The 51,221-nt window shown below is 69.5% G+C and carries 43 protein-coding genes, 1 other RNA gene and 2 pseudogenes; 13 read left to right on the forward strand and 33 right to left on the reverse strand.

Annotated features, from left to right (window positions below; genetic code table 11):
• The 4 genes and pseudogenes from KUF83_RS05575 to KUF83_RS05590 all read right to left on the reverse strand — a co-directional run.
• Positions 1-212, reverse strand: a pseudogene (locus tag KUF83_RS05575) (hypothetical protein); the annotation flags it as partial.
• Between the two features lie 5 nt (positions 213-217).
• Positions 218-1,531, reverse strand: coding sequence for an extracellular solute-binding protein (locus tag KUF83_RS05580; protein WP_217453422.1), 1,314 nt, complete (start codon positions 1,529-1,531; stop codon positions 218-220).
• Between the two features lie 381 nt (positions 1,532-1,912).
• On the reverse strand, positions 1,913-2,212 hold the full coding sequence (locus tag KUF83_RS05585; protein WP_149514137.1) for a DUF3039 domain-containing protein: 300 nt from the start codon (positions 2,210-2,212) through the stop codon (positions 1,913-1,915).
• Between the two features lie 29 nt (positions 2,213-2,241).
• Positions 2,242-2,814: a YqgE/AlgH family protein gene (locus KUF83_RS05590; RefSeq protein ID WP_217453423.1), complete on the reverse strand. Its 573-nt coding sequence runs from the start codon at positions 2,812-2,814 to the stop codon at positions 2,242-2,244.
• A 241-nt stretch (positions 2,815-3,055) separates the two neighbouring features.
• Between KUF83_RS05590 and murA the strand changes: the two genes are divergently transcribed.
• Positions 3,056-4,402 (forward strand): UDP-N-acetylglucosamine 1-carboxyvinyltransferase, encoded by a 1,347-nt coding sequence (murA, locus tag KUF83_RS05595; RefSeq protein WP_217453424.1) that lies wholly within the window; start codon positions 3,056-3,058, stop codon positions 4,400-4,402.
• 135 nt (positions 4,403-4,537) lie between these two features.
• Here the strand turns inward: murA and KUF83_RS05600 are convergent, their stop codons facing one another.
• The 6 genes from KUF83_RS05600 to KUF83_RS05625 form a co-directional block, all read right to left on the reverse strand.
• On the reverse strand, positions 4,538-4,819 hold the full coding sequence (locus KUF83_RS05600) for an HU family DNA-binding protein (RefSeq protein WP_007382399.1): 282 nt from the start codon (positions 4,817-4,819) through the stop codon (positions 4,538-4,540).
• A 532-nt stretch (positions 4,820-5,351) separates the two neighbouring features.
• A complete protein-coding gene (locus KUF83_RS05605; protein WP_217453425.1) occupies positions 5,352-6,767 on the reverse strand; it encodes an NAD-dependent malic enzyme in 1,416 nt (471 codons plus the stop codon).
• Between the two features lie 434 nt (positions 6,768-7,201).
• Positions 7,202-9,622: a UvrD-helicase domain-containing protein gene (locus tag KUF83_RS05610; RefSeq protein ID WP_217453426.1), complete on the reverse strand. Its 2,421-nt coding sequence runs from the start codon at positions 9,620-9,622 to the stop codon at positions 7,202-7,204.
• An 83-nt stretch (positions 9,623-9,705) separates the two neighbouring features.
• Complete coding sequence (locus KUF83_RS05615; protein ID WP_217453427.1) at positions 9,706-10,476, reverse strand: anti-sigma factor; 771 nt, start codon at positions 10,474-10,476, stop codon at positions 9,706-9,708.
• A 38-nt stretch (positions 10,477-10,514) separates the two neighbouring features.
• Positions 10,515-11,036, reverse strand: coding sequence for a sigma-70 family RNA polymerase sigma factor (locus KUF83_RS05620; RefSeq protein WP_010039908.1), 522 nt, complete (start codon positions 11,034-11,036; stop codon positions 10,515-10,517).
• 196 nt (positions 11,037-11,232) lie between these two features.
• Positions 11,233-11,826 carry an ABATE domain-containing protein gene (locus KUF83_RS05625; protein WP_217453428.1) on the reverse strand — a complete coding sequence of 198 codons (594 nt, stop codon included), beginning with the start codon at positions 11,824-11,826 and terminating at the stop codon, positions 11,233-11,235.
• A 342-nt stretch (positions 11,827-12,168) separates the two neighbouring features.
• Between KUF83_RS05625 and KUF83_RS05630 the strand changes: the two genes are divergently transcribed.
• A complete protein-coding gene (locus KUF83_RS05630) occupies positions 12,169-12,750 on the forward strand; it encodes a DUF1772 domain-containing protein (protein ID WP_217453429.1) in 582 nt (193 codons plus the stop codon).
• On the opposite strand, the gene KUF83_RS05635 is transcribed toward KUF83_RS05630, so the two are convergent.
• The 3 genes from KUF83_RS05635 to KUF83_RS05645 form a co-directional block, all read right to left on the reverse strand.
• Positions 12,699-13,880 carry a uroporphyrinogen-III synthase gene (locus KUF83_RS05635; RefSeq protein WP_217453430.1) on the reverse strand — a complete coding sequence of 394 codons (1,182 nt, stop codon included), beginning with the start codon at positions 13,878-13,880 and terminating at the stop codon, positions 12,699-12,701. The two genes, KUF83_RS05630 and KUF83_RS05635, sit on opposite strands and share 52 nt — an antisense overlap.
• Positions 13,881-14,067: 187 nt before the next feature.
• A complete protein-coding gene (locus KUF83_RS05640) occupies positions 14,068-15,450 on the reverse strand; it encodes a NarK/NasA family nitrate transporter (RefSeq protein WP_217453431.1) in 1,383 nt (460 codons plus the stop codon).
• Between the two features lie 312 nt (positions 15,451-15,762).
• Entirely contained in the window at positions 15,763-16,719 is a 957-nt protein-coding gene (locus KUF83_RS05645; RefSeq protein ID WP_217453432.1) for a hypothetical protein, read from the reverse strand.
• A 350-nt stretch (positions 16,720-17,069) separates the two neighbouring features.
• On the opposite strand from KUF83_RS05645, the pseudogene KUF83_RS42530 reads away from it, so the two are divergent.
• Positions 17,070-17,195: pseudogene (locus KUF83_RS42530) on the forward strand (TetR/AcrR family transcriptional regulator); the annotation flags it as partial.
• A gap of 241 nt (positions 17,196-17,436) precedes the next feature.
• On the opposite strand, the gene KUF83_RS05655 reads toward KUF83_RS42530, so the two are convergent.
• Entirely contained in the window at positions 17,437-17,898 is a 462-nt protein-coding gene (locus KUF83_RS05655; RefSeq protein WP_217453433.1) for an ATP-binding protein, read from the reverse strand.
• Between the two features lie 222 nt (positions 17,899-18,120).
• Here KUF83_RS05655 and KUF83_RS05660 point away from each other — a divergent pair, with 222 nt between their 5' ends.
• Entirely contained in the window at positions 18,121-18,972 is an 852-nt protein-coding gene (locus KUF83_RS05660) for a helix-turn-helix transcriptional regulator (protein WP_217453434.1), read from the forward strand.
• Positions 18,973-19,041: 69 nt separating this feature from the next.
• Positions 19,042-19,176 (forward strand): hypothetical protein, encoded by a 135-nt coding sequence (locus KUF83_RS05665; RefSeq protein ID WP_308402919.1) that lies wholly within the window; start codon positions 19,042-19,044, stop codon positions 19,174-19,176.
• 167 nt (positions 19,177-19,343) lie between these two features.
• On the opposite strand, the gene KUF83_RS05670 is transcribed toward KUF83_RS05665, so the two are convergent.
• The 11 genes from KUF83_RS05670 to KUF83_RS05720 form a co-directional block, all read right to left on the reverse strand.
• Positions 19,344-19,853, reverse strand: a complete 510-nt coding sequence (locus KUF83_RS05670; RefSeq protein ID WP_217453436.1) for a hypothetical protein — start codon at positions 19,851-19,853, stop codon at positions 19,344-19,346.
• A 32-nt stretch (positions 19,854-19,885) separates the two neighbouring features.
• A complete protein-coding gene (locus tag KUF83_RS05675; protein WP_217453437.1) occupies positions 19,886-20,578 on the reverse strand; it encodes a hypothetical protein in 693 nt (230 codons plus the stop codon).
• A 35-nt stretch (positions 20,579-20,613) separates the two neighbouring features.
• Positions 20,614-20,964 (reverse strand): hypothetical protein, encoded by a 351-nt coding sequence (locus KUF83_RS05680; protein ID WP_217453438.1) that lies wholly within the window; start codon positions 20,962-20,964, stop codon positions 20,614-20,616.
• A gap of 351 nt (positions 20,965-21,315) precedes the next feature.
• Complete coding sequence (locus KUF83_RS05685) at positions 21,316-22,566, reverse strand: hypothetical protein (RefSeq protein ID WP_254643424.1); 1,251 nt, start codon at positions 22,564-22,566, stop codon at positions 21,316-21,318.
• 92 nt (positions 22,567-22,658) lie between these two features.
• Entirely contained in the window at positions 22,659-22,976 is a 318-nt protein-coding gene (locus KUF83_RS05690; protein ID WP_217453440.1) for a hypothetical protein, read from the reverse strand.
• A 127-nt stretch (positions 22,977-23,103) separates the two neighbouring features.
• The gene (locus tag KUF83_RS05695) at positions 23,104-24,144 is read right to left on the reverse strand and encodes a hypothetical protein (RefSeq protein ID WP_217453441.1); all 1,041 of its coding nucleotides are present in this window, start codon (positions 24,142-24,144) and stop codon (positions 23,104-23,106) included.
• Entirely contained in the window at positions 24,132-24,821 is a 690-nt protein-coding gene (locus tag KUF83_RS05700) for a hypothetical protein (RefSeq protein WP_217453457.1), read from the reverse strand. Before KUF83_RS05700 ends, KUF83_RS05695 begins: the two co-directional genes overlap by 13 nt.
• A gap of 357 nt (positions 24,822-25,178) precedes the next feature.
• Entirely contained in the window at positions 25,179-26,672 is a 1,494-nt protein-coding gene (locus KUF83_RS05705; RefSeq protein ID WP_217453442.1) for an acyltransferase, read from the reverse strand.
• Positions 26,673-26,848: 176 nt separating this feature from the next.
• The gene (locus tag KUF83_RS05710; protein ID WP_217453443.1) at positions 26,849-29,035 is read right to left on the reverse strand and encodes a bifunctional polysaccharide deacetylase/glycosyltransferase family 2 protein; all 2,187 of its coding nucleotides are present in this window, start codon (positions 29,033-29,035) and stop codon (positions 26,849-26,851) included.
• The gene (locus tag KUF83_RS05715; RefSeq protein ID WP_217453444.1) at positions 29,035-29,910 is read right to left on the reverse strand and encodes a hypothetical protein; all 876 of its coding nucleotides are present in this window, start codon (positions 29,908-29,910) and stop codon (positions 29,035-29,037) included. Before KUF83_RS05715 ends, KUF83_RS05710 begins: the two co-directional genes overlap by 1 nt.
• Before the next feature lie 401 nt (positions 29,911-30,311).
• Positions 30,312-31,283: a LysR family transcriptional regulator gene (locus KUF83_RS05720; RefSeq protein ID WP_217453445.1), complete on the reverse strand. Its 972-nt coding sequence runs from the start codon at positions 31,281-31,283 to the stop codon at positions 30,312-30,314.
• A gap of 83 nt (positions 31,284-31,366) precedes the next feature.
• Between KUF83_RS05720 and KUF83_RS05725 the strand changes: the two genes are divergently transcribed.
• The 7 genes from KUF83_RS05725 (at position 31,367) to KUF83_RS05755 (ending at position 42,303) form a co-directional block, all read left to right on the forward strand.
• On the forward strand, positions 31,367-32,737 hold the full coding sequence (locus KUF83_RS05725; protein WP_254643425.1) for an MFS transporter: 1,371 nt from the start codon (positions 31,367-31,369) through the stop codon (positions 32,735-32,737).
• Positions 32,738-32,928: 191 nt separating this feature from the next.
• Positions 32,929-34,224, forward strand: coding sequence for an ABC transporter substrate-binding protein (locus KUF83_RS05730; RefSeq protein ID WP_217453446.1), 1,296 nt, complete (start codon positions 32,929-32,931; stop codon positions 34,222-34,224).
• Positions 34,221-35,198: a carbohydrate ABC transporter permease gene (locus KUF83_RS05735; protein ID WP_217453447.1), complete on the forward strand. Its 978-nt coding sequence runs from the start codon at positions 34,221-34,223 to the stop codon at positions 35,196-35,198. Before KUF83_RS05730 ends, KUF83_RS05735 begins: the two co-directional genes overlap by 4 nt.
• 22 nt (positions 35,199-35,220) lie before the next feature.
• Complete coding sequence (locus tag KUF83_RS05740; RefSeq protein ID WP_217453448.1) at positions 35,221-36,042, forward strand: carbohydrate ABC transporter permease; 822 nt, start codon at positions 35,221-35,223, stop codon at positions 36,040-36,042.
• 11 nt (positions 36,043-36,053) lie between these two features.
• On the forward strand, positions 36,054-38,324 hold the full coding sequence (gene yicI, locus KUF83_RS05745) for an alpha-xylosidase (RefSeq protein ID WP_217453449.1): 2,271 nt from the start codon (positions 36,054-36,056) through the stop codon (positions 38,322-38,324).
• A gap of 2 nt (positions 38,325-38,326) precedes the next feature.
• The gene (locus KUF83_RS05750; protein WP_217453450.1) at positions 38,327-39,331 is read left to right on the forward strand and encodes a LacI family DNA-binding transcriptional regulator; all 1,005 of its coding nucleotides are present in this window, start codon (positions 38,327-38,329) and stop codon (positions 39,329-39,331) included.
• Between the two features lie 44 nt (positions 39,332-39,375).
• Entirely contained in the window at positions 39,376-42,303 is a 2,928-nt protein-coding gene (locus KUF83_RS05755; protein WP_308402918.1) for a glycoside hydrolase family 3 C-terminal domain-containing protein, read from the forward strand.
• A gap of 73 nt (positions 42,304-42,376) precedes the next feature.
• Here KUF83_RS05755 and dacB read toward each other — a convergent pair whose 3' ends face one another.
• The 6 genes from dacB to ftsE all read right to left on the reverse strand — a co-directional run bounded on the left by dacB (position 42,377) and on the right by ftsE (position 48,177).
• Positions 42,377-43,975, reverse strand: coding sequence for a D-alanyl-D-alanine carboxypeptidase/D-alanyl-D-alanine-endopeptidase (gene dacB, locus KUF83_RS05760; RefSeq protein ID WP_217453451.1), 1,599 nt, complete (start codon positions 43,973-43,975; stop codon positions 42,377-42,379).
• Between the two features lie 131 nt (positions 43,976-44,106).
• Positions 44,107-44,495, reverse strand: a transfer-messenger RNA (tmRNA) gene (gene ssrA, locus KUF83_RS05765).
• A gap of 114 nt (positions 44,496-44,609) precedes the next feature.
• On the reverse strand, positions 44,610-45,143 hold the full coding sequence (smpB, locus tag KUF83_RS05770; protein ID WP_217453460.1) for an SsrA-binding protein SmpB: 534 nt from the start codon (positions 45,141-45,143) through the stop codon (positions 44,610-44,612).
• A 104-nt stretch (positions 45,144-45,247) separates the two neighbouring features.
• Entirely contained in the window at positions 45,248-46,414 is a 1,167-nt protein-coding gene (locus KUF83_RS05775; protein WP_217453452.1) for a S41 family peptidase, read from the reverse strand.
• A gap of 67 nt (positions 46,415-46,481) precedes the next feature.
• Positions 46,482-47,399: a permease-like cell division protein FtsX gene (ftsX, locus tag KUF83_RS05780; RefSeq protein WP_217453453.1), complete on the reverse strand. Its 918-nt coding sequence runs from the start codon at positions 47,397-47,399 to the stop codon at positions 46,482-46,484.
• Between the two features lie 88 nt (positions 47,400-47,487).
• Positions 47,488-48,177: a cell division ATP-binding protein FtsE gene (gene ftsE / locus KUF83_RS05785; RefSeq protein WP_107015900.1), complete on the reverse strand. Its 690-nt coding sequence runs from the start codon at positions 48,175-48,177 to the stop codon at positions 47,488-47,490.
• A 306-nt stretch (positions 48,178-48,483) separates the two neighbouring features.
• On the opposite strand from ftsE, the gene KUF83_RS05790 reads away from it, so the two are divergent.
• A complete protein-coding gene (locus tag KUF83_RS05790) occupies positions 48,484-48,675 on the forward strand; it encodes a hypothetical protein (RefSeq protein ID WP_217453454.1) in 192 nt (63 codons plus the stop codon).
• Positions 48,676-48,845: 170 nt separating this feature from the next.
• Here KUF83_RS05790 and KUF83_RS05795 read toward each other — a convergent pair whose 3' ends face one another.
• A complete protein-coding gene (locus KUF83_RS05795) occupies positions 48,846-49,454 on the reverse strand; it encodes an LPXTG cell wall anchor domain-containing protein (RefSeq protein ID WP_217453455.1) in 609 nt (202 codons plus the stop codon).
• A 306-nt stretch (positions 49,455-49,760) separates the two neighbouring features.
• The gene (prfB, locus tag KUF83_RS05800; RefSeq protein WP_217453456.1) at positions 49,761-50,867 is read right to left on the reverse strand and encodes a peptide chain release factor 2; all 1,107 of its coding nucleotides are present in this window, start codon (positions 50,865-50,867) and stop codon (positions 49,761-49,763) included.
• Positions 50,868-51,221 lie beyond the last annotated feature (354 nt).

Genomic DNA, 51,221 nt, shown 5'->3' on the forward strand with positions numbered 1-51,221 from the left:
CCCTTCGCCGGGGTGCGCCGGCCGGCCCGGCGGACCGCGACCGCAGTCGCGGTCGCGGTCGCGGTCGCGGTCGCGGCCTCGGAGGAGCCCTGCGCCGAGGCGGGCGCCGGTCCTGCTTCCCGGAGCCCGCCCGGTGTGGTCGGTCCGGGCTCCCCGGGGGCCTGCTCGCCGTCGTGCGGCGGTACGGGCCCCGGCAGCGGACGGTTCGTCATCCGGCTCATCCCGCGGAGCTGAACGCGGCGTTCATCTTCTTGGCCGCGTCCTTCGAGGCGGCCGCCACGTCCTTGCGGCCGCTGACGACCTCCTGGAACATCGTCGGCAGGACCAGGGACGCGTCGATCTGGGACCAGGCGGGCGAGGCCGGGACGAACTTGGCGCCCGCGCCGAGGGTCTTCACGAAGGGCCCGACGAACGGCTCGCGCTTCGCGACGTCCTGGCGCACGTCCGTGAACGTCGGCAGGAAGCCCATCGCGTCGAAGAGCGCGCCCTGCGTCTTCTTGGACGCGAGCTGCTCCATCAGGTCGACGGCGAGTGTGCGGTGCGAGGTGCTGTCGAGCACGCCGAGGTTGTTGCCGCCCGCGAAGGCGGGTGCGATCTCACCCGACTTGACGCCCGGCAGCGGTACGACGGCGTACTTGCCCTTGACCTTCCCCGCCTCGATCGCGGCGTGGCTGAAGTCGCCGCCGATGGCCATGCCGGCCTTTCCGGAGGCGAACGCCGTGACGGTGTCGTTGCCGCCCATGCCCGCGCACTTGGCCGCCGGACAGTTGTCGTCGCCGAAGAGCGAGGTGTACGCCTTGATGCCCTTCTGGGCCGCCGCGGTGTCGATCGTCGAGGCGTACGATCCGCCCCTGCCCTGGGCGATCTCGCCGCCGTTGGCCCAGATGAACGGCATCGCGCCGTACGTGTAGGCACCGCCGACCGCGAGACCGTACAGCTCCGGCTTCGCCTGCCGGATCGCCTTGGCCGTGGTGATCAACTCGCTCTGGGTCTTCGGTACTTCGAGATCCAGTTCCTTGAAGACGTCGGTGCGGTAGTAGAGAGCGCGGACGCCGACGAAGTACGGGGCCCCGTAGATCTTGCCGTCGACCGTGACGGACTGCCGGGCCGTCGGGTCGGTGTCCTTCGACTCGTTCCAGTCCGCGAACTCCTTGGTGACGTCCGCGAGTCCGCCGTCCTTGACGTAGCCGGCGGTGTCCGTGTTCCCGTACTCGATGAGGTCGGGGGCGCTCTTGGGGTCGTTGAAGGCGGCTTTTATCTTCTCGGCGCGGGTCTCGACGGGGATGTACTGGACGTCGACCTTCGTGCCCTTGTGGGCCTTCTCGAAGGCGGTGACGACCCCGTCGACCACCTTCTCCTTGGGCGCGTTGGTGACCTCCTGGAAGAGCCACACACGCAGGGTGCCGCTCTTCTCGTCCTTGCCACCGGAGTTGTCGGAGGACTCCGGGGCGCAGGCGGTCGCCGTGAGCCCGGCGACGACGAGCGCGGCGATCGGTGCGGCCATGCGGGCAGAGAGATGAGAGAGCTTCATGGGGCGTCCTCCGGGGGAGCGCGTTGCAGCCTGTGCAATGGGGGTTTTGCGCTGCACAACACGTCGGAGGCTATGGAGTACAGGAACGTGCCCACAAGAGGTCTCAACCACTCTGTGACCGGCGGAAGCACTCCGTGCAACGGACGGGCAGGACAAAGGCCCCGGATGCGCCGAGAGCGCGCCCCGGCGCGCCGGGTTCACCCGCCGGGGAGGGACACCCGCACGAACCGGCCGGCCGGCGGAGGCGGGAGGTTCCGGGCACGACTCGGCCGCGGCACCCCGCACCGGGGCGCCGCGGCCGTACTCCGTCCTCGCGGCGCACCGCGCCGCACAGCGACACGGGGCGCCGGACGCCCGGCGCGCGTAAGGCCACCGGAGGCGCTACTTGTCGCCGCCCTTGCCCTTGCCGTCGTCGCCGCCCGCGCCCATGGACTCGTAGATCTCCTTGCACATGGGACACACGGGGTACTTCTTCGGGTCCCGGCCCGGGACCCACACCTTGCCGCAGAGCGCGACGACGGGTGTGCCGTCGAGCGCGCTCGCCATGATCTTGTCCTTCTGGACGTAGTGGGCGAAGCGCTCGTGGTCCCCGTCGCCGTGCGACGTCTGCGGCGTCGGCTCTACGAGGGTCCCCGTCCCAGTGCCTCGCTGGGGCTGGGTCTCAGGCTCAAGAGTGCTCATGAACGCAAGAGTACTGAAGGCCGACGGCATCAGTTCAGCGAAGGGTCGTCCGGATAGGTGGCCACCATCGCCAGCTCGCTGCGCTGCCGGCGCAGCACCTCGCGCCACAGCCGCTCCGGAGCGGGCGAGGAGACGTCCCCGGGCTCGGACTCGACCACGTACCAGGCGCCCTCGACCAGTTCGTCCTCCAGCTGTCCGGGCCCCCAGCCCGCGTACCCCGCGAAGATCCTGAGCGAGCCGAGCGCCGAGGCGAGCAGCTCCGGCGGGGCCTCCAGATCGACGAGCCCTATCGCGCCGTGCACGCGGCGCCAGCCGAGCGGCGTGCGCTCCCCGGATGCGCCCCCCGGGATGACCGCCACGCCGAGCGCCGAGTCCAGCGAGACGGGACCGCCCTGGAAGACGACCCCGGGCTCCCCCGCCAGTTCCGCCCAGCCCGCGAGGATGTCGCCGACGTCCACCGGGGTGGGTCGGTTGAGGACGACGCCGAGGGAGCCCTTCTCGTCGTGGTCGAGGAGCAGCACCACAGCGCGGTCGAAGTTGGGGTCCGACAGGGCGGGTGTGGCCACGAGCAGCCGCCCTGTGAGCGAGGACACCTCGGTCATGCGAGACATGATCTCGCATCTTCCCTGCGTGAGGGGAGGCAATGGCCGTATGCAGCTCAGGGCGTACAGATGCAGGCAGAGCGCACGGACCGGCCGGTGACCCCGTGTGTCCGATTCGCAGCGGTTCGTGTTGTGGCAAAGCTATGACGACATCGGAGCACCCTTGGGCTTACTGAAGGGGGGTAGGCGGCCATTACGCTTGCTTCTTCGGCCCTGCCCCACCAACCGGAACGCGAGATACATGACCGTCAACGGCTCAGACGACGTACTCCTTGTCCACGGCGGAACCCCGCTCGAGGGTGAGATCCGTGTCCGCGGTGCGAAGAACCTCGTACCGAAGGCCATGGTCGCCGCGCTGCTCGGCAGTGCTCCGAGCCGGCTGCGCAACGTCCCGGACATCCGTGACGTGCGGGTCGTACGCGGCCTGCTGCAGCTGCACGGTGTGACGGTCCGTCCGGGTGAGGAGCCGGGCGAGCTCATCATGGACCCGTCGCACGTGGAGAGCGCCAACGTCGCGGACATCGACGCGCACGCGGGTTCGTCGCGCATCCCGATCCTGTTCTGCGGCCCCCTGCTGCACCGCCTCGGTCACGCGTTCATCCCGGGCCTCGGCGGCTGCGACATCGGCGGCCGGCCCATCGACTTCCACTTCGAGGTGCTGCGGCAGTTCGGCGCGAAGATCGAGAAGCGCGCGGACGGGCAGTACCTGGAGGCTCCGCAGCGGCTGCGCGGCACCAAGATCGAGCTGCCGTACCCGTCCGTCGGCGCGACCGAGCAGGTACTCCTGACGGCCGTCCTCGCGGAGGGCGTCACGGAGCTCTCGAACGCCGCGGTGGAGCCGGAGATCGAGGACCTGATCTGCGTCCTGCAGAAAATGGGCGCGATCATCGCGATGGACACGGACCGCACCATCCGCGTCACGGGCGTCGACAAGCTCGGCGGCTACACCCATGCGGCCCTGCCGGACCGCCTGGAGGCCGCCTCGTGGGCTTCCGCGGCACTGGCGACCGAAGGCAACATCTACGTGCGCGGCGCCCAGCAGCGCTCGATGATGACGTTCCTGAACACCTACCGGAAGGTGGGCGGCGCCTTCGAGATCGACGACGAGGGCATCCGCTTCTGGCACCCCGGCGGCCAGCTCAAGTCGATCGCGCTGGAGACGGACGTGCACCCCGGCTTCCAGACCGACTGGCAGCAGCCCCTGGTGGTCGCCCTGACGCAGGCCACGGGCCTGTCCATCGTCCACGAGACGGTGTACGAGTCCCGCCTCGGCTTCACCTCCGCGCTCAACCAGATGGGCGCACACATCCAGCTCTACCGTGAGTGCCTCGGCGGCTCCCACTGCCGTTTCGGGCAGCGCAACTTCCTCCACTCGGCGGTCGTGTCGGGCCCCACGAAGCTCCAGGGCGCCGACCTGGTCATCCCCGACCTGCGCGGCGGTTTCTCGTACCTCATCGCGGCGCTGGCGGCCCAGGGCACCTCCCGGGTCCACGGCATCGACCTGATCAACCGCGGCTACGAGAACTTCATGGAGAAGCTCGTCGAGCTGGGCGCGAAGGTGGAACTGCCGGGCAAGGCCCTCGGCTAGCGGCATCACGTGAGGGGGCTCCGGAGGACCGGAGCCCCCTCACGCACGCGATGGGGCGGTCACCCGGAACCGGGTGACCGCCCCATCGGCGTCATGTGACCTCGTACGTCGTCCCGGGACGTACAGGAGGCCTGACTACTTGCCCTTGGCGGCTTCCTTGAGCTTGCTGCCCGCGGAGACCTTGACGCTGTAGCCGGCCGGGATCTGGATCGGGTCACCGGTCTGCGGGTTGCGGGCGGTGCGAGCGGCACGGTGGGTGCGCTCGAAGGTCAGGAAGCCGGGGATGGTGACCTTCTCGTCGCCCTTGGCGACGATCTCACCGACGGTCTCGGCGAAGGCGGCCAGAACGGCGTCGGCGTCCTTGCGGGTCACCTCGGCACGGTCGGCCAGCGCGGCCACCAGCTCACTGCGGTTCATGTTGTTACTCCCGTGTTCTTCTTGCCGTTGAGGCGTGCCACGCGGCGGAGCCGCATATCGGGCACGTCGAAGCCGATGCTGCCAGGGTCCTCGGCGGTCCCCGGACCCGGGTCCGTGACCGGACCCTCGCGCCCGAAGACGCATCCTGCCCCCACCTGCGGCGGGAAAGCCAATCCGGTACCCCTGGGAGTCACACGAAAAGCGCCACGGCCTCGAATTGGTGACGCTCCGTCCGCTCCCGGCGGCGGACCGCAGGGCCTGGAGGCCTGGAGGGCCCGCAGGGACTGAGCCATGGCCGCCACCCTAGAGGCGGCGCGAGGCCCGGTGTCCGGCGACGCGCCGGTACGAGGGCCGGGTGGCAACCGTCACAGCCGCCGCCGGCCGGGCGTTTTCTCCGCCCACACCGCCTCTACCCGCTCCCGCCCCTTTCAGGCACGGGCCGCCGCTTCCGCCTCCGCGGCGGCCCGGACGGGGGCGTTCGGGCCGGGAGCGAGAGCCGACGCGACGCCCGCGGAGGGGGCCGGACGGGGGTTCAGACCGTGACGCCCGCGGCCTTCGCCGCGTTGCGGACCGCTCCGGCGACCGCGCCCGCGACCTTGTCGTTGAAGACGCTGGGGATGATGTAGTTCGGGTTGAGCTCGTCCTCCGTCACCACGTCCGCCAGCGCCGTTGCGGCCGCAAGCATCATCTCGGTGTTGACCGTGCGGGACTGGGCGTCCAGCAGGCCACGGAAGACACCGGGGAAGACCAGCACGTTGTTGATCTGGTTCGGGAAGTCCGAGCGGCCGGTGGCCACGACCGCCGCCGTCAGTCGGGCGATGGCCGGGTCGACCTCGGGGTCGGGGTTCGCGAGTGCGAACACGATCGCGCCGTCGGCCATGGTGGCCAGGTCGTCGCCGTCCAGCACGTTCGGGGCCGAGACGCCGATGAAGACGTCCGAGCCGGCCACGGCCTGCTTCAGCGTCCCCGTGACGCCCTCGGGGTTGGTGTTGTCGGCGATCCACCGCAGCGGCGAGTCCGCGGCGGCCTTCACCAGGTCCTCGCGGCCCGCGTGCACGACACCGTGGATGTCGGCCACGACGGCGTGCTTGACGCCCGCGGCGAGCAGCAGCTTCAGGATGGCCGTGCCGGCCGCGCCCGCGCCGGACATGACGACGCGGATGTCGCCGATGGCCTTGCCGGTCACGCGCAGGGCGTTCGTGAGCGCCGCGAGCACGACGATCGCGGTGCCGTGCTGGTCGTCGTGGAAGACCGGGATGTCGAGGGCCTCACGGAGGCGGGCCTCGATCTCGAAGCAGCGCGGGGCGGAGATGTCCTCGAGGTTGATGCCGGCGAAGCCCGGGGCGATCGCCTTGACGATGGCGACGATCTCGTCCGTGTCCTGGGTGTCCAGGCACAGCGGCCAGGCGTCGATGTCGGCGAAGCGCTTGAAGAGGGCCGCCTTGCCCTCCATGACCGGCATGGCGGCCATCGGGCCGATGTTGCCGAGGCCCAGCACGGCCGAGCCGTCCGTCACGACCGCGACGGTGTTGCGCTTGATGGTGAGGCGACGGGCGTCCTCGGGGTTCTCGGCGATCGCCATGCACACGCGGGCCACGCCCGGCGTGTAGATCATCGAGAGGTCGTCACGGTTGCGGATGGGGTGCTTGGACGCCATCTCGATCTTGCCGCCGAGGTGCATCAGGAACGTACGGTCGGAGACCTTGCCGAGCGTGACGTCCTCGATGCCGCGCAGCTGCTCGACGATCTCCTCGGCGTGCGCCGTGGACGACGCCGCGATGGTGACGTCGATCCGGAGCTTCTCGTGGCCGGAGGCCGTCACGTCGAGGCCGGTGACCGAGCCTCCGTGTGATTCCACGGCCGTGGTGATCTGGGAGACCGCGGTACCGCTCGCGGGCACCTCCAACCGGACCGTAATCGAGTAGGAGACGCTGGGCGCCGTTGCCATGGCCGACTTCCTCTGCTTTCACCGGGTACTGCGAGCGCTACTGGTTCGCGGGTTTGCCGTCCGATCGTCGCACCTACCGCGGAGTACGTGGTAGCCACCCCGGATTGCGAACCTTTTGTTCATGACGAAAGAGGTCCACGTCACCGGGTGACGTGGACCTCTCGCGTGCGACTTCACGTTCAGTGACACCGACCCGCCATGCTCGCCTCGCGGCAAGTGGTCGCTCGTAGCGACGAAGGTTGGGCCCGGGGGCTTGGATCGGGCCGGTGCCACATCAACGGTAACAAACGATCCCCGTAAGGCAATTCCCGCACCGTGGGTTCACAGAGAACCTTCACGAGGACGGGCCCGCCGGTTCACGCCGCCGGGCCCGCCGGTTCACGGGTCCAGGGCCGGGACGGGCCGCTCCGGCCCGTCCCGGCCCGTTCACCCGCTCAGTCCCGCAGAAGGTCCGGTACGCCGTTGGCGTCCGGCTCGTCGCGGTCCGCCGAGACGACGGTGAGCTGCTGGGTGGCCCGGGTCAGCGCCACGTACAGCACGCGCAGCCCGGCCGGCGACTCGTCGGCGATCTCCGCCGGGGAGACGACCACCGTGGCGTCGTACTCCAGGCCCTTCGCCTCCAGGCTGCCGAGCGCCACCACGCGGTCCCCGAGTCCGGCGAGCCACCGGGCGGCCTCGGCGCGGCGGTTCATCGCGACGACGACGCCGACCGTGCCGTCGACCTGGTCGAGCAGCCGGGCGGCCTCCTCCCGCACGGTCTTGGCCAGGGACTCCCGCCCCACGGTGCCCTGTCCGTTGTTCGTGGCCACGAAGCGCGGCCGTACGCCCGTGGAGCGGACCGCGGACGGGGACTCGGAGCCGGGCATGGCGAGGGCCAGGACCTTCGCGGCGAGTTCGGCGATCTCGGCGGGGTTGCGGTAGTTGACGGTGAGCGTGAAGCGGCGGCGCGGGCGGGAGCCGAGAGCCTCGTCACGGGCCTCGGCGGCCTCGTCCGGGTCCGACCACGACGACTGGGCGGGGTCGCCGACCACCGTCCAGGTCGCGTGCCGGCCCCGGCGGCCGATCATGCGCCACTGCATGGGGGTGAGGTCCTGCGCCTCGTCGACGATGACGTGCGCGTACTCCGTGCGCTCCTGGGCCAGCCGCTCGGCCCGCTCGCGCTGCGACTCCTCGCGTACGGGCATGAGTTCCTCCAGGCCCGTCAGCTGGTCGAGCGGGTCGAGGTCGCGCTTCCTGCGGGGGCGGGCCGGGGTGCCGACGATCGCCTCCAGTTCGTCGAGCATGGCCACGTCGTGCACGGAGAGTCCCTCCCGCTTGAGGGACCGTGCCACCCGCCGCACCTCGCCGGGGTTGAGGATCCGCCGCGCCCAGCGCCCGAGGCGTCTCTCGTCTGCCATGGCCGCCAGCACGGCGCGCGGCGTCAGCTCGGGCCACCAGGCGTCGAGGAACGCGATGAAGGCGTCCTCGGAGCTGACGTCCTCGTCGAACGACGAGCGCAGTTCGGCGGCCAGCTCGGGGTCGGTGTGCCGGGTGCCGGCGCCGGAGCGCGACCAGAGGGCGTCGAGGAGCAGCTTGCGGGCGCGCGGGCGCAGCAGGTTCACCGGCGCTGTTCCGGAGAGCGCGCTCTGCCGGATGCGGTCCAGCTCGGGCGTCTCCAGCTCCAGCCGACGCCCGAAGGCGACGACGCGCAGGCGGGTGGTCGTGACCGCGGGGGTCTGTGTGCCGGGCTCGTCGCCGTCCTCGTCCTCGTCTCCGAACGCGAGCTGCCCGGCCTGCGCGGGACCGGCGGACCGGCCGGGCGCGCCCGGCGTCTCCAGCGCCCCCCGTGCCGCCTTCCGCAGCACGCTCAGCATCCGGTGGGACCCCTTGGCGCGGGCCACCGCCGGTGCGTCGTACAGCGTGGCCTCGGCGCCGTCGACCAGGGAGCCGACCGCGCGGATGGCGACCTGACCCTCCTCGCCGAGGGACGGCAGGACGCCCTCGGTGTACGCGACCAGCAGCGGCGTGGGCGAGACGATCAGGATGCCGCCCGCGTACCGTCTGCGGTCCTGGTAGAGCAGATAGGCGGCCCGGTGCAGGGCGACCGCCGTCTTGCCCGTGCCGGGGCCGCCCTCCACGTACGTCACGGACGCGGCGGGCGCCCGGATGACCTGGTCCTGCTCGGCCTGGATGGAGGCGACGATGTCCCGCATGGTGTGGCTGCGGGCCTGGCCGAGCGCGGCCATCAGTGCGCCGTCCCCGATCACCGCGAGTTCGTTCCCGGCGAGCGTGGCCTTCAGCTCCGGGCGCATGAGGTCGTCCTCGACGCCGAGGACCTTGCGGCCCTTGGAGCGGATGACCCGTCGGCGTACGACCCGGCCGGGGTCGACCGGTGTGGAGCGGTAGAACGGCGCGGCCGCCGGCGCCCGCCAGTCGATGACCAGCGGAGCGTAGTCGGCGTCGAGGACGCCGATACGGCCGATGTGGAGCGTCTCGGCGATGTCGGCGGTGTTGTCGGCGCGTACGGCGCCTTCGGCGGGCTCGACCGCGGTGTACGCGCCGTCGGGGCCCTTCTTGCCGTCCTTGCCGAGGAGGAGGTCGATCCGTCCGAAGAGGAAGTCCTCGAACTCGTTGTTCAGGCGGTTGAGGTGGATCCCCGCCCGGAACACCTGCGCGTCACGCTCCGCGAGTGCTCCGGGTGTACCGACCTGGCCGCGCTGGGCGGCGTCGTTCATCAGGAACTCCGCCTCGTGGATCTTTTCCTCAAGGCGCTGGTACACCCGGTCCAGGTGTTCCTGTTCGACGCCGATCTCCCGGTCGCGCACGGAATCGCCTACCGGATCGAGCGCCATTTCCTGCTGAACCTGAGCGGCCACCGGGCCCCCTTCTGACGTGCATGGCAGCCGTCAACCGTACGCGAAGGGGAGCCCGTGAGGCTACGTTTCCGCTCTTGATCCGCTTACACGTCGACCTCGACCAGCTTCTTGCCGCCGAAGGTCGCGATCTCCCAGTGGTCGATGTCCGCCGGGTTCATCGCCACGCCACCGTGTACGTAGAGCGGGTTCTTGGCCTGCTCGGTGGTGGCGTTCTTGATGCCGTAGCCCCACTTCGGGACCGCCCAGGTGGTCGCCGTCTCCCGCTCGCCGTTCTTGCCGACGGCGATGAGGGAGCACTTCTCGGGACCCTTGACGTTCTTGAGCTCCAGGACCGCGTGGGTGCCCCAGGCCTTGCTCTCCACGCCGACCGTGGCGCTGACCTTGGTGCTCGGGTCCGTGGACTCGACCTTGTCGGTCATGTGCGTGAACGCGTCCTTGGCCGGGCTGGAGGAGAGCGTCTGCGGCTGCTTCGTGTCGGAGTCCCCGCCGGTGACCGCGATCGCGGCGATCGGAGCGCCGATGATCAGCGAGGCCGCGAGCCCGAAGAAGGCACGCCGGCTCCTCTTGGCGCGGACGCGGCGCTCGACGACTTCGCCGACCAGCCGGTCCGAGAGCCCGGTGCTCGGGCGGACGCCCAGTGACTCGCCGATGGCCGGTGTGCCCCGGGTGCCCGGCAGGTCCGCCAGGGCCGCGAGCATCGGCTCCATGCCCGCGAGCTCGTCGAGCTGCTGCGCGCACCAGTCGCAGGTCGCGAGGTGCGCCTCGAACTGGGTCGCTTCGGCGTCGTCGAGGATGCCCAGCGCGTAGGCACCCACTGTTTCGTGCAGATCGCCCTGCCCCTGCGAACTTTGCATGGATCCAGGACTACCCGTTCCGTATCCCCCGTATGTGCTCATGCCGTCACCCCCCGCTCCTCCAGTGCGAGCTTCATCGAACGCAGGGCATAGAACACCCGTGATCGCACCGTGCCGCTGGGTATCCCCAGGGTCTCGGCGGCCTCGTTCACGGTACGCCCCTTGAAGTACGTCTCGACCAGTACCTCCCGGTGGGCCGGGGTCAGGTCGTCGAGCGCGTCAGAGAGAGTCATCAGCCACAACGCCTTGTCGATCTCGTCCTCCGCGGGAATGACCTCCAGCGGCGACGGGTCCACCTCCTGCGGCCGGGCCTGCCGGCTGCGGTGCCCGTCGATGACGATGCGCCGAGCGACCGTCACAAGCCAGGGGCGCACCGAACCGGTAGCTCGGTTGAGCTGACCGGCGTTCTTCCAGGCACGGATGAGCGTCTCCTGTACGACGTCCTCCGCCCGCTGCCGGTCCCCGGCGACCAGCCGCAGCACATAGGCGAGCAAAGGGCCGGCGTGTTCCCGGTACAGGGCACGCATCAGCTCCTCGTCAGGTTCCGAGGGCTGGGACATGCGATGTCGGGCCCTCGGCGATCGTTCATCGGCCACGGCGGAATCCTTGCGCACGCCTACCTCCGGTGTCCGGGGGATCCCCCAGTCGGTCGCTCATCCCGGGATACGGGTGCAGGCGCGGCTGTGTTCAAAGTGACGGAATATCTTTGTGAGGAGAGTGTGGGGAACTTGGGGGCGTCTCCTTCACGAAGAGACTCTAAGCCCGCGCGAGGGCTGCTCTGCGCCGGTGTCTGGCCACCCGTTCGCGGTTTCCGCACACCTCACTGGAGCACCACCTGCGACGACGCCCTCTGGACGTATCCAGGTACACCAAGGGGCAGTTGTCTCCCTCACACTGCCGGATGCTCGCGCGAGCGACCGGGTCCGTGAGGAGCTCCACCGTGTCACGGGCGACCGCCGCGAGGAGTGCGTCGCAGGTGGGAGGCCCTGCCAGGGCGCGGACGAGCGAGCCGGCGGTACCCCACACCGCCAGCGGCACGGGCGGTGCGGCGAGGGAGAGTTCGTTGACACGGGTCAACGCTACCCCGAAGGACCGGGAGTCCGAAGAGGGCTCTTCGCGTACCAACTGTCCGATATGCCCCCGCAGTTCGCGGAAGGCCACGAGCCACGAGGAATCGGCCGACGCGAGGGGTGTGCCCGCCGGGACGAGTCCGGATCCGGCGATCCAGGCCCGCAGCGGCCCGGCCGAGTCGAGCCGTTCCTCGGGGTGTGTGGTCGCCAGGAGATCGAGACAGGTCCGCCCGGAGTCGAAGCGCAGCTCGTACGAGGCCGTGGCCGTGCCCAATGCCATGTGCCTGTCACCGCCTTGGGGTTGCCGCCCTGAGGGGCCGGTGAGGGGATCGTGAAGTGGGGGTCCGCGCGGGGGCCGTGCCGGGCCCGTACTCCCTACAGTGCCTTCCCCCGCGCGCGGCGGGAAGCCCCACGCCGTCCCCGCCCCCGCCCGCGCCGTTCGGCCTCCTGCCGCGCGCCGGAGGTCCCGCCGGCGCGGCGCATCGGACGCCTCATCCGGTGCGACCCGGACGCCCCACCGGGACGGTGGGTGGTTCGTCCCCGGAGCGGCCTGGACGTCCGCTTATGCCCGCGCGCGTCCCGGCCATGTCGTGCGGGCCGGCCCGGCGCTTGACTCGATGGCATGACAGCTATCGCACAGAGCGGCAAGGGGCGGCGTACGACCGCCGGGGGTGTGCTGGTCGCGGCCACGGTCGCCACGGGCCTGATGGCCGGGCTCTTCTTCGCGTACGCGTGCAGCGTGATGCCGGCGCTGGCCCGCAGCGACGACCGGGTCTACGTCGAGGTCATGCAGAACATCGACGACGTCATCCAGAACCCGCTGTTCCTGCTGACCTTCAGCGGCGCGCTGCTGCTGGCGGCCGTCTCCGCCTGGCAGTTGCGCGGCTCGCCGCGCGTGCGCGGGTGGGTGTTCGCGGCACTCGTCACCTATGTGCTCGCGTTCCTGGTGACCGTCGTCTTCAACATCCCACTGAACGAGGACATCGTGGGCGCCGGGAACCCGGCCACGATGACCGATCCGGCGGCCGTGCGTGAGCGGTTCGAGGACCCGTGGGTGGCCTGGAACGTCGTACGGACCGTGCTGCACACCCTCGCGTTCGCCCTGCTGGCGCCCGCCCTGGTGCTGTACGGGCGCCACGGCGGGAGCGGCGGTCAGACGTCGGCGTACTTGGAGTCGGCGGCCGGGTCGAGCGCCAGCCGGTAGCCGCGCTTGACGACGGTCTGGATGAGCTTGGGCGTCCCCAGTGCCGTACGCAGCCGGGCCATCGCGGTCTCCACGGCGTGCTCGTCCTTGCCTGCGCCGGGCAGGGCCCGCAGCAGCTCGGCCCGGGCCACCACCCAGCCGGGCCGCCGGGACAGCGCGCGCAGCAGCGACATTCCCGCGGGCGGTACGGGCCGCAGCGCGTCGTCCACCAGCACGGCGTGCCCGCGGATCTCCACCCGGTGGCCGGCGATCGGCAACGTCCGTGCCCTGGACGGCAGTTCCTTGCACAGCACCTGCACGAGCGGGCCGAGCCGGAAGCGCTCGGGCTGGACCGTGTCGATGCCCCGGGCCTGCAGAGGCAGCGCGGTGACCGGGCCGACGCAGGCGGGCAGCACGTCGTGGCTGAGGGCGGCGAGCAGTTCGGGCAGCAGTCCGCGGTCCTCGGCACGGCCCAGCAGTGAGGCCGCGGCCGGGGCGCTGGTGAAGGTCAGCGCGTCCAGGCCGCGGGCGACCGTGGCGTCGAGCAGCCGGTCCATGGGGCCGATGTCCTCCGGGGGCATCCACCGGTACACGGGGACACCGACGACCTCCGCGCCCGCGGCCCGCAGCGACTCCACGAAGCCGGGCAGCGGCTCGCCGTGCAGCTGGATCGCGATCCGGCGGCCCTCGACCCCCTCGTCCAGCAGCCGGTCGAGCACCTCGGCCATGGATTCGGAGGACGGAGACCATTCCTCGGTCAGCCCTTGGGCTCGTACCGCGCCTTTGACCTTGGGTCCTCGGGCAAGCAGTTCGACACCGCGCAGTACGGCGAGGAGTTCCTCGCCGAGGCCCCACCCGTCGGCGGCCTCGATCCAGCCACGGAACCCGATCGCGGTGGTCGCGACCACGATGTCCGGTGCCTCGTCGAGGAGCTGTTTGGTCGCCGCGAGGAGTTCGCTGTCGTCGGCGAGGGGGACGATGCGCAGGGCGGGAGCGTGCAGGACGGCCGCCCCGCGCCGCTGGAGCAGGACTCCGAGTTCGTCAGCGCGGCGGGCGGCGGTCACACCGACGGTGAACCCCGCGAGTGGGCCGTGATCTTGTTGGTCCGGTCGGTCCGGTCGCTGCTCTTGTCGCTGCGGTTCCTCGTACATGGCTCTCGTCCCGCTCGAGTGGTGTTCGTGCGTGTCACCCGCTGGGTTGGGGCGTTCCGCTGGAGTACCCGTGTCCGGGACTCCGGGGCGTCCTCTGCACGCCCCGCTTGCCCGCCTCATGGCGGACGACCGAGCCTGTCAATGGTGCATGACAGGCTCGGTTCCGCTTGATGTCGCTCGTGTTACGTCACACCTCGGCGTAGCTGAGCTGCGGCTTCGCCTCCGAAGTGGTCGTGGCGGGCGATTCGGCGGCCGCCGGGCGGCGAAGGTATACGGCCCAGGTGACCGCGAAGCAGACCGCGTAGAAGGCGAGGAAGGCGACGAAGGCCCCGGTGCCGGAACCGACGCTCAGGAACGACTGCCGGAAGGCCAGGTTGATACCGAGACCACCGACCGCGCCCACGGCCCCGATGAGCCCCATCGAGGCGCCGGACAGGCGTCGCCCGTACGACGCGGCCGCCTCCCCGGTGAGCCCCATGGCGACGGCCTTGGCGTGGAAGATGCCGGGGATCATCTTGAACGTGGCGCCGTTGCCGAGCCCCGTCAGCACGAACAGCACGATGAAGGCGGTGGTGAACAGCGGCAGCGACTTCTGCATGGAGGCGACCACGATGACGGCGGTCGCGGCGCCCATGGCGACGAAGTTCCACAGGGTGATGCGCGCCCCGCCGTACTTGTCGGCGAGCGAGCCGCCCACGGGCCGGATCAGCGAGCCGAGGAGCGGCCCGATGAAGGTGACGTAGGCCGACTCCAGGGGCGTACGGCCGAACTGAGTCTGCAGTACGAGGCCGAAGGCGAAGCTGTACCCGATGAACGACCCGAACGTCCCGATGTAGAGGAAGGACATGATCCAGGTGTGCGGGTCCTTCACGGCCTCCTTGGCGGCGCCGGTGTCGTTCTTCACGGACGTGATGTTGTCCATGTAGAAGGCGCCGAGGACGGCGGCGACGACGATGAGCGGGATGTAGATCCCGAGCAGCAGGCGCGGACCGCCGCCGGCTCCGATGACGGCGAGCCCGACGAGCTGTACGACGGGGACCCCGATGTTGCCGCCGCCGGCGTTGAGCCCGAGGGCCCATCCCTTCTTCCGGAGCGGGAAGAAGGAGTTGATGTTGGTCATGGAGGAGGCGAAGTTCCCTCCTCCCACACCGGCGAGCATGGCGCACACGAGGAAGGTCCCGAAGGACGTCCCGGGCTCCATGACGGCGAAGGCCGCGACCGTCGGGATGAGCAGCATGCTCGCCGAGATGATGGTCCAGTTCCGGCCACCGAAGCGGGCGACCGCGAAGGTGTAGGGCACCCGCACGATGGCGCCGACCAGCGTGGCCATCGAGATGATGAAGAACTTGTCGGCGGGGGTGAGCCCGTACTCGGGCCCCATGAAGAGCACCATGACCGACCAGAGGGTCCAGATCGAGAACCCGATGTGCTCGGAAAGAACCGAGAAGAAGAGGTTGCGCCGGGCGACCTTCTCCCCCGTCTCCTTCCAGAACGTCTCGTCCTCCGGGTCCCAGTGGTCGATCCAGCGGCCTCCCCTGCGTCCTGCGGGGGCTGTACTCGGGGCTGTCATGACGCCTCCACGGTTCTCCGGTGCTCAGGTCTCGTACTCAGGTGATGAGCCCGAAGGTAGGGAGGACTGATTTCCGTTCCTGTGGCTGTGAGTGACCGGAAGGGAACGTTGCTCTCACGAGGGGCGGCGGGCCTCGGTGAGGACGGTTCCGTCAGGGGGCACCCGTGAGGAGCTGTCGGGCGAGCACAGACGCCTATGGAGAGCGTACGAGAAGGGAGTGGCTGGAAGTGATGGGTTCGGGTGTGATGTGAGCGGAGGCGACGGGGCTGACGAGGAGCCCTGGCTGGTTCAGCGCTTTTGCCACGTCAGTACCTACTGAGGAGGCTGGGCCTGCCCGTAGGGGTTCACTTGTGGATAGGGCTGCGCCTGCGGCGGAGACTGGGGCTGGGCGTGGGGCTGCGCGTAGGGGCCGGGGCCCTGCTGACCGGCGTACGGGCCGGGAGCCTGAGGGGCGTACGGTCCGGGAGCCTGAGGGGCGTACGGTCCGGGAGCCTGAGGGGCGTACGGCCCAGGGGCGGGTGCGTCGGCCGGGGGAACGCCGTGCGGGTTGCCGTAAGGGCTCCCGTACTGGTGGCCGCTCTGCTGCCCGTACTGCTGGCCGTATTGCTGGCCGTACTGCGCTCCGAACGGATTCCCCTGCCCGGGCGCGGACCCCGGAAGCTGCCCGCCCGGCATCTGCAATCCCTGCGGCAGATAGCGCACCCGCCCCGTCTCATCCGTAACAGGGGTGAATCCGGCGGCCTGCAACCGTGCCGCGAACTTGGCGTTCCGCTTCCGTGTGACGACGAGCCCGAGGCCCAGGACGCCCATGAGCACCACCCAGAAGACCCCCGACACGGCGAAGGCGATGCCGTCCCCACCGGTGCGCAGGGCGAGGATCACACACCCGACGGTAAAGCCGACGGCACCCCAGGCCATGCGCTTCTCGGCACTCTTGCCGGTCAGGTCGAAGTTGATCCGCGCCTTGAGCAGCTCCAGCGCATCGGGCACGAACGGCGGCAGCGGCCCACCGCCGGGGGCCTGCGGAAACTGCGCCCAGTTCTGCGCGGCCCGGGTCCGGGCTTGCGGACTGGCATCGGGGACGATGAGCATCTTCAGCGCACTGTTGTTCCCGCCTCCCTGCCGCACGTCCGCGTACTGATAACCGAACTGCTCCGCGATGTACGCAAGCCGGGCGAGCTTCTTCACGGATGCCATGGGGCTGGTGAGCTCGACGGGCTCGCCTCCCGCCATGAGCTGGAACATCTTCCGCACTTGGCGACTACTCACGCCTGACTACCCCCGTTGCCGACTGCTGATCATCATCCGGCCGAACAGCCTATCCACGGCCGCCGAGGGCCTGGGGCGCGGCTATGCCCCCTCCACGGCCACACCTCGGCGACTCCACGAAAGGCGCACACCTGAGACCGGGGCGGGCCGGTCTTGCGTTGGCCCGAGGCCAATCCCGCCGCCGTCGCTGTTCCTGGTAGGTCACACCGCGGAGGGGTCGACCGGCCAGGGCCACCGGCCAGATCAAGGGGCGGTGGTCGGTCTACCGGGAGCGTACGAGGGCCTCCAAGACCTGGTGGACGGTCTTCGCGGGGTGGCCGGTGGCGGCTTGCAGCACCCGGGACCGCATCGTGCAGGCTGCGGTCGGCCTGCTGTGCAACCATGGGCCGGCCGCGGTGACCACGCGCCGCGTGGCCCAGAAGGCCGGGGTGCAGCCTCCTGCTTCTTACCGAATCTTCCAGGGCAAGGACGACCTGCTGGATGCTGCCGCGGAACGCGTCTTCGCCGAACATCTGGCGAGCAAACGGACCACCGCGCCCTCGGACGACCCCGTGGAAGACCTCCGCGCCGGGTGGAACACGCCGATCGGCTTCGGCCTGGCCAACCCGTACGTCTACGGCCTGCTGCTCGAGCCCTGGCCACGGCGGCAAAGCACCGACCGACCGCCCCTTCTGGGAACCAGACCGAGGCACACACGCCGCCTTCCCGGTCAGGGCACTAACGATTGCGACGCCCCTCTCCCCCAACCTCGAACCACAGAAGCTTCCCGCAACCGCGCCCGAGCAGGCCGTCACCAAACTGCCAGCCGCCCCACGAACTCGCGCACTCCTGCACGAGGAACAGCCCGCGGCCGCCTTCCGCACCCGCCGGGGCGGGCGGAACCCGATCACCGGGAGGCTCGCTGAAGGGGGCCGGAATGTGCGGGCTGCTGTCCCACACCCCTACCCGCAACCGCCCGTCCCCCAACGCGGTCAGCCGCAGGGAGGCGGGCCCTCTCGCGTGCCGGTACGCGTTGGCCACCAACTCCGACGCCAACAGCTCAACCACGTCGAGGACTTCAGCCATTCCATGCCCGCTGAGCGCGGCCCGCACGGTCATACGTGCGACGCGTGCGGCACGGGGGTCATGGGGCAGGCGAAGGGCGTACGTCCAGGCATCGGGCGGGGCTACGGTGACCATGAATGCCTCCGGAAGGGAAAGGGACTTGGGCTCACTCAACGGCGGCGCCAGACGGTGGCAATGCCTGGTGGGGTGCGCTTCCGTCTTGGGGCGCCGACAGGTTGGCGATACGGTCTTAAGCTAGCGCCGACTGGGAGATACATCTCCCAAAGTCGCGATATTCATCATCGATTACCTCGTGTGAGGTACCCGAGCGCCGCAACGCGGCCGGAAGGAGACGCCTTGCCGCCCACCGGCACCCCGACCTTGCGCCAGCGGCGCATGGGCACTGAACTCCGCAAACTCCGTGAGCGGGCCGGGCTGACCGTCACCGGCGCCGCCACGCTGCTCGGCGTCAACCAGGGCCGCGTCAGCATGATCGAGACCGGCCGCAGCGCCCTCAGCGCCGACCGCGTCCGCGCCCTGACGCGCTCGTACGACTGCGCGGACGAGCAACTCGTCGACGCCATCACCACGATGACCGGTCGGCGAGTCCGCGGTTGGTGGGAGGAGTACCGCGACATCCTCCCCTCCGACCTGCTGGACCTGGCCGAGTTGGAGCACCATGCCACCGCACTCCGGGTAGCTGTCACGATCCACATGCCCGGCCTGCTGCAGACCGCAGAGCACGCCCGAGCGGTCATGCGCGAAGCGGTTCCGCCACTCCGGTCCTACGAGATCGAGCATCGCGTGTCACACCGCGTGAAGCGCCAATCAGTCCTCTTCCAGGGAATCGGGACCCCGTACACGGCCATCGTGCACGAGGCGGCACTCCGCATGGGTTTCGGTGGCCCTGAGACCAGTCGGGCGCAACTCGCCTATCTGATGGAGGCGAGCGAACAGCCCAAAATCAGCGTCCGGGTGATCCCCTTCGGCGAAGCGGGATTCCCGGCTTCCGGCCAGCCCATCACCTGTGCCGCCGGCCCTGTGCCAGGGCTCGACACTGTCGTACTGGACACCGACCACGGCTGCGAATTTCTCGATGGGCAAACGCAGTTGGAGCGCTACCGCTCGGTACTGGATCGCATGGAATCGCGGGCCTTGCCTGAGTCGAAGTCCCGAGACCTGATCCAGCGCATCACACAAGACCTCTAAGGAGACCCCGTGCCGGAACTCACCTGGCAGAAGTCGTCGTACAGCGCCGAGGCGGCCAACTGCGTGTACGTGGCGACTACTTCTACGGACACTGTCCATCTTCGTGAGAGCGACGAACCCGACGTCATCCTCCTCACCACCCGCCCACGCCTACGTGAGCTGATACGAACCTTGAAGAAGTGTCCGTCCCCACGAACCACGTGAACAACTGGCAACCGTGGAACACCCCGCGTGCTCCGGACCTGAATCGAGGGGTGCCACGCGCACGGTGTCCTCAGATTCCCTTACCCCGATCGGCACGGCGGCCGGGGTAGCCAAGAGCACGAGCGATCCGGAACACGGCCCCGCCCCTGTGACACAACCTCGGGAATTCAGATCTGCGGCGCCTTGCTGCGTACACGAGGCGGGAAGAGCCTGTCGTACACACGGATGAACGCTTTGGCCAGCGGAGCCCCGACAAGGGTGGCGGCGAGACCGGTCACCCAGAGGGCGGGATAGCGCCTGGAGGTGTCCGTGCCGCCTGGACTGCCGCGTCGGCCTCCGCCGAAGGGCCACGTTTCCAGGATGGCGCCGAACAGAACCTCCAGGATGACAACGCAGACGACGGCACCCACTATCCAGGCGAAACGCTGCAATGCAGGCTCCCACGGCTCCACCGCCTTGGTCACACAGAGGAAGAGAAGAACGGCAAGAAGAGGAACGGCGAGACCAGCTGCTACGGCAAACCTGTAGGCCCCACCAGGCCACGAAGCCCCAGCCCAGCGCCAGGCCACCGGACCCCACTGGTCCTTGCCAAACGCAGGGACGACAAAGAGCCCGAGGATGAGGCCCACGATGACGAGACAAGACAAGCCACGCTGTCGATTCGTGTTGCCCTCCATGCCTGCAGAGCCTTCTCCCACGGATTTCATGATTAGCGCGCTGCCCTCGTATCCGCTTCCAGGGGATTGTCGAAGCTGACCGTTTCAGCGATCTGCTTGAGGATCGCGCGGTACTGATCGCGGCGAGCCACGGCCGTCGTACTCAGCGTGAGGACAACCATGCGCTTGCAGTCCGGGTGGGGCAGATGAGCGTGGATCTGCAGGAGCGGCACTTGCGGGAGACCGCTGCTGGCTGAGGGCGTACGCACGGTTTGGCTGAACGTTGCGGGGCCGCAGGGCAGTTCGAGGTACTCGACGTACATGTGGCCATCAGCAGAAGCCACGGCACGGGCCGCAGTGGCCGCTCGCGATGACACGGTCGTGTGACGCCAGGAGAGAGTGAGGAAAGACGACAGAGGCTGACCCCTACCGCCGCTGCCCGCGGTTTCGATGTCATCACAGTGCAGACCGATAGAGCAGTGCACGGTGCCGATCTCACGCAACGCAGCCAGCAATTGCTGCCCTTCCGCGACTTGAGCAACGAAGCGCTGCCTGGCGACCTCGCCGGGTGCCGCGTCGAGGAACGGCGCGAAGGCTGTACGCAGCTCGCGGGCGGCTGAAGATTCAGGCGGTGCAAGTAGGAGGTCGAGAGGTATCGGAGTAAAGCCTGCGGGTTCGGCGAACCAGATGTCCGCATCGGGGTCTTTGGCGGAATCGTCGACAATGAAGCGAGGGGCGACGGTCATGGAATCCTGTCGGTACGCGTGGCTCGGCGCCGACGCTAGTGAGGAGCCGATGGGCCGGGCACATGGGCTCCGGCGCGGCGAGCACGTTCGAGCGCCGCGGGGCCGGCGCTCCAGTCAGTCGGGGCGACTCCTCGGCCGCCTGTGGCTGCACGCTGATAGAGAAGGTGCAACCGTTTGGGCGCGTCCCCTCCACGGCCAGTGGCCGCGACCACGGCGATGAAACGTGGGTCACCGGCAAACCAAAGAGGCTCGATCTGAGCTTTCAATTCCGGTTTAGTACGGGCAGTTCCGAACCGTCGCATCCACCAGAAGGTGCGCATGTTCGACAGGAAGAGCAGAGGAACCTGCTCCTCTGGGTTCTCGGGGTTGACGATCTCGAACCACATCTCGTCCTCCTGGGCACGGGGGTGCTTATTCCGGCCACGAGGGATGCCAGTCAGGAACTGCCATGGGTATTGCTGGAGGACGCGCCGGATGTGGAGGGACGGACGAAAATAGACGAGTTGAAGAACGGCTCGGAACGTCGCGTAGACGAGAACGGGCAGAAAGACCCACCCGATCGAGGATGGTGTCGCCACGATAAGAAAGAGCGATCCGAACCAGACTGCAATCCACCCTACAAGTCGCCCAGCGATCGAGAGCATGTGCTGGTTCCAGGCTCGCCGGGTTGGTGGATGACCCCAAGCTGTCGGGGATTCGGTTGCATGCACGAGGTGGGCTCTCTCTGTGTTCAGGGCTCAGAAAACATGCCGGGCAAGATCGACGAGCGCACCACCATCAATGCCAAGCCGTGTGCCGTCGATGCCTGCCACGGAGCCGCTCTTGATCCCGTCGTCGTCGGCATCCACGGCTTTCATAGCCAAGCCGAAACCTGCGGTGACAACACCGATTGAGGCTGAGGTAACCTCGATCGATTTAATCGTTTGTTCGGCTCGAGCTCCCCTGATCGTCAAATTGAGGAGGGAGTTGTCCAAGGCGGAAATCGACTTCGCCTGCTCCATGGTGAAGGTGCCGAAACGCGCAGCTCGTTGACCAAGCGTGATGGCTGCCCCCGCTTCACCAGTGACTCGCACGGCAGCCATAGCGCCTTTGCCCACCGCGCCGATTCCAGGAAGCATGCCGAGAGCGTCGCCACCGACCGTGACAAGGTTGCTCCAGAAGTCCGTGTCCAACTCGCCTTTGGTGAATCCGTCCCACAGCGAAGCACGCAGCTCGGGGTCGCCGAGCACCCGCATCCCCAAAGCCGTGGCGCTCAACGTCGCCGCGACGAGCAGCAGTACCGCAGCCGCCGTCCCGCCCGACAGAACGAATAGTGCTACCAGCCCGACCACAGCGGCCACTCCGCTGAGGATGTCCGGGAGGTTCTCGCCAAGCCAGTCCACTGCCGAGTCGAACGCCCCCGGCTCATGCGGGGCCAGCTTCTTCGTTGCGTCCCGGATCTTGCCCGCGCGGTATTGCGCTTGGTTCTCGTGCTCCTCGGCGAGTTTCCGGGCCCGGCCGAGGATCTTCTCGAGGTCCGCCTCCGCCTCGTCCACGGCCGTGTTCGCCTGGGTCAGGGCCTTTTCCGCGTCCTCGTGCGCGGTGCCCTTCTTCTTGTTCAGGGCCGGGTCGTCGCCCGCGGTGGTCGCCTTGCCCTTGGCGGCGTCGACCACGGCGCGCGCGTCCTTCGCCTCCTCGTCCAGACGCTTCGCACGGCGCTGGAAGTCGTCGAGCTCGCCCTCCCAGAGGCTCAGTTGCTTGGCGGCCTTGCCGATGGAGCGCGCCGCGTTCTTCAGGTTCAGCGGCAGCGGGCCACCGTCGAGCTGCTCCCGGAAGGCGACGGCCGCGTCGCCCTTCCAGTAGCTGCCGTCCATCAGCTTGGTGACCAGGTCGCGCGTGTCCGCCAGGACCTTCGCGCAGTCGGCGAGCTTCTTGTGGAGGCCACTCACCGTGTCGGTGCTGCCCGGCACAGGATTGAAGCCGAGGTGTGGATAGTCGGGGTTGGGCATCCTCGGCGAGGATTTCCGCCCCTGCGGTAGCTGTGCTTCCTTGGCGGCCTGGGACTCGGCCAAGGGTGACGGTTCAAGGCCCGGTGTCACTGTCACTTCTGGCCGCCGCCTTCGCCGTTCCCGGCCTTCTTCAGCGCCTCTTCGAGGGCCTTGTCGACCTCGCGGTAACTGTCCCGGCTCTTCTCGATGATCCCGGCAAGATCCTCGGTCTGCTTGCCGATCTCCTCCGAGCCGAACTTCCAGTCGTCCTGGAAGCCCTCGCACGCGGAGTCCAGATCATCGGTGCCCAGACCCGTGATGGTCGCTTCGGACAGCGCCTTGCGGACACCCTTGAGCGAGTCCGTCGATTTGTTCAGCATCTTCATGAAACGCCCGAGCTCGTCGCCGTCGACCGCTAACCGCTCCGCCACGCCTCGTTACCTCTCCCCGTCAGCCGACCGCCCCTTGAAGCGGAATCACGCTATCCGTTCTTCATGGTGCTCGGCCAACCGCCCCCTCGGGAGGGCGGTCGGCCGCCGGCTGACTCCACCGCCGCACTCAGCGGTTGACGGCCTGGATCTCCTGCACGATCACGTCCTGGTCTGCCCCGAACTCGCCGTCGGGCAGGTCCTGTTCGCCGTTCACGCCGGTGCCCGTCCAGTGGATCTTCCAGGTGATCGTCGCCTGGAGCTTGTACGAGTCGTCGCCCGACGAGCGCAGGTACTTCACACCGCACGGCGGGGTCTCGCCGGCCTTGCCCTTCGCGTAGGCCTCGCCGATCTGATCGCCGTTGAGTTCGCAGACGCCGGAGGCGGGATACGTCGTCGCGTCGGCCGTGCCCGGCTCGATCTTCAACGAGACCGGCTCGGCCGTGGTCGTCGCCTGAACTCCCAGCAGGGGGACGGACGCGGTTACGGAGACCGGCTTGAACTTCGCCGCGTCCAGCCATGCCCACGTCGGGAGGTTCACCTTCGTGTTGCCGTCCGGGGCGAGTTCGACCGTAGTCGAGGGCACCCGGATCTCGGCGTAAGCAAGTTGGGCCAGCATTTCGGGGGTGATCGCCTGCGGGATCTCCGGGGGCGGCGGAGTTCCCTGGTCGACCCAGAAGATGTCCTTGTCACAGTCGAGAGCTCCAGGGTCGCCTTCCCTGCCCTCCGTGACATAGGAGTCCCAGAAGTAGCCCTTGCCCTCCTTGTCCTTGTTGAAGTCCTTGTACGGGTCGCCTCCGACGAACTTCTTGCGCTGCGACGCGTCCCACTCGTACCCCGTCGATCCCGCTTCCCAGATCGGCTCCAGGTACTTCTTCAACTGGTCCGGGGTGTACTTCGGAGCGTAGTAGCAGGCAGGCGGAGTCCAGTTCGATGCCGTGGACGTGACCGGGCCGGCCGCGTTGCCCGTGCCGTTCTTCGAACGGTCGAAGACGACTGCGCCGGCCGTGGAACTCACTGTCTGCTCGTTCCGGCCCCCGTCCACCTGAGTTTCGGAGCCCGTGCCGTTGCCGCCCGGCACAAAATCCGCCCAGGCAGTAGGACCACTGACCGATACCGCAACAACGGCAATCACGGTCGCGCCAACGGCGATTCGCCCTACGGCTGGCATTGCGCCGCCCCCCTCGTGGAAATGATCTGGGACGTCTGCCACGTTCCAGTGCTGCTTTTTTCCAACCGCGTGTTGTAGTGGACATAGCTGTTCTTCGTGACAGGTGTCTTGTCAGCGGTGCCGGTTTTCTTGTCCTTGCTGAAGCCCTTGCTTTCGTCCGCACAGAAGCTGAGCAAAGCTGTGGTCTTATTCTTCAGCGTCACGTTCCGGTCGTAATACCGTGCCTCTCCCGTGAGCGAGGCGTCAGCATCCTTGAACTGCTGAACCCAGGCCAGCGCAGCTTCCCGCGCCTTGCCCGTGTTGTAGAAAGCAAGGGCCTCGCCCTTGGGGTCCGTCCCCGTGATGGCGGCGTCCACGGCACGCATCCGCTCAGCATTGTCAGCAAGCACGGCATCCTTGACGGCATCCCCGGTCTTCGCCGGTTCGAAGACCAGCTTCAAGTCCGACGGAAGCGTGATCTTCGGCCGGCCCGCCGCCGCCGAAGCAGGCGCACTCGGCGAAGCCGACTTCTTCTTACCGGTGTCGGCGCCCGCGATCTTGTCGTTGGCCTTGTCCTTGGAACTGTCGTCGCTGCCGCAGGCGGACAGCGTCAGGGCCGCGGTGGCCGTCAGCGCGATCGCTGCGAGCAGAGTGGGGCGGCGGTTCACGGACGGCTCCCGGTGGGGCGAGGGGGACATGAGCGCAGCCACGCTACCGAGGGTGCAGGGACCACACCAGAGCGAATTACGCCGACGTGATCAACAAATGGGCACCCAAGACCTCATACCGGTACAACACGCCACCGAGAGAGCCGTCACAAGTGGCGGGCCAAGTCCCCGACTTGGCCCGCGCAAACGAAGCACACGGCTCCGCATCCGACCGTTCGGCCACGTTCGCGGGCCGCCGTCAGGCTCTGCCATACCGCCGTCAGGCTCTGCCGTACCGCCGTCAGGCTCTGCCGTACCGCCGTCGAGCTCTTCCCTGCTGCCGTCGGCCGCTGCCGTTCTGCCGCCGACGGCGTTCCGCTCTTCCTACTTCTCTTCCTGCTTCTCTTCCTACTTCGCCTTCGCCCGGGACCTGGACCGGGAACGGGAGCGGTCCCCCGCGCCGGAGCCCGCGCCGGGGCCCGAGCCGTGCCCGGAGCCGGAGCCGGAGTGCGAGCCGGCACGGGACGCCTTCTTCGATCCCGTCGGCCACAGCTGCGGCTTGCGCTTGGCCGCCAGGTCCTCCGCCCAGCCGAAGCACAGGACGCAGGCGCCGATCAGGAGCCAGGTGAGGACGAGGACCGGCCAGGGGCTCTCCAGCAGCCAGGAGAAGTCCCGCCACATCACGTCGATGTCCCACAGGCGGTCCCACTGCGTCGCCGCGATGAGGATGCACGTGTTGTGCCAGAGGTAGATCGTCACCGCGCGCGAGTTGAGCAGGGTGATCGGCTTGTCCCAACGGCGCAGCCTGCGTGGCCATTCCGACCAGGACGGGCTGAAGTGCAGCAGGAGCAGCACGGTTCCGCAGGACCAGAGCGCCTGGGCCAGCGGGATGCTGTCGAGGTCGTGGCCCTCGGAGAAGTTCTGGTTCGTGGCGTACCAGAGCCCCAGCAGAGCGACGGCCGGGGCCACCGAGGGGATCACGTAGCGCGGGAGGCGCTGGAGGATGCCCTCCTGGTGGGCCATGCCGAGGATCCAGCAGGCTCCGAACGTGCTGAAGTCCGTGAGCGCGGACGGAATCCGCTCGCCCGGAAGCGACAGGTACTCCAGCTGGAAGGCCGCCGACAGGAGGATCGGCGCCGCGATCGTCGCCAGGGGCAGCGCGCGCAGCGCCCGGAGCAGGAAGGGCGACAGCAGCACGTACCAGAGGTAGGCGCGGACGTACCAGAGCGGGCCCGCGAGTTCCTCGGCCCAGCCGTCGCCGATGAAGCCGTGGATGCCGGACAGGCCCTCGGCGAACGGCGGGTCACTGACGGGGAGGATCCAGAACGTGAGGTGGAGCAGCCACCAGCCCGGGTGGCCGTCCTCGTCCGGTCCCCAGCCCTGAAGGACCATGCCGGTGACGCCGATCGCGCCGAGGAGCCAGATCGGGGGCACCAGGCGGCGGATGCGGCTCCGGATGACCTGGGGTGCCGGACGCTTCAGGGAGCGTGCCATCAGGTTGCCGGCCAGCGCGAACATCACGCCCATGGACGGGAACACCAGGGGCAGCCAGGCCCAGCCGGTGAGGTGGTAGAGGACGACCCGGAAGAGGGCGATCGCGCGGAGGAGGTCGAAGTAGCGGTCGCGGACGGGGCCGCGCTTGGCGGTCGCCGCAACCCCTTCGGCCGCCGACGTCCCTTCTCCCGGGGCTGCCGCTTCTTCCGTCGGTGCTCCGGGTCCCGCTGCCACACCCGCTGTGGTGGTATTCGCGGCCGGCTCGGGCCACACCGTGGTCGCGGTGGGTGCCGCCGTGCCGGCCGTACCTCCCGCGATGCCCGGTGCCGCCGCGGGACCGGGGAAGCTCCCGCGGTACAAGTCGTGCGCGTCCCGTGTGTCGTTCGGGCCGCCGTACGAGTCGTGCATCGAGTGGTCCTGTCCGGCTCCGGGCCATGTACCTGCGTCCGGGCCCGTACCGGTGCCGGCGCTTTCAGCCGCACCCGTACCTGAACCAGTACCTGAACCAGTACCTGCACCTGTACCTGTACCTGCGTTGCGGGGTGCGCCCATGTCCTGCCATGGGTTCTGGGGAGGCGGGATGCTCATCCGACCGGCCTCCGGTCCATCTCCTGCTGCTGCGGTACTCCGCCCGCGGCTCCGGGAAGGCCCACCGCGCCCGTGCGCCGGAGTTTCTGCCAGCGCAGCCGGCCGCCGGTCAGCGCGGTGATCCAGGACTGGAGCAGCACGACGTACATGAGCTGGCGGTACAGGATCTGCTGGAGCGGGAGCGAGAGCAGGTGGGTCATGCGTTCCTTGTCGAGGCGGAACGCGTACGCCGCGCACACCGCCTGGACCGCCAGGACGCCGAACCACGCGAGGATCGTCTGCTCGGTGGGGCCGAAGACGAGTCCGTAGAGGAGGAACACGTCGATCAGCGGGGCCAGGAGCGGGGCCAGGATCATGAAGAGGGAGACGAGGGGCATGCCCACGCGGCCGAAGCGGCCCGACGGGCCGCGTTCGATGACCGCCCTGCGGTGCTTCCAGATCGCCTGCATCGTGCCGTACGACCAGCGGTAGCGCTGGGACCACAGCTGCTGGACGGACTCGGGGGCCTCGGTCCAGGCGCGGGCGTTCTCCGCGTACACGACCCGCCAGCCGTCGCGGTGCATCGCGATGGTGATGTCCGTGTCCTCGGCGAGCGTGTCGTCGCTCATGCCGCCCACGCGCTTGAGCGCCGAGCGACGGAAGGCGCCGACGGCCCCGGGGATCGTCGGCATGCAGTTGAGCATGTCGTACATCCGGCGGTCGAGGTTGAAGCCCATCACGTACTCGATGTGCTGCCAGGCGCCGATGAGCGAGTCGCGGTTGCCGACCTTCGCGTTGCCCGCGACCGCGCCGACGCTCGGGTCGCCGAAGGGCTGGACCAGTTCACGGACGGTGGCGGGCTCGAAGACGGTGTCGCCGTCCATCATCACGATGAGGTCGTAACGGGCGTTCGCCACGCCACGGTTGAGGGCGGCGGGCTTGCCCGCGTTGAGCTGGCGCACGACGCGCACGTTCGGCAGGTGCAGGTTCTCCACGATGCGCGCGGTGCCGTCGCTCGATCCGTCGTCGATGACGATCACCTCGATGGGGTGATCGCTCGCCACCAGCGAGTGGACCGTCTGCTCGATGCACTTCGCCTCGTTGTAGGCGGGCACGAGGACCGACACCGGTTCGGTGATCGGCCTGCCCCAGCTGAAGCCGCGGCGGCGGACCTTGCGGGCGTGCAGGACGGAGAGCAGCAGCATCAGCCCGAAACGGGCGATGACGAGGGCGCCGACGATGGCGAGGCCGACGACCAGGACGGACGTCGTGTTCTCGGAGGCCTGGACCGCCAGGACCCACGCCCTGCCCTTCCACAGGTCGAGGCCGCTGACCTCGGTGTGGGCGCTGGGCACCTTCAGGGTCGCGGTGAGCGTGTCGAAGCGGTAGCCGTCGTCCTGGAGCCCGGCGATGAACCGGTCGAGCGCGGCCACGGTCTGCGAGCGGTCGCCGCCGGAGTCGTGCATGAGCACGACGGCGCCCTTGCCGCCCTTGGGCGTGGCGTTGCTGATGATCTTTTCGACGCCCGGCCTGCGCCAGTCCTCGCTGTCGGTGTTGTTGACGATCGTGATGTAGCCGCGGCTGCCGATGTACTCGGTCACCGGCCACGACTTGTTGTCCATCTCGCCCGCGAACGACGAGTAGGGCGGCCGGAAGAGCGAGGTCCGGATGCCGGCCGCGCCCGCCAGCGCGAGCTGGTTCTGGGACAGCTCCCAGTCCACCCGGCTCTTCGACTGGAGGGAGAGGTCGGGGTGGTTGAAGGTGTGCAGGCCGACCTCGTGGCCCTCGTCGACCATGCGCTGGACGAGGTCCGGGTGGCGCGAGGCCATGGTGCCGGTGATGAAGAAGACGGCGTGCGCGTCGTGCCGCTCGAGCACGTCGAGGACCTTGGGCGTCCACTCGGGGTCCGGGCCGTCGTCGAAGGTCAGCACCAGTTTGTGGTCCGGGATCTCCACGCTGTCCTCGCGGCCGGCCCGGGTGTCGATCACCGGGCCGCCCTCCAGGATCTCCTTGGGGACCCGGTCGGACGCGGCCGGCGACTGGACGCGGTGGTCGGCGAGGATCTCGCTGTGCACGAAGCCGCGCAGCATCAGCATCGCCATCAGGGCGAGGAGGATGAGCGAGGGCAGCAGGTAACGCATGGGGAGGCGCCGGCGCCGGGGGGCGCCCCGCTCTGCGCCACGGCGGTTGGTGCGGGGTGCCATCAGAGAACGTTCTCCGGGGACGACGAGGACGAGGGAGCGGTGGTCGGGTCCGGCGTGACGGGGACGGGCTCAGGTGTGAGCGGTTCGCCGGCGACCGTGTCGGTGTCGCCCGCGGCCGGCGGATCCGAGGGACCCTCCGAGACGCCGGTGTCGGTCGGCTCCGGATCGGGTGACGTGGTGACCGGGTTCGACGGGGTGGACCTGGTCGGCTCCGGGTCGGGGTTCGGCTTGGTGTTGCTGGTCGAGGGCTTGGGGGCGGTGCTCTTCCCCGAGGCCGAGGCGCTTGCCGACGGGTCCGCCGACGTGCCCGCACCCGGTGACCTGGTCGTCAGGTCGTCCGCCGAGGGGGTCGTGCCCGGCGAGGGGCTGACCGCGCCGGACGGTTCCGCGGACTCGGCGACCAGGGGCGGTGAGTCGACCTTGCCTGCGGGCGAGTCGTCCTGCTTGCCCAGCTCGGGGAGCCAGGGCGCGGCGGAGTTGCCCGACAGGAGCGTGGCGAGGATGACCATCGCGTAGACCGCGCAGGCCATGCCGACGGCCATGCCGATCCTGCGGTAGCGGCGGCTTCGGCGGCCCGTCTCGTCGACGAACACCGGGCCGTCCGAGGACTCCTGGGTGCTGGGGCCCTTCGCCTGCTGGACGAGCCAGTCCTCCAGCTGCCGTCCCACACCGTCGAGCTGGACCGTGACCTCGTGCGGGTCGTGGGTGTGCTCGGGGTGCTCGGACTCCTGCCAGGAGTCCTGCCCGACGTCGGAGTCGGAGTCGAACGGGGCTTCGACGGTGCTTCCGGAGGTGCCGTCGCTCAGCACGTCGTCGTTCCGGCGTCCGTCGTCCGGGCGATCGGCGTCCGGCTCGTCGTATCTCTGCCGCGGCACCGACGCGGCCGCCTCCCGGCGGAACCATCCGTCGGACGCGCCCGCACCACCTGACGCGCCGGAGGCCCCGGACACGCCGAAGGCACCGGCTTGGCCGGAACCGCTTCGGAAGGGCTGATCAGGCTCGTCCCGGACCGACTGGCCGATCTCGCCTCGGGCCGACCGGTCGTCGCCGCTCTGCCCCGCCGGACCGGAATCATTCCGATCCGGTTGAGCGTCTTCTCGCCAACTTTTCACGCGCACGCACATCCCCCCACGGGACTCGTTCTGGGGTGCGCGTGCGGCCCGGACACCCGCACGTCGTCGTTCGAACCGGACCCCCATCCGGTCGAACGCCCCCTTTATCACACTGCACCCGGGCCACGAATGTATCGCACGTAAGCATCAGTGAGGGTTCTGTGTCAGCCCCGGCTCATCATGATGAGTGCATCTGTGGCCGGAATCCACCCCTCCGAAGGGCGCTTCAGCCACCCTTCATCCGCCGCGAGCCGCGCCGCAGCGGTGCGCAGCGCCTCCACTCCGCGATGCACCAACCCCTTCCGCCACACCAGGGATACGGGCGACAGGGGCACAGGATCGACGAGTGGCCGAAGTGTCGCAGCGGGCATGGCCGGAAATCCCACCACGGCCAGAACGGGGTTCCTCGTCTTGGCCATGATTCTTCGGAACTCCTCGGCGCCGACGGCGAGCGGCGCGGGCGGCGCGACCTCGATCCCGCGTCCCTCGAACAGCTGACGGGCCAGGTCGGTCCATTCCAGCGTCCGGGGGTTTCCCGCTCCCGCGTACACCCGCTCGCCCGCCAGGGCGTCGAGCGGCACGGCGTCCAGCGCCGCCAGGTGGTGGTCCTCGGGGAGGAGGACGGCCATCGGCTCGTACCGTACGGGCTGCTGCTCCAGGCGGGCGCGGACGGCCGGGTCGAGGCCCGCGAACCGTCCGAAGGACGCGTCGAGCCGGCCGGCCAGCAGTTCGGCGGCGGCTCCCGTGAGGCCGCTCTCGAAGCGGGTCATCAGTTCGCAGTCGGGGGCCAGTTCACGGGCCAGGGCCAGGACCCGTTCGGCGACCAGGCCCGGGCTGTTCACGTCCACGAGCAGGGGCCGCTCGGCGTCCGCCCGTCCGAATGCGGCGAGCAGCTCGTCCTGCGCCTCCAGGGCCCGGCGGGCGTACGGCAGCAGCCGCTCGCCGTCGGGGGTGAGCGTCACCTGGCGGGTGGTGCGGACGAAGAGGTCGGCGCCCAGTTCCCGTTCCAGGCGCCGGACGTCCCGGCTGAGGGCCTGCTGGGCGACGTACAACCGGGTGGCGGCGCGGGTGAAGTGCAGGTCCTCGGCGACGGCGAGGAAGGCGCGCAGCAGCCGGGGGTCGAGGTGGGCGGACATCGGGTGAACCTACAACGCGGATGCGTGAATCGGTACGGAGAAAGTGTTGGACCCCCGGCGGCGGGCCGGGCGAACGTTGCCGGATGCCGTCACAGCCCTCTCAGCCTCGCCCTCACGGGCCTCAACCACCTTCCCGGTCGCACACTCACGAGCCTCGACAGCGCCTCCGGCCACACCCCGAGGAGCCGGGCCCGCCACGGCCCGAGGAGCCGGGTCCGCCGCGGCCCGAGGAGTCGGGTCCGCCGCTGCCCGGAGAGCCGCCCCGGCGCAACCCCTACCTCCGGCTCTTCGACATACCCGGCACGCGTGCGTTCACGATCGGGAATCTGATCGCCCGGCTTCCCATGGGCATGTTCACCGTGAGCGCCGTGATCATGATCGCGGGGACGCGGGACTCGTACGCGCTCGCGGGCGCCGTCACCGCCACCGGTCTGGCGGCGACGGCGGTCGTGGCGCCCTGGACGGCACGCCTGGTGGACCGCCACGGGCAGGCGCGGATCGCCGTCCCCGCGACGGCGGTAGCGGCGCTCGGCTCGATCGCGCTGCTGCTCTGCGTCCGTCACGGGGCGCCCGACTGGACGTTGTTCGCCGCGTACGCCGCCACGGCGACCACGCCCAACACCGGGGGCATGTCCCGGGCTCGCTGGGCCCACCTGCTCAAGGGCGACCCGGTGCGACTGCACACGGCGAACTCCTTCGAACAGGCCGCGGACGAGCTGTGCTTCATGCTCGGGCCGGTGCTGGCGGCGCTCCTGTGCGGGGCGCTCTTCCCGGAGGCGGGCACCCTCGTCGGGGTCGTCCTCCTGCTGACCGGCGTCCTGGTGTTCACCGCCCAGCGCTCGACGGAACCGCCCGCCCGGGGCCGGACCGGCGCCGGTGTCCCGTCCCCGGTCCGTGCGCCCGGAATCCCTCCGCTGCTGGTCGGGTTCCTCGCCACGGGCGCGGTGTTCGGCTCGATGGAGGTGGTGACGATTGCGTTCGCGGACGCACAGGGGCATCGTTCGGCGGCCGGGGTGATCCTCGCGCTCCAGGCGGCCGGCTCCTGCGCGGCGGGGCTCCTCTACGGGTCGCTGAAGCCGACCGGGTCCGTCGGACGGAGACACCTGCTGAGCGTCGCCGCGATGGTCCCGCTCATGTGCCTGCCCCTGCTGGCCGCCTCGCTGGGCGGCGGTCTCGTGGCTCTCGGCCTCTCGCTGCTGCTCGCCGGGATGGCCACGGCGCCGACGATGGTCACGGCCATGACCCTGCTCCAGCACCGCACGCCCGAGGGCCGGCTGAACGAGGGCATGACGCTGGCGGTGACCGGGCTGCTGGGCGGGATCGCCTGCGGTTCCGCGCTGAGCGGGTGGGTGGTCGAGCACGGCTCGGCCGCCGCCGGTTACGGAGTCCCGGTCTCCGCCGCCGTGACGGCCCTGCTGATCGCCCTGGCGACGAGGCGACCGGCGCCCCGGTGAGTCCGCGGCGGTGCCCCGGCCCCTCTCCCGGCCCGTCGAACGCCTCGCCCCAATTCCCGCGCACCCCATTGACTCGCCCACAGCGCGCACATACGTTCGCTCGTCGAAGCGCTTCGACGTTCGGAGTCGAAGCGATTCGACGAGCGTTGAGTGATGTCCCGATACCCATCCGACTCCCCTGGAGGCACTGGATGTTGACGGCACGAAGTCGTGTGATGGCGGCGGCCGCGGCCGTGGTGAGCACCACCCTGCTGCTGGCCTCCTGCGGTGACTCGGACAGTGGGTCCTCCGACGGGAAGACGCTGAAGCTGTGGCACTACGAGGGCCCGGACAGCGCGATGGCCGTGGCCTGGAACGCGGCCATCAAGGAGTTCGAGAAGACCCACCCGGGCGTCAAGGTGAAGTTCGAGGAGAAGGGCTTCGAGCAGATCCAGAAGACGGCGCCGATGGTCCTCAACTCCAATGACGCGCCCGACCTCATGGAGTACAACAAGGGCAACGCGACGGCCGGGCACCTCTCCCAGCAGGGGCTGCTCACCGACCTGTCCGCGGAGGTGACCGAGCGCGGCTGGGACAAGAAGCTCAGCGCCGGCGTGCGGACCACCAGCCAGTACGACGCCAAGGGCGTGATGGGTTCCGGGAAGTGGTACGGGATCCCCAACTACGCCGAGTACACGATGGTGTTCTACAACAAGGACCTCTTCGCCAAGTACAAGATCGCCGAGCCGAAGACGTTCGACGAGCTGACGGCGGCGATGGACAGGTTCGTCGACGAGGGCATCACACCGCTCGCCAACGCGGGCGCCGAGTACATGGCCCAGCAGTACCTCTACCAGCTGGCCCTGTCGAAGGCCGACCGCGCCTGGGTGGACTCGTACGAGCTCTACAAGGGCAAGTCCGACTTCCACGACACCGCCTGGACGTACGGCGCCGAGACGTTCGCGGACTGGGTGAAGAAGGGGTACATCAGCAAGAAGTCCACCGGTACGAAGGCCGAGGACGCCGGGGTCTCCTTCATGCAGGGCAAGAGCCCGATCCTGTTCTCCGGCAGCTGGTGGTACGGCCGCTTCGCCGCGGAGAACAAGTTCGACTGGGGCACGTTCCTGTGGCCGGGGTCGAACATGACCCTCGGCTCCGGCGGCAACCTGTGGGTCGTCCCCAAGGGCGCCAAGAACAAGGAACTGGCGTACGACTTCATCGACATCACCATGTCGAAGAAGATCCAGAACCTGCTCGGCAACAAGGGCGGTGTCCCGGTCGCCGCCGATCCCGCCGCCATCACGGACCCGCAGGCCAAGGGGCTCATCGCCGACTTCAACACCCTCTCCGAGCGGGACGGCCTGGCGTTCTACCCCGACTGGCCGGCCCCCGGCTTCTACGACGTCCTCGTCTCCGAGACGCAGAAGCTGATCACGGGGAGCGCGAAACCGGACGCCTACCTGGACGCGGTGCAGTCGGCGTACGACAAGGGCGTACAGGACCAATGACGGTCACCGCCGAGCGGGGCGGCAGGGGTGGCGGCCGGATCGTCGAAGCGCATCACCGCGCGAAGTCCCCGCGCCGCCCCCGCGACTCGTACGCCCTGTTCCTGCTCCCCGGGGCCCTCGCGTTCCTCGCGATCGTCATCGTGCCGTTCCTGATGAACACAGGCGTGAGCTTCACCGAGTGGCAGGGCGTCGGCAGCCCGAAGTGGGCCGGGCTCGCCAACTACCGGGAGCTGATGGACGACGCGGAGTTCTGGGCGTCCTTCCGGCACAGCCTCTTCATGGTCCTCGCGATGGCGGCCGTACCGACCCTCCTCGGACTCGTCCTCGCCGCCGCCCTGTTCGACTTCGTCGGCAAGCACTTCGGCAGCCGGACGGCCGCCGTGCTGCGGGCCTGCTTCTATCTGCCGCAGGTGCTGCCCATCGCGGTCGCGGGCATCGTGTGGAGCTGGATCCTCGCACCCGACAACGGCTCCCTCAACGAACTCCTGAAGGCGATCGGACTCGGGAGCCTCCAGCAGGACTGGCTCGGCGACCCGGACATCGCGCTCTACAGCGTCATGGGCGTGATGGTCTGGGTGCAGCTCGGCTTCCCGCTCGTCATCTTCATGGCGGGGCTGCAACGCGTCGACCCGCAGCTGTACGAGGCCGCCGAGCTCGACGGGGCCGGCTGGTGGCGGCGGTTCTGGCACGTGACGCTGCCGCAGATCAGGCCCGAGATCTACGTCGTGCTCCTGTGGTGCACGATCGCCGCACTCAAGGTGTTCGGCGCGGTGTACGTCCTCACGAAGGGCGGGCCGGGCGGGGAGACGAACGTGCCGTCGTACTTCTCCTTCACCACCTTCTTCGAGAAGACGCAGGTCGGTTACGGCGCCGCGATCTCCACCGTCCTGACCGTGATCATCCTGGTGCTCGCGCTGGTCGGCCTGAAGCTCCAGACGCGTGCCGAGGACGCCGAGCAGGGGGTCGTGCGATGAACGCCGAGCCAGGAGCCGCCCGATGACCGCCGTCCGCCGCTACCCCGTGCTCGCCGCCCTGGTCATCGGGGCCCTCTTCATGGTCCTGCCCTTCCTGATCGTCACGGTCAACGCGGTGAAGTCGCCCGCCGAGTACTCGGCGAACGGCCCGCTGAGCCTCCCTGAGGGCGTCTACCTCGACGGTCTGAAGGACTTCTGGGAGCGCGTCGACTTCGGACAGAAACTGGTCAACTCGATCCTGATCAGCGGGTCGGTCGCCCTCGGCGCGGTCGTCCTGTCCGTCCTCAACGCGTACGCGATCGGCATCGGCCGGATCAGGGGCCGCACCTGGGTGCTCGCCTTCTTCGTCCTCGCGAACATGCTGCCGCAGGAGGCGCTGGTCTACCCGGTCTACTTCCTGAGCAAGGAAGCCGGCCTGTACGACACCCGGCTGAGCGTGATCATCGTCTTCACCGTGATCCAGGCCGCCTTCGGTACGTACCTCCTGTCAGCCGTCCTCGGGCAGTTCCCGCGCGAGATCATCGAGGCCGCCCGGATCGACGGGGCGAACAAGTGGCAGGTGCTCTGGCTGATCGTGGTGCCCGTCAGCCGGCCGACCATCGGCGTGCTGCTGGTCTTCTTCTTCATCTGGACCTGGAACGAGTTCCTGCTCCCCCTGGTCATGCTGATCTCCAACGACAACCAGACCGTGTCCGTGGCGCTCGGCGTCCTCCAGGGCCAGCGCCTGATGGACGCCACGATGACCAACGCGGCAGCGCTCCTGGGCGTCCTGCCCGCCATCGTCTTCTTCCTCGTCTTCCAGCGGACGCTCACCCGCGGCATCGCCGTGGGTGCCGTCAAGTAAGGGGTGTGCGCGTGAAGTTCACCGACGGCTACTGGCTGCTGCGCGAGGGTGTGAGCGCCGCGCACCCGGTCGAGGTCCTCGACGTGAGCGCCGGGTCCGGGGCCCTGGAGATCCACGCGCCGACCCAGCCCATCCGTCACCGCGGCGATCTGCTGAAGGGACCGGTCGTGACGATCGGCGCGCACGCCCCCATGCCCGACGTCATCGGCGTCACGTTCACGCACTTCGTGGGCGAGGAGCCGCGCGGGCCCCGGTTCGAGCTCGCCAAGGAGGAGTTCACCGCGCACGCGGAGTACGACGAGGAGGCCGCGACCCTCACCGCGGGCGCCCTGTCCGTGAAGGTCAGCCGCACCGGCCCCTGGCACGTCGACTTCCTCGCGGACGGCCGCACCCTCACCAGCAGCGGCCCCAAGGGCATGGGCATCATGCGGGACGCCGCGAACGGCGGCCACTACCTGCGCGAGCAGCTCAACCTCGGCGTGGGCACGCAGGTCTACGGGCTCGGCGAGCGCTTCGGACCGCTGGTCAAGAACGGCCAGGTCGTCGACATGTGGAACGCCGACGGCGGCACGGCCACCGAGCAGGCGTACAAGAACGTGCCGTTCTACCTGACGGACGCGGGCTACGGCGTCTTCGTCGACCATCCGGGCCGGGTGTCCTTCGAGGTCGGCTCGGAGGCGGTGTCCCGGGTCCAGTTCAGCGCCGAGACCCAGCAGCTGACGTACTACGTGATCTACGGGCCCACCCCGAAGGACATCCTCCGCAAGTACACGGCCCTCACCGGGCGGCCCGCGCTGCCGCCCGCCTGGTCGTTCGGGCTGTGGCTGTCGACGTCCTTCACCACCTCGTACGACGAGGCCACCGTGAGCTCCTTCATCGACGGCATGAAGGAACGCGAACTCCCGCTCTCCGTCTTCCACTTCGACTGCTTCTGGATGCGCGAGTTCAACTGGTGCGACTTCGAGTGGGACCCGCGGGTCTTCCCCGACCCGGAGGGCATGCTGGCCCGCCTCAAGGAACGCGGGCTGCACATCAGCGTCTGGATCAACCCGTACATCGCGCAGCGCTCACCGCTGTTCGCGGAGGGCAAGGCCCTCGGGCACCTGCTGAAGCGGCCGGACGGCAGCGTCTGGCAGTGGGACCTGTGGCAGCCGGGCATGGCCCTGGTCGACTTCACCAGTGAGGCCGCCCGCGACTGGTACGCCTCGAAGCTGGAGGCGCTGCTCGCGCAGGGCGTCGACTGCTTCAAGACCGACTTCGGGGAGCGGGTCCCGCTCGACGTGGCGTACGCGGACGGCGGCGACCCCGAGCGGATGCACAACTACTACACCTACCTCTACAACCGGACCGTCTTCGACGTGCTGCGCAAGCACCGGGGCGAGGCGGAGGCCGTCGTCTTCGCGCGCTCGGCGACCGCCGGCAGCCAGAAGTTCCCCGTGCACTGGGGCGGCGACTGCGAGGCGACGTACGAGTCGATGGCCGAGTCGCTGCGCGGCGGGCTGTCCCTCGGTCTGTCCGGGTTCGGCTACTGGAGCCATGACATCGGCGGCTTCGAGGGCACTCCGACGCCCGCCCTGTTCAAGCGGTGGCTCGCCTTCGGCATGCTCTCCTCGCACAGCCGCCTGCACGGCAGCTCCTCCTACCGGGTGCCCTGGCTGTTCGACGAGGAGGCCGTGGACGTCCTGCGCCTGTTCACCCGGCTGAAGCTGCGGCTGATGCCGTACCTGTACGAGGCGGCCCGCGTCGCGCACACCGAGGGCGTGCCGATGATGCGCGCGATGCTCCTGGAGTTCCCGGACGATCCCGGGTGCGCGCATCTGGAGCGGCAGTACATGCTCGGCCCGGACCTGCTGGTCGCGCCGGTGTTCTCCGACGACGGGCACGTGTCGTACTACGTGCCCGAGGGCACCTGGACGCACTTCCTGAGCGGGCGGCAGGTGACCGGACCGCGGTGGGTGCGCGAGGAGCACGGGTTCTCCAGCGTGCCGCTCCTCGTCAGGCCGGGTGCGGTGATCCCGGTGGGTGCCGTGGACGACCGGCCCGACTATCCGTACGCGGACGGAGTCACCCTGCACGCGTACGGCCTGGAGCGCGGCGCGCAGGTCACCGTGCCCGTGGACGGCGTGACCTTCACCGTCGTACGTGAGGGGGACACGCTGCGGGCCTCGTCGAGCGATCCGGCGGCGCCCTGGGCGCTGTCGGCCGAGGGGCGGGTGGCGCGGGCGAGGGCCGGGACCGGGTTCCTCTCCCTCGAGCTGGGCGCCGAGCAGGAGCGGGGCTGAGCATGGTGAAGATCACCGACGTGGCCCGGCACGCGGGGGTCTCCCCCAGTACCGTCTCGTACGCGCTGAGCGGCAAGCGCCCGATCTCCGAGGAGACCCGGCAGCGCATCGAGGACAGCATCCGCGAGCTGGGCTACCGGCCGCACGCGGGCGCCCGGGCACTGGCCAGCAGCCGGTCGAACGTGCTGGCGCTGGTGGTGCCGCTGCGGGCCGGCATCCACGTGCCGGTGGTGATGCAGTTCGCGGTGTCCGTGGTGACGGCCGCGCGCCGGCACGACCACGACGTGCTGCTGCTCACGCAGGAGGAGGGCGAGGACGGGCTGCGCCGGGTCGCGGACACCGCCCTCGTGGACGCGCTGATCGTGATGGACGTCCAGCTCCACGACCGGCGCCTGGCGTTGCTGCGCGCGCTGGACCTGCCGTCGGTACTCATCGGGTTCCCGGCCGAGCCCGCCGGGCTGACCTGCATCGACCTGGACTTCAGGGCGGCGGGCGAGCTGTGCGTCGAGCACCTGGCGGGCCTGGGACACCGGGTGATCGGCCTCGTGGGCTCGCCGCCCGAGGTGTACGTACGGGAGACGGGGTTCGCCCAGCGGGTGGTCCAGGGCTTCACCGCGGCGGCCGACCGCAACGGCGTCTCCTCCTCGGTGCACCCGTGCGAGGCGGCGCCCGCGGCGGCCCGCCGGGTCGCCGAGCAGCTCCTGCGGGAGCGGCCCGCCCTGACGGGGGTCGTGGTGCACAACGAGCCGGTCCTGGAGCCCCTGATCGACGCCTTCGAGTCGCTCGGCCTGCGGGTCCCGGGAGATCTGTCGGTCACCGCGATCTGCCCGGACGAGCTGGCCGAACGCGCCCGTGTGCCCGTCACCTCGGTCGCCATACCGGCCGACGAGGTGGGTGCCGGGGCGGTCGAGCTGCTGATGAGGAAGCTGGGCGGCACGACCGCGGCGGAGGCCACCCTGCTCCCGCCGCGCCTGACCGTGCGGGCGAGCACCCGGCCACGCCCCTGACCACCTCCCTGACCCGTGCAAGGCCCTAGCCGAAGGAGCCTGACGTGAAAGGCAAGAGAGCACCCGCGAGACGCGCAGGACGCAGAACCGCACTCGTCCTGGCGCCGGCCCTGATCGCCGGCCTCGGCGCCGCCGTACCGGCGGGGGCCGACGACACCTCGTACCCCTTCCGGGATCCCCGGCTCACGGCCCACGCACGCGTGGACGACCTCCTGTCGCGGCTCACCCTCGACGAGAAGGTGTCCCTGCTCCACCAGTGGCAGCCCGCGATCCCCCGGCTCGGCATCCGGTCGTTCAAGACCGGCACCGAGGCCCTGCACGGCGTCGCCTGGCTCGGCGAGACCACCGTCTTCCCGCAGGCCGTCGGCCTCGCGTCCACCTGGGACCCGGCCCTGATCCGCAAGGTCGGCTCGGCGGTCGGCGACGAGGCACGCGGCTTCCAGCAGGAGCGTCCGGCCGGCTGGGGCCTCAACCTGTGGGCGCCCGTCGTCAACCCGCTGCGCGACCCGCGCTGGGGCCGCAACGAGGAGGGGTACTCCGAGGACCCGTACCTCACGAGCTCGATGGCGACCGCGTACGGCCTCGGCCTCACCGGCGGCGATCCCGACCACCTGAAGACGGCCCCCACGCTCAAGCACTTCCTCGGCAACAACAACGAGGCCGACCGCACGACCACGTCCTCCGACCTGCGCCCGCGCGTGCTCAAGGAGTACGAGGAGCAGGCGTTCAGGCCGGCGATCGAGGCGGACGCGGCGACGGGCGTGATGTCCGCGTACAACCTCGTCAACGGCCGCCCGGCCACGGTGAACCCGGCGCTCGACGAGGTGCGCGACTGGACCTCGTACGGCCTGATGAACGTCACGGACGCCTACGCGCCCAACAACCTGACCGGCACCGGCAGTCAGAAGTACTACGACACCCTGGCCGAGGGGAACGCGGCCGCGCTGAAGGCGGGCATCGACAGCTTCACCACCGACGACACGAACGCCCTGCCGACGACCACGGCCGTCAGGTCGGCGCTCTCCGAGGGCCGGTTGAAGGAGTCGGACATCGACACGGCGGCCGGGCACATCCTCGACGTCCGGGTCCGGCTCGGGGAGTTCGACCCGGGCGGCGGGAAGTACGGTGCCATCGACAAGTCGGTCGTGAACAGCCCGGCGCACCGCAGGCTCGCCCGGAAGGCGGCGGCCGACGCGGCGGTGCTGCTGAAGAACTCCGGCGGCGCCCTGCCGCTGAAGGCGTCCGGGAAGGACGTGGCCGTCGTCGGCCCCCTCGCCGACACCCTCTACACCGACTGGTACTCGGGCACGCTCCCGTACGCGGTCACCCCGAAGGAGGGCATCGCCGCGAGGCTCGGCACGTCCGTGGCGGGCAGCGAGGGCGTGGACCGGATCACGCTGCGGAACGCGGAGAGCGGCGGGTACGTCACGGCGGGGACGGACGCCGACGGCGAGGCGCTGAAGGAAGGCACCGCCGCGGGGACGGCCGCGCAGTTCGACGTCTTCGACTGGGGCGCCGGCATCGTGACGCTGCGCTCGGCCGCCAACGGCAAGTACGTGGGCTACAACTGGTCGGACTTCGTCAACGACCAGGCCCAGCCGAACGGCTGGTTCGTCCAGCAGCAGTTCGCGCTGGAGGAGCAGGACGACGGCGGGTACCTGCTGCGGTACGCCGGCTACGAGACCCGCGAGCCCTGGTGGTCGAACCCGGTCTACCTCGGCCCCACCGGCTCCGACGGCACCCTCGGCCTGGTCGGGAAGTCACAGGCCGCCCGCTACACGAAGGACGTGGTCCGCAGCGGCACCGAGGAGGCCGTGGCGGCGGCGCGGGGCAAGGACGCGGCGGTCGTGGTGGTCGGTTCGATGCCCGCGATCAACGGACGCGAGAACGACGACCGTGAGGACATGGGCCTCGCGCCGTCCCAGGAGGCCCTGGCCAAGGCGGTGCGCAAGGCCAACCCGAACACCGTCGTGGTCGTCGAGAACAGCTATCCGACCACCCTGGGCACTCTGCAGAAGGAGGTCCCGGCCCTGCTGTGGACCACGCACGCGGGCCAGGAGACCGGCAACGCCCTCGCCGACGTCCTCTTCGGTGACGTGAACCCGGCCGGGCGGCTCACCCAGACCTGGTACCGCTCGGAGGCCGACCTGCCCTCCGTCCTGGAGTACGACAACATCAAGCACGACCGCACCTACCAGTACTTCAGGGGCGATCCGCTGTACGACTTCGGCCACGGGCTCTCGTACTCCTCGTTCCGCTACGGGCGCCTGCAGCATGTCGACGGCGGCTACGAGGTCGCGGTGACGAACACGGGCCGCCGTGCCGGGGACGAGGTCGTGCAGCTCTACACCCACCAGCGGGTCTCCCGGGACAAGCAGCCGCTGAAGCAGCTGGAGGCGTTCCAGCGGGTGTCGCTGAAGCCGGGAGAGACGCGGACGGTACGGCTGAAGCTGCGGGAGAAGGACCTCGCGCACTGGGACGTGACCCGCTCCCGGTGGGTGGTGGAGAGCGGCACGTACGACGTCCTCGTGGGTGCCTCCTCCGGGGACATCCGCTCCCGCGCGGCGCTGAAGGTGCGCGGGGAGACGATTCCGGCGCGTGATCTGTCCCGGGTGACCCGGGCGGAGAACTTCGACGACTACGAGGGGGTGCGCCTGGTGGACGAGTCCAGGGCGCGGGGCACCGCCGTGGGAGCCTCGCGTGAGGGTGCCTGGCTGAAGTTCGCCGACTCCCGGCTGGGCTTTGGCGCGGCGCGGTTCGGCGCCCGGGTGGCCGGCGCGGGCGGGAAGGTGGAGATCCGGCTCGGCTCGCCCACCGGCACGCTCGCCGGTACGGCCTCGGTGTCCGGGACGGGGTCGAAATACACGTACGCCGAGGTGAGCGCCCAGCTGTCGGCCGCCGCGAAGGGACGCCAGGACGTGTACCTGGTCCTGGGGGACGGCATGCGGCTGTCGACGTTCACGATCCGCTGACCGGTGGTCCCGCGGCGGCGGCCCGGGGCGTCGAGGAGCCGCCCCGGGCCGCCGCGCTCAGTTGCTCACGTGCTCAGCACTCCGCCGGCTTGCGCCACGAGCACTCCAGGTCCCCGTCCCGCTCGGCGCCCCGCGCGCTGCCCGGCTTCACCGGGACGGTGTCGTCGGCCGTGGAGCGCGCCAGCGTCACCACGATCGCGTCCTCCAGCGGTTTCACGGACGAGGCGAGGTAGTTGTTGAGCACGACGCTGTAGACCAGTTCCCGTCCGTCGGCGTCCCTCACGTACCCGGAGAGCGCGGACGCCCCCGTCAACGACCCGGTCTTTCCCCGGGCGTTGAGCGCCGCGGGTGTCCCGCACATCCTGGAGCGCAGCGTGCCGCCCACGAAGCGGTCGGGGGCGCAGGCCACCGGCAGGGACGTGTACCAGTCGGCGTACCAGGGCTCGGCCCGTACCGCGAGCAGCAGTTCGGCGAACTGCTTGGCGGGGAAGTTGTTCATGCGGGAGAGCCCCGAGCCGTCGACCTGCCGCAGCTTGCCCGTGTCGACGCCCACGCCCTTCACGTATCCGCTGACGGCGGCGAGCCCGGCACTCCAGCTCCCCTTTCCGGAGACCTTGTGGCCCATGGCCTTGGTGAGGATCTCCGCGTGCATGTTGTTCGACAGCTTCATGAACGGGATCAGCAGGTCCTTCAGCGGCATGGAGGCGTGCGAGGCGAGCCGCCGCGCCGACGCGGGCGTGGCGCGCCCGAGACGGGTCGGTCCGGTGACCTTCACCCCGTGCGCGGTGAGCGCGTCGCGGAACACGGCCGCCGCGTAGCCGGTGGGCTCCCACACGCTCACCCATTCCTCGGCTCCGGAGCCGCCGACCGGTGTCGTACCGCTGACGACGATCGTGTTGGTGCCGTGCTCCCGCTCGACGGTGAGGTCGTTCGCCCCGCCCGCGGCGACGGTCGTGGCCCGGATGTCGATGTCGACGTATCCGGTCTTCGGGGTGACGGTCGCGCGGGGCTTGTCGCCCGCCGCCGCTCCGGGTGCGACCCGCACGATCACCGACCCGGTGTCGTAGTCGGTGTCCGGCGCGACGCTCAGTGCGCTGATCTGCGCCGAGTAGTACGAGGACTCGTCGTCGGCGGCCCAGGAGCGGCCGAGGCGGCTGCTGTCGAAACGGGTGTCGTCGGCGAGGAGCCGTCCGCTGACGCGGGTGACGCCCGATTCCGCGACGCGTGCGGCGAGTGCGTCGTAGTCCTCGGCGAGGGCGGTCGGGTCGCCGGTGCCGCGCAGATACAGGTCGCCGGCCAGGACGGAGCCGTGCCGGCGTCCGGTCGTCAGGACGTCCGTCGTGAACGTGTGGTCCGGTCCGAGGATCTCCATCGCGGCTGCCGAGGTGGGCAGCTTGGTGTTGGAGGCGGGCATCAGCCGCGAGGTGGGCCCGCGCTGGTGGAGCACGTCACCGGTGGTGGCGTCGGCGATGACGACGCTCGCCGCCCCGCCCTCCATCCGGCTGTCCCCGAGGATGCTGTCGATGGCCTCCGGCAGTCCGCTGCTGCCCGCGTCCGCCCCGGCCGGCGCGCTCCAGCCGAGCCCGGCGGCGAGCATGCCCAGGACGACGGCCCAGGTCCACGGGTGCCTGCGGGAGTCGTGAGATCTCTTGGGTTTTCCGAGTCGTCTCATGCCACGGCAGCATCCATCAAGACCCGGCTTTCGCACAGGGTGCCCGCGCGGGTGGCCGGTACCGGTGCCGGACGCCCCGGCGCATGACAAAGGCCCCGCTGCCGTGGCAGCGGGGCCTTTGCCCACATGGGATGTGGAGATGGCGGGAATCGAACCCGCGTCCAACGGTGCAGAATCAGGGCTTCTCCGAGCGCAGTTCGCTTAGATTTTCTCAGCCCCGGAGATCACGCGAACAAGTCTCCGACGGGCTCAGTCACTGTTTGATTTCCCATCGAGCCCCGTGACCGGGCTCGACGGTTTAGTTCCCTTGATTATGCCAGGATCCGGGTCGGGAACACCCCCGGGCTGACACCCATTTAGGGTCCTTCACTCACTGGTTATTAAGCAGCGAGGGCGAAGGACTGGGAATCGCTCTTGGAATTGGCGATTATTGGTTGCGACATATGGTTAACGAGATCATTGCCGCTTCCTCGGCTCGCTTCCCCTGCTTCGACAGCCGCTGTCGAAACCGATCATCCCCATGTTGTTTTTTCAAAACCCTCCGAGGAGGGCGCGCGCACCCGCTGTGAGGTGCAGTGCCATCGTACGTGACCAACGCACGCCGATGCCACCGTATTCCCGGCGGCCGCCCGCCCTACTCGCCGCGCTGCTTGCGCTTGACCGCCGCGATCGCCCGGTCCGACTCCCGCCGGTCCTGCTTCTCGCGCAGCGTCTGCCGCTTGTCGTACTCCTTCTTGCCCCGGGCGAGCGCGATCTCGGCCTTCGCGCGGCCGTCCTTGAAGTACAGGACGAGAGGCACGATCGTGTGACCCGTCTCCTCTGACTTCACCGCCAGCTTGTCGATCTCCTCGCGGTGCAGGAGCAGCTTGCGCTTGCGGCGCGCGGAGTGGTTGGTCCAGCTGCCCTGGCTGTACTCGGGGATGTGGGCGTTGTGCAGCCACGCCTCGTTCCCGTCGATCTGGACGAAGCCGTCGGCCAGCGAGGCCCGCCCCTGGCGCAGCGACTTGACCTCCGTGCCGGTGAGCACGAGTCCCGCCTCGTAGACGTCGATGATCGCGTAGTCGTGCCGGGCCTTCTTGTTCTGCGCGACGATCTTGCGCTTGCCGTCCTTGGCCTTGCTCTGGGCTCCACCGCCCTGCTTCGGCTGGGATTCCTTCGGTACGTACATGCCCTTGCTCATAGTGCTGGCCATTTTCGCACTAGAGAGGGGTCCGAGGGAAAGCCGATTACGAGGGCCGCGGGGCACCGGCCGCGGAGGCCGCGCCCTGCCTGCTAGGAGGGGTCCCCGAGCCCGCTCAGCACCGTCTCGGCCCGCTCCAGCGCGCCCGACTCGGCCTCCAGGTCGGGGGTGATGCCACGGCCGTCCACGGTGCGCCCGGAGGGAGTGCGGTAGTGCCCGACGGTCAGTTCGGCGACGGAGCCGTCGGGCAGCCGGCTCGGCATCTGGACCGAGCCCTTGCCGAAGGTCCTGGAGCCCACGACGACCGCACGGCCACGGTCCTGCAGTCCGCCCGTGAGGAGCTCGGCCGCGCTCATCGTGCCGCCGTCGACGAGCGTGACGAGCGGGCTGGTGGTGTCGCCGCCGGGATCGGCGTGCAGGGCCCGCTGGGAACCGTTCACGTCGTACGTGGCCACGAGTCCGCCGTCGAGGAAGGCGGAGGCGGCGGTGACGGCCTCGGTGACCAGGCCGCCCGAGTTGCCCCGCAGGTCCAGGACGATCCCCGCGTCCACGGGCGCGTCGGCCACGGCGGTCCGTACGAGGTCCCCCGAGCCCTTGGTGAAGGCGGCGACCTTGATCACGGTGACCCCGCCGGGGAGCTCGCGCACGCTCACGGAGTCGGTGGACAGCCGCGCCCGGCGCAGGGTCTCGCGCCACGCGTGCGTGCCGCGCTCCAGCCCGAGGGCGACGGTGGTGCCTGCGTCGGCGTCGGTGGCGTCACCCCTCAGTAAGGACACGACCTCTGTGACGGGCCTGCCGTCGACACGGCGGCCGTCGACACTGCGCAGCCGGTCGCCCTTGCGGATCCCGGCGGCCTGGGCGGGCGAGCCTGACTGGACCCTCGTCACCTCGATCCGCCCGTCCCGCTCACGCCGGGCCCACAGGCCGACGCCGGTGTACTGGCCGTCGAGGGCTTCCTCGAACTCCTCGTACTCGCCCCGGGAGTAGACCGCGCCCCAGCGGTCGCCGCTCCGGCTGACCGCCCGCTCGGCGGCCTCCACGGGCGACTTGCCGTCGGCCATCGCCTCGGCGGCGGCGTCGGCGACGTCCTCCTGATGACCGGCCTGGGCGGTACGGGCCGACGCCGGGGCGGATTTCCGGCCGGGGGTGTCGAACGAGCCGGTCGCGGCGCCCGCCGCGAGGACACTCGCGAAGACCAACGTCAGGGCCGCCCCGCGGCCGATGCGGCGGGGCTGACAGAACAGGTCACGGCCTGACATGCCGGTGAGTCTAGGACAACGGGAAGGGCCGTACCGGCGGATGCCGGTACGGCCCTTTTGGCATGCGTCACACCTTCAAGTACTTGCGCAACGCGAAGAACGCGGCCAGCGCCGGCATCAGGAGGCTCGTGGCGAGGATGAGCGGCAGCTTCGTGAGAACGGCGTCCCAGCCGATGAAGTCGATCAGGTTCAGCTTCTCGGACAGGGCCAAGCCGTGGTCGATCATGAAGTACCGGGCGATCAGCAGGAAGGCGCAGGCGACACCACCGCCGATCAGTCCGGCGACGGCGGCCTCCATGATGAACGGCGCCTGGATGTAGAAGCCGGAGGCTCCCACCAGACGCATGATCCCGGTCTCACGCCGACGGCTGAACGCGGAGACACGCACCGTGTTGACGATCAGCATCAGCGCGACGACGAGCATCATCGCCATCAGCGCCCGCGCCGCCCAGTTCATGCCGTTGAGCAGCTCGAAGAGGTTGTCGAGGATGCCCTTCTGGTCCTGGACGGACTGCACGCCGTCCCGACCGTCGAAGGCGGTCGCGATGACCTTGTACTTCTCCGGGTCGGTCAGCTTGACGCGGAAGGACTCCTGCATCTGGTCCGGAGTGAGCGAGGCGGCCAGCGGGGAGTCGCCGAACTGCTCCTTGTAGTGCTTGTAGGCCTCGTCGCTCGTCTCGTGCGTGACGTTGTCGACGACCGGCATCTTGTCCAGGTCGGTCTGGATCTGCTTCCGCTGCTCGCTGGTGATCGCCCCCTTGGCACAGTTGGGGTCGGACTCCGCGTCGCTCTTGTTGCAGAGGAAGATCGAGACGTTGACCTTGTCGTACCAGTACCCCTTCATCGAGTTCACCTGGTCGCTCATCAGGAGCGAGCCGCCGAACAGGGCGAGGGAGAGGGCGACGGAGACGACGACCGCGAAGGTCATCGTCAGGTTGCGGCGGAGACCGACACCGATCTCCGACAGAACGAACTGGGCGCGCATGGCGTCTTCTCAGGCCTTTCCGTGACGGATGCGTGGGGGTCCTCCCCCTGCTCCCGGCGGCGGAGCCGGGAGTTCGGGGAGGTCGCGGTCAGTGCTGGTAGCCGTACACGCCGCGCGCCTGGTCGCGGACTAGTCGGCCCTTCTCCAGCTCGATGACGCGCTTGCGCATCTGGTCCACGATGTTCTGGTCGTGCGTCGCCATCACGACGGTGGTGCCGGTCCGGTTGATCCGGTCGAGCAGCTTCATGATGCCGACGGAGGTCTGCGGGTCCAGGTTTCCGGTGGGCTCGTCCGCGATCAGCAGCTTGGGCCGGTTCACGAACGCTCTCGCGATGGCCACCCGCTGCTGCTCACCGCCGGACAGCTCGCCGGGCATCCGGTCCTCCTTGCCGCCGAGGCCGACGAGGTCGAGCACCTGCGGCACGGACTTGCGGATCTCGCCCTTCGACTTGCCGATCACTTCCTGCGCGAAGGCGACGTTCTCGGCGACCGTCTTGTTGGGCAGGAGACGGAAGTCCTGGAACACGGTCCCCAGCTGGCGGCGCATCTGCGGCACCTTCCAGTTGGAGATGCGCGCGAGGTCCTTGCCCAGTACGTGCACCTGGCCGTGGCTGGCCCGCTCCTCGCGCAGGATCAGCCGCAGGAAGGTGGACTTTCCGGAGCCGGAGGATCCCACCAGGAACACGAACTCGCCGCGCTCGACCTCCAGGGAGACATCCCTCAGAGCGGGGTGGGTCTGCTTGGCGTAGACCTTGGAGACGTTGTCGAATCGGATCACGGATGCACCACAGGCCGTCGGGAGTAGATGAGCGTGACCATACGCGACCCGGGTACACCGCCGCAGGCGCCGAGACGGGTTGCTTGAGGGTTGTGTGCTTTTGTACCCGGGCAGCATCCGAGGGAGAAATGCGGGCGGTGCCCCGGGAGGGCGTGGGACCGCCCCGCCGCCCCGCGCAGGGCCCCCTGCCCGTCCCCCGCAAGGGAACCCGCGCGCCCTCCGGAGGAACCTGGCACAGTGGAGGGGGAACGTATCCGTTCCCGAGGGCGTTGTGTACGTGGGAACCGGTGCAAGGAGGGCGAGCGCATGACGTACGACCGGCTGGTGTGCGCGAACTGCGCCGCGCCCGTGAACGAAGGCCGCTGCCCCGTCTGCCGCGCGAACCGCGCGCGACTGCAGCAGGAGGGCCCCTTCGGAGGCCTCAACCCCATGGCGCTGATCGCGCTGCTCGCCGTGCTGATCGCGGCGGTCGCCCTGCTGGCCCACCAGACCGCGTAGGGGACCCGCGCCTCAGAGGGTGACGGGCACGGCCCGGACACGACGAGGGCGCACAGGAGACGGACACCACAGACAGACGGACAGGCATGAGAGAAGGGCCCGGAGCCGATGGCTCCGGGCCCTTCTCGCGTCCTCATGTGCTCTCACACCCGGGCCGCCCGCGAGCTGCGTCAGGCAGCGGCGCCGCGGCCGTTCATGAGGCGGGGCAGCATACGGAAGCCGATGCCGCCGGCGATCATCGTGGCGGCGCCGATCAGCAGGAACGTGACGTTCTCGGCGGCGCCGGTCTCGGCCAGCTCGCCGCCGGTGCCCTGGGCGGAGGTGTCCGAACCGGTGTCGGTCAGGCTCTCCTTGCCCGCACCCTGCTCGACGGGCTTGGAGCCGCCGTCGGGGTCGGTGTCGTTGCCGCCGCCGTTGCCGCCGTTGCCACCGCCGTTGCCGGGACTGGTCGGCTCGTCGGTGGGCTCGTCGGTCGGCTCCTCGGTGGGCTCGGTGGGCTCCTCCGTGGGCTCGGTCGGCTCGGTGGTGGGCGGGTCCGTCGGGATCACCGTCGGCTCTTCGGTCGGCTCGGTGGGAGTCGGGGCCGGGGTCGTCGGGTCCTCGACACCGATGCCGACGCCGACACCGCTCTCGTCGACGCTGGCGCCGACGTTCAGGCCGCCCACGTTGACACCGACATCGAGCGCCGAAGCGGCACCGGCGGCCGTCAGCGAGGCACCGCCGGCGATCACCGCGCCGGCGACTATCCGCGCGATCCGGATCCGGGTCTTCTTGGTCATCTGGTTGCTACCCCCAGTAGCTCATCGTCAGTGGTGCAGCGTCCGGGGCAGCGTCGTCGGGGATGGCTCAGTGGAAGCTCCCGGTTTCACATGCGCCCCAGAAATACGCATGCCACGCGTTACCATTCCCACTTTTCAAAGCAACGTCAAGGTCGTTGCGACCGCGATGTCCAGATCACGCTCTTTTGACCGGTGCAGCGACTTGTGAGTGTGACGTAAAACCCAGACATCGCCCTACACAAAGGGCAACTGCCGTCCGATGGACTGCAGTTGCCCTGTCGACAAAGCGATGTGCGCAAATGTCGCTTACTTCTCCTGCTGCTTGCGCCAGCGAATTCCGGCCTCGAGGAATCCGTCGATCTCACCGTTGAAAACGGCCTCGGGGTTTCCGACTTCGCACTCGGTGCGCAGGTCCTTGACCATCTGGTACGGGTGCAGGACGTACGAACGCATCTGGTTGCCCCAGGAGTTGCCGCCGTCGCCCTTGAGCGCGTCCATCGCGGCCTGCTCCTCCTGGCGGCGCCGCTCCAGCAGCTTGGCCTGGAGCACGTTCATCGCGGACGCCTTGTTCTGGATCTGCGACCGCTCGTTCTGGCAGGACACGACGATGCCGGTGGGGAGGTGGGTCAGCCGCACCGCGGAGTCGGTCGTGTTGACGCCCTGGCCGCCGGGGCCGGACGAGCGGTACACGTCCACCCGCAGCTCGGACTCGTCGATCTCGATGTGGTCGGTCTGCTCCACGACGGGCAGCACCTCCACACCGGCGAACGACGTCTGCCGGCGTCCCTGGTTGTCGAAAGGCGAGATGCGCACCAGCCGGTGCGTGCCCTGCTCGACCGAGAGCGTCCCGTACGCGTACGGGACCTGGACGGCGAAGGTGGTCGACTTGATGCCGGCCTCCTCCGCGTACGAGGTCTCGTAGATCTCCGTCTTGTACCCGTGCTGCTCGGCCCACCGCAGGTACATCCGCTGGAGCTTCTCGGCGAAGTCCGCGGCGTCCACGCCACCGGCCTCGGCACGGATGTTGACGAGGGCCTCGCGGGAGTCGTACTCGCCGGAGAGCAGCGTGCGGACCTCCATCTCGTCCAGCGCCTTCTTGACGGCGACGAGCTCGGTCTCGGCCTCGGCACGGGTGTCCGGGTCGTCCTCCTCCTCGGCCATCTCGAAGAGCACACTGAGATCGTCGATGCGCCCGCGGAGCGCCTCGGCCTTGCGCACCTCCGCCTGGAGGTGACTCAGCTTGCTGGTGATCTTCTGCGCTGCTTCGGGGTCGTCCCACAGGGACGGTGCCGCCGCCTGCTCCTCGAGCGCGGCGATGTCCGCCCTCAGCCTGTCGAGGTCCAGGACGGCCTCGATCGACTCCATGGTCGAGGAGAGGGACTTGAGCTCTTCGGATACATCGACGACTGCCACGCCCCCCAGCGTAACGGCTCCGCCAAGTGAGGTCGGCCGGAGTGGGGGGAGCCCTCTCGTACCGGCCTTCTCCGGGGTTGTGGCCCCGGGATTGCGGCTTCGCCCCGGCCGGCCCCGTCCTCGGACACCGGACGGGCCGGCGCCCAGCCCTTCGGGCGCTCAGGGAGCGGGTCGGCGCTCAGCCCTTCAGCGGGCGGCGGGGTCGGCCCGTTCGCTCACGGTGCGGCCGGTGCCGAGGTCTCCGTGTCCTGGGGGGTCGCGCCGGCGTCGTCCCCCGACGTGGCGAGCCAGGCGCCACCCCCTATGGCGGCGACGAGGGCGACCCCGGCCACCCCCAGCGTGATCCGCCGGCGC

Source organism: Streptomyces sp. BV286 (assembly GCF_019090165.1).
In the GTDB taxonomy this organism is placed as follows: Bacteria; Actinomycetota; Actinomycetes; order Streptomycetales; family Streptomycetaceae; genus Streptomyces.

What these genes read in the sequence shown, in the direction of transcription:
- KUF83_RS05735 (WP_217453447.1), top strand. Translation starts at nt 34,221, where the DNA reads ATGACGGTCACCGCCGAGCGGGGCGGCAGGGGTGGCGGCCGGATCGTC.
- KUF83_RS05675 (WP_217453437.1), bottom strand. Translation starts at nt 20,578, where the DNA reads ATGACCGTCGCCCCTCGCTTCATTGTCGACGATTCCGCCAAAGACCCC.
- KUF83_RS05620 (WP_010039908.1), bottom strand. Translation starts at nt 11,036, where the DNA reads ATGTCCCAGCCCTCGGAACCTGACGAGGAGCTGATGCGTGCCCTGTAC.
- KUF83_RS05725 (WP_254643425.1), top strand. Translation starts at nt 31,367, where the DNA reads ATGCCGTCACAGCCCTCTCAGCCTCGCCCTCACGGGCCTCAACCACCT.
- KUF83_RS05615 (WP_217453427.1), bottom strand. Translation starts at nt 10,476, where the DNA reads ATGCAAAGTTCGCAGGGGCAGGGCGATCTGCACGAAACAGTGGGTGCC.
- KUF83_RS05655 (WP_217453433.1), bottom strand. Translation starts at nt 17,898, where the DNA reads ATGGTCACCGTAGCCCCGCCCGATGCCTGGACGTACGCCCTTCGCCTG.
- KUF83_RS05750 (WP_217453450.1), top strand. Translation starts at nt 38,327, where the DNA reads ATGGTGAAGATCACCGACGTGGCCCGGCACGCGGGGGTCTCCCCCAGT.
- KUF83_RS05590 (WP_217453423.1), bottom strand. Translation starts at nt 2,814, where the DNA reads ATGACCGAGGTGTCCTCGCTCACAGGGCGGCTGCTCGTGGCCACACCC.
- KUF83_RS05635 (WP_217453430.1), bottom strand. Translation starts at nt 13,880, where the DNA reads ATGTACGAGGAACCGCAGCGACAAGAGCAGCGACCGGACCGACCGGAC.
- KUF83_RS05740 (WP_217453448.1), top strand. Translation starts at nt 35,221, where the DNA reads ATGACCGCCGTCCGCCGCTACCCCGTGCTCGCCGCCCTGGTCATCGGG.
- KUF83_RS05705 (WP_217453442.1), bottom strand. Translation starts at nt 26,672, where the DNA reads ATGCACGACTCGTACGGCGGCCCGAACGACACACGGGACGCGCACGAC.
- KUF83_RS05775 (WP_217453452.1), bottom strand. Translation starts at nt 46,414, where the DNA reads ATGTCAGGCCGTGACCTGTTCTGTCAGCCCCGCCGCATCGGCCGCGGG.
- KUF83_RS05605 (WP_217453425.1), bottom strand. Translation starts at nt 6,767, where the DNA reads ATGGCAACGGCGCCCAGCGTCTCCTACTCGATTACGGTCCGGTTGGAG.
- KUF83_RS05600 (WP_007382399.1), bottom strand. Translation starts at nt 4,819, where the DNA reads ATGAACCGCAGTGAGCTGGTGGCCGCGCTGGCCGACCGTGCCGAGGTG.
- KUF83_RS05795 (WP_217453455.1), bottom strand. Translation starts at nt 49,454, where the DNA reads ATGACCAAGAAGACCCGGATCCGGATCGCGCGGATAGTCGCCGGCGCG.
- KUF83_RS05680 (WP_217453438.1), bottom strand. Translation starts at nt 20,964, where the DNA reads ATGTGGTTCGAGATCGTCAACCCCGAGAACCCAGAGGAGCAGGTTCCT.
- KUF83_RS05670 (WP_217453436.1), bottom strand. Translation starts at nt 19,853, where the DNA reads ATGGAGGGCAACACGAATCGACAGCGTGGCTTGTCTTGTCTCGTCATC.
- KUF83_RS05685 (WP_254643424.1), bottom strand. Translation starts at nt 22,566, where the DNA reads ATGCCCAACCCCGACTATCCACACCTCGGCTTCAATCCTGTGCCGGGC.
- KUF83_RS05790 (WP_217453454.1), top strand. Translation starts at nt 48,484, where the DNA reads ATGACGTACGACCGGCTGGTGTGCGCGAACTGCGCCGCGCCCGTGAAC.
- smpB (WP_217453460.1), bottom strand. Translation starts at nt 45,143, where the DNA reads ATGTACGTACCGAAGGAATCCCAGCCGAAGCAGGGCGGTGGAGCCCAG.
- KUF83_RS05625 (WP_217453428.1), bottom strand. Translation starts at nt 11,826, where the DNA reads ATGGCATTGGGCACGGCCACGGCCTCGTACGAGCTGCGCTTCGACTCC.
- KUF83_RS05630 (WP_217453429.1), top strand. Translation starts at nt 12,169, where the DNA reads ATGACAGCTATCGCACAGAGCGGCAAGGGGCGGCGTACGACCGCCGGG.
- KUF83_RS05710 (WP_217453443.1), bottom strand. Translation starts at nt 29,035, where the DNA reads ATGGCACCCCGCACCAACCGCCGTGGCGCAGAGCGGGGCGCCCCCCGG.
- KUF83_RS05640 (WP_217453431.1), bottom strand. Translation starts at nt 15,450, where the DNA reads ATGACAGCCCCGAGTACAGCCCCCGCAGGACGCAGGGGAGGCCGCTGG.
- KUF83_RS05720 (WP_217453445.1), bottom strand. Translation starts at nt 31,283, where the DNA reads ATGTCCGCCCACCTCGACCCCCGGCTGCTGCGCGCCTTCCTCGCCGTC.
- KUF83_RS05580 (WP_217453422.1), bottom strand. Translation starts at nt 1,531, where the DNA reads ATGAAGCTCTCTCATCTCTCTGCCCGCATGGCCGCACCGATCGCCGCG.
- KUF83_RS05585 (WP_149514137.1), bottom strand. Translation starts at nt 2,212, where the DNA reads ATGAGCACTCTTGAGCCTGAGACCCAGCCCCAGCGAGGCACTGGGACG.
- dacB (WP_217453451.1), bottom strand. Translation starts at nt 43,975, where the DNA reads ATGAGACGACTCGGAAAACCCAAGAGATCTCACGACTCCCGCAGGCAC.
- KUF83_RS05695 (WP_217453441.1), bottom strand. Translation starts at nt 24,144, where the DNA reads ATGCCAGCCGTAGGGCGAATCGCCGTTGGCGCGACCGTGATTGCCGTT.
- ftsX (WP_217453453.1), bottom strand. Translation starts at nt 47,399, where the DNA reads ATGCGCGCCCAGTTCGTTCTGTCGGAGATCGGTGTCGGTCTCCGCCGC.
- KUF83_RS05700 (WP_217453457.1), bottom strand. Translation starts at nt 24,821, where the DNA reads ATGTCCCCCTCGCCCCACCGGGAGCCGTCCGTGAACCGCCGCCCCACT.
- murA (WP_217453424.1), top strand. Translation starts at nt 3,056, where the DNA reads ATGACCGTCAACGGCTCAGACGACGTACTCCTTGTCCACGGCGGAACC.
- KUF83_RS05730 (WP_217453446.1), top strand. Translation starts at nt 32,929, where the DNA reads ATGTTGACGGCACGAAGTCGTGTGATGGCGGCGGCCGCGGCCGTGGTG.